53 protein-coding genes, 1 tRNA gene and 1 pseudogene (1 of these 55 only partly in view) are annotated in these 56,922 nt (G+C 62.4%); 36 read left to right on the plus strand and 19 right to left on the minus strand.

The window, feature by feature from the left end; genetic code table 11:
- Positions 1-161 precede the first annotated feature (161 nt).
- From NKH03_RS20345 to NKH03_RS20390, 10 genes are all read left to right on the plus strand, one after another.
- Positions 162-959: an ATP-binding cassette domain-containing protein gene (locus NKH03_RS20345; protein ID WP_352970105.1), complete on the plus strand. Its 798-nt coding sequence runs from the start codon at positions 162-164 to the stop codon at positions 957-959.
- Positions 956-1,975, plus strand: coding sequence for an ABC transporter permease (locus NKH03_RS20350; RefSeq protein WP_352970108.1), 1,020 nt, complete (start codon positions 956-958; stop codon positions 1,973-1,975). Before NKH03_RS20345 ends, NKH03_RS20350 begins: the two co-directional genes overlap by 4 nt.
- A 1-nt stretch (position 1,976) precedes the next feature.
- Complete coding sequence (locus NKH03_RS20355; protein ID WP_352970109.1) at positions 1,977-3,065, plus strand: phosphotriesterase family protein; 1,089 nt, start codon at positions 1,977-1,979, stop codon at positions 3,063-3,065.
- Between the two features lie 30 nt (positions 3,066-3,095).
- On the plus strand, positions 3,096-3,866 hold the full coding sequence (locus NKH03_RS20360; RefSeq protein WP_352970111.1) for a glutamine amidotransferase: 771 nt from the start codon (positions 3,096-3,098) through the stop codon (positions 3,864-3,866).
- A gap of 2 nt (positions 3,867-3,868) precedes the next feature.
- Entirely contained in the window at positions 3,869-4,780 is a 912-nt protein-coding gene (locus tag NKH03_RS20365; protein WP_352970113.1) for a ribokinase, read from the plus strand.
- Positions 4,777-5,619, plus strand: coding sequence for a BtpA/SgcQ family protein (locus tag NKH03_RS20370; protein WP_352871001.1), 843 nt, complete (start codon positions 4,777-4,779; stop codon positions 5,617-5,619). Before NKH03_RS20365 ends, NKH03_RS20370 begins: the two co-directional genes overlap by 4 nt.
- Positions 5,616-6,860, plus strand: a complete 1,245-nt coding sequence (locus NKH03_RS20375; RefSeq protein WP_352970115.1) for a Zn-dependent hydrolase — start codon at positions 5,616-5,618, stop codon at positions 6,858-6,860. The genes NKH03_RS20370 and NKH03_RS20375 overlap by 4 nt, the downstream gene beginning before the upstream one ends.
- A 227-nt stretch (positions 6,861-7,087) precedes the next feature.
- A complete protein-coding gene (locus NKH03_RS20380; RefSeq protein ID WP_352970118.1) occupies positions 7,088-9,241 on the plus strand; it encodes a transglycosylase domain-containing protein in 2,154 nt (717 codons plus the stop codon).
- Positions 9,242-9,362: 121 nt separating this feature from the next.
- On the plus strand, positions 9,363-9,947 hold the full coding sequence (locus tag NKH03_RS20385; RefSeq protein WP_352871006.1) for a DUF1214 domain-containing protein: 585 nt from the start codon (positions 9,363-9,365) through the stop codon (positions 9,945-9,947).
- Positions 9,940-10,509 (plus strand): DUF1254 domain-containing protein, encoded by a 570-nt coding sequence (locus NKH03_RS20390; protein ID WP_352970120.1) that lies wholly within the window; start codon positions 9,940-9,942, stop codon positions 10,507-10,509. Before NKH03_RS20385 ends, NKH03_RS20390 begins: the two co-directional genes overlap by 8 nt.
- Here the strand turns inward: NKH03_RS20390 and NKH03_RS20395 are convergent.
- Entirely contained in the window at positions 10,506-10,694 is a 189-nt protein-coding gene (locus NKH03_RS20395; RefSeq protein WP_352970122.1) for a hypothetical protein, read from the minus strand. The genes NKH03_RS20390 and NKH03_RS20395 overlap by 4 nt on opposite strands.
- A 208-nt stretch (positions 10,695-10,902) precedes the next feature.
- On the opposite strand from NKH03_RS20395, the gene NKH03_RS20400 reads away from it, so the two are divergent.
- Positions 10,903-11,940, plus strand: coding sequence for a hypothetical protein (locus NKH03_RS20400; RefSeq protein WP_352970124.1), 1,038 nt, complete (start codon positions 10,903-10,905; stop codon positions 11,938-11,940).
- On the opposite strand, the gene NKH03_RS20405 is transcribed toward NKH03_RS20400, so the two are convergent.
- The 3 genes from NKH03_RS20405 to NKH03_RS20415 all read right to left on the minus strand — a co-directional run bounded on the left by NKH03_RS20405 (position 11,918) and on the right by NKH03_RS20415 (position 14,904).
- Entirely contained in the window at positions 11,918-12,265 is a 348-nt protein-coding gene (locus NKH03_RS20405) for a DUF1491 family protein (protein ID WP_352871012.1), read from the minus strand. The genes NKH03_RS20400 and NKH03_RS20405 overlap by 23 nt on opposite strands.
- Before the next feature lie 118 nt (positions 12,266-12,383).
- A complete protein-coding gene (locus tag NKH03_RS20410; protein ID WP_352970126.1) occupies positions 12,384-13,181 on the minus strand; it encodes a peptidoglycan-binding domain-containing protein in 798 nt (265 codons plus the stop codon).
- Positions 13,156-14,904 (minus strand): PAS domain-containing sensor histidine kinase, encoded by a 1,749-nt coding sequence (locus tag NKH03_RS20415; RefSeq protein ID WP_352970129.1) that lies wholly within the window; start codon positions 14,902-14,904, stop codon positions 13,156-13,158. The genes NKH03_RS20410 and NKH03_RS20415 overlap by 26 nt, the downstream gene beginning before the upstream one ends.
- A gap of 525 nt (positions 14,905-15,429) precedes the next feature.
- On the opposite strand from NKH03_RS20415, the gene NKH03_RS20420 reads away from it, so the two are divergent.
- Positions 15,430-15,783 (plus strand): DUF5330 domain-containing protein, encoded by a 354-nt coding sequence (locus tag NKH03_RS20420; RefSeq protein ID WP_352970131.1) that lies wholly within the window; start codon positions 15,430-15,432, stop codon positions 15,781-15,783.
- Between the two features lie 100 nt (positions 15,784-15,883).
- A complete protein-coding gene (locus NKH03_RS20425; RefSeq protein WP_352871019.1) occupies positions 15,884-16,312 on the plus strand; it encodes a SufE family protein in 429 nt (142 codons plus the stop codon).
- Between the two features lie 101 nt (positions 16,313-16,413).
- On the opposite strand, the gene NKH03_RS20430 is transcribed toward NKH03_RS20425, so the two are convergent.
- On the minus strand, positions 16,414-16,839 hold the full coding sequence (locus tag NKH03_RS20430; protein ID WP_224696683.1) for a Ros/MucR family transcriptional regulator: 426 nt from the start codon (positions 16,837-16,839) through the stop codon (positions 16,414-16,416).
- 751 nt (positions 16,840-17,590) lie between these two features.
- Here NKH03_RS20430 and NKH03_RS20435 point away from each other — a divergent pair.
- The 3 genes from NKH03_RS20435 to NKH03_RS20445 all read left to right on the plus strand — a co-directional run bounded on the left by NKH03_RS20435 (position 17,591) and on the right by NKH03_RS20445 (position 20,888).
- A complete protein-coding gene (locus NKH03_RS20435) occupies positions 17,591-19,714 on the plus strand; it encodes a S9 family peptidase (RefSeq protein WP_352970133.1) in 2,124 nt (707 codons plus the stop codon).
- Positions 19,711-20,337 carry a LysE family translocator gene (locus tag NKH03_RS20440; protein ID WP_352970135.1) on the plus strand — a complete coding sequence of 209 codons (627 nt, stop codon included), beginning with the start codon at positions 19,711-19,713 and terminating at the stop codon, positions 20,335-20,337. Before NKH03_RS20435 ends, NKH03_RS20440 begins: the two co-directional genes overlap by 4 nt.
- Positions 20,338-20,486: 149 nt before the next feature.
- Positions 20,487-20,888: an SET domain-containing protein gene (locus NKH03_RS20445; protein WP_352970136.1), complete on the plus strand. Its 402-nt coding sequence runs from the start codon at positions 20,487-20,489 to the stop codon at positions 20,886-20,888.
- On the opposite strand, the gene NKH03_RS20450 is transcribed toward NKH03_RS20445, so the two are convergent.
- From NKH03_RS20450 to NKH03_RS20465, 4 genes and pseudogenes are all read right to left on the minus strand, one after another.
- Entirely contained in the window at positions 20,885-21,835 is a 951-nt protein-coding gene (locus tag NKH03_RS20450) for a cytochrome c (protein ID WP_352970138.1), read from the minus strand. The genes NKH03_RS20445 and NKH03_RS20450 overlap by 4 nt on opposite strands.
- Before the next feature lie 9 nt (positions 21,836-21,844).
- Positions 21,845-22,281, minus strand: a pseudogene (locus NKH03_RS20455) (c-type cytochrome).
- A 139-nt stretch (positions 22,282-22,420) separates the two neighbouring features.
- Positions 22,421-23,023, minus strand: coding sequence for a superoxide dismutase (locus NKH03_RS20460; protein WP_352871030.1), 603 nt, complete (start codon positions 23,021-23,023; stop codon positions 22,421-22,423).
- A gap of 107 nt (positions 23,024-23,130) precedes the next feature.
- Positions 23,131-24,009: a branched-chain amino acid aminotransferase gene (locus tag NKH03_RS20465; RefSeq protein WP_352970140.1), complete on the minus strand. Its 879-nt coding sequence runs from the start codon at positions 24,007-24,009 to the stop codon at positions 23,131-23,133.
- 158 nt (positions 24,010-24,167) lie between these two features.
- On the opposite strand from NKH03_RS20465, the gene NKH03_RS20470 reads away from it, so the two are divergent.
- Both NKH03_RS20470 and NKH03_RS20475 read left to right on the plus strand, forming a co-directional pair.
- Positions 24,168-24,830: a haloacid dehalogenase type II gene (locus tag NKH03_RS20470; RefSeq protein ID WP_352871034.1), complete on the plus strand. Its 663-nt coding sequence runs from the start codon at positions 24,168-24,170 to the stop codon at positions 24,828-24,830.
- Between the two features lie 174 nt (positions 24,831-25,004).
- Positions 25,005-25,829, plus strand: a complete 825-nt coding sequence (locus tag NKH03_RS20475) for a L,D-transpeptidase (protein WP_352871036.1) — start codon at positions 25,005-25,007, stop codon at positions 25,827-25,829.
- A 36-nt stretch (positions 25,830-25,865) separates the two neighbouring features.
- Here NKH03_RS20475 and NKH03_RS20480 read toward each other — a convergent pair whose 3' ends face one another.
- Positions 25,866-27,410 (minus strand): helicase HerA-like C-terminal domain-containing protein, encoded by a 1,545-nt coding sequence (locus tag NKH03_RS20480; RefSeq protein WP_352970142.1) that lies wholly within the window; start codon positions 27,408-27,410, stop codon positions 25,866-25,868.
- A 352-nt stretch (positions 27,411-27,762) separates the two neighbouring features.
- Here NKH03_RS20480 and NKH03_RS20485 point away from each other — a divergent pair, with 352 nt between their 5' ends.
- The 4 genes from NKH03_RS20485 (at position 27,763) to NKH03_RS20500 (ending at position 31,997) form a co-directional block, all read left to right on the plus strand.
- Entirely contained in the window at positions 27,763-29,205 is a 1,443-nt protein-coding gene (locus tag NKH03_RS20485; RefSeq protein WP_352871040.1) for a methylmalonyl-CoA mutase subunit beta, read from the plus strand.
- Complete coding sequence (gene scpA, locus NKH03_RS20490; protein WP_352871042.1) at positions 29,202-31,319, plus strand: methylmalonyl-CoA mutase; 2,118 nt, start codon at positions 29,202-29,204, stop codon at positions 31,317-31,319. Before NKH03_RS20485 ends, scpA begins: the two co-directional genes overlap by 4 nt.
- 70 nt (positions 31,320-31,389) lie before the next feature.
- A complete protein-coding gene (locus tag NKH03_RS20495) occupies positions 31,390-31,611 on the plus strand; it encodes an AbrB/MazE/SpoVT family DNA-binding domain-containing protein (RefSeq protein ID WP_352871044.1) in 222 nt (73 codons plus the stop codon).
- Positions 31,608-31,997 carry a type II toxin-antitoxin system death-on-curing family toxin gene (locus tag NKH03_RS20500; RefSeq protein WP_352871046.1) on the plus strand — a complete coding sequence of 130 codons (390 nt, stop codon included), beginning with the start codon at positions 31,608-31,610 and terminating at the stop codon, positions 31,995-31,997. Before NKH03_RS20495 ends, NKH03_RS20500 begins: the two co-directional genes overlap by 4 nt.
- Here the strand turns inward: NKH03_RS20500 and greA are convergent.
- Positions 31,994-32,467 (minus strand): transcription elongation factor GreA, encoded by a 474-nt coding sequence (gene greA / locus NKH03_RS20505; protein ID WP_352970144.1) that lies wholly within the window; start codon positions 32,465-32,467, stop codon positions 31,994-31,996. The two genes, NKH03_RS20500 and greA, sit on opposite strands and share 4 nt — an antisense overlap.
- Positions 32,468-32,587: 120 nt before the next feature.
- Here greA and NKH03_RS20510 point away from each other — a divergent pair, with 120 nt between their 5' ends.
- Positions 32,588-33,964, plus strand: coding sequence for a TIGR03808 family TAT-translocated repetitive protein (locus tag NKH03_RS20510; protein WP_352970146.1), 1,377 nt, complete (start codon positions 32,588-32,590; stop codon positions 33,962-33,964).
- Between the two features lie 7 nt (positions 33,965-33,971).
- On the opposite strand, the gene NKH03_RS20515 is transcribed toward NKH03_RS20510, so the two are convergent.
- A complete protein-coding gene (locus NKH03_RS20515) occupies positions 33,972-34,976 on the minus strand; it encodes an asparaginase (RefSeq protein ID WP_352970149.1) in 1,005 nt (334 codons plus the stop codon).
- Positions 34,977-35,004: 28 nt separating this feature from the next.
- Positions 35,005-36,171, minus strand: a complete 1,167-nt coding sequence (locus tag NKH03_RS20520; protein WP_352970151.1) for an acetyl-CoA acetyltransferase — start codon at positions 36,169-36,171, stop codon at positions 35,005-35,007.
- 200 nt (positions 36,172-36,371) lie between these two features.
- Between NKH03_RS20520 and betI the strand changes: the two genes are divergently transcribed.
- The 5 genes from betI (at position 36,372) to betB (ending at position 42,678) form a co-directional block, all read left to right on the plus strand.
- On the plus strand, positions 36,372-36,962 hold the full coding sequence (gene betI / locus NKH03_RS20525) for a choline-binding transcriptional repressor BetI (protein ID WP_352970153.1): 591 nt from the start codon (positions 36,372-36,374) through the stop codon (positions 36,960-36,962).
- Positions 36,959-38,488 (plus strand): choline-sulfatase, encoded by a 1,530-nt coding sequence (betC, locus tag NKH03_RS20530; protein ID WP_352970156.1) that lies wholly within the window; start codon positions 36,959-36,961, stop codon positions 38,486-38,488. Before betI ends, betC begins: the two co-directional genes overlap by 4 nt.
- Complete coding sequence (locus NKH03_RS20535) at positions 38,485-39,489, plus strand: threonine/serine dehydratase family protein (protein ID WP_352970157.1); 1,005 nt, start codon at positions 38,485-38,487, stop codon at positions 39,487-39,489. Before betC ends, NKH03_RS20535 begins: the two co-directional genes overlap by 4 nt.
- Complete coding sequence (gene betA / locus NKH03_RS20540) at positions 39,482-41,134, plus strand: choline dehydrogenase (protein WP_352871060.1); 1,653 nt, start codon at positions 39,482-39,484, stop codon at positions 41,132-41,134. Before NKH03_RS20535 ends, betA begins: the two co-directional genes overlap by 8 nt.
- Before the next feature lie 80 nt (positions 41,135-41,214).
- Positions 41,215-42,678, plus strand: a complete 1,464-nt coding sequence (gene betB / locus NKH03_RS20545) for a betaine-aldehyde dehydrogenase (RefSeq protein WP_352871062.1) — start codon at positions 41,215-41,217, stop codon at positions 42,676-42,678.
- A 7-nt stretch (positions 42,679-42,685) separates the two neighbouring features.
- Here the strand turns inward: betB and NKH03_RS20550 are convergent, their stop codons facing one another.
- Both NKH03_RS20550 and NKH03_RS20555 read right to left on the minus strand, forming a co-directional pair.
- Positions 42,686-44,926 (minus strand): mannose-1-phosphate guanylyltransferase/mannose-6-phosphate isomerase, encoded by a 2,241-nt coding sequence (locus NKH03_RS20550; RefSeq protein ID WP_352970159.1) that lies wholly within the window; start codon positions 44,924-44,926, stop codon positions 42,686-42,688.
- 12 nt (positions 44,927-44,938) lie between these two features.
- On the minus strand, positions 44,939-46,459 hold the full coding sequence (locus tag NKH03_RS20555) for a phosphomannomutase/phosphoglucomutase (protein WP_352970161.1): 1,521 nt from the start codon (positions 46,457-46,459) through the stop codon (positions 44,939-44,941).
- 201 nt (positions 46,460-46,660) lie between these two features.
- Here NKH03_RS20555 and NKH03_RS20560 point away from each other — a divergent pair.
- The 6 genes from NKH03_RS20560 (at position 46,661) to NKH03_RS20585 (ending at position 49,750) form a co-directional block, all read left to right on the plus strand.
- Positions 46,661-46,737 (plus strand) — tRNA-Pro (locus NKH03_RS20560).
- 596 nt (positions 46,738-47,333) lie between these two features.
- Positions 47,334-47,621: a hypothetical protein gene (locus NKH03_RS20565; protein WP_352970162.1), complete on the plus strand. Its 288-nt coding sequence runs from the start codon at positions 47,334-47,336 to the stop codon at positions 47,619-47,621.
- A 556-nt stretch (positions 47,622-48,177) separates the two neighbouring features.
- The gene (locus NKH03_RS20570; RefSeq protein WP_352871104.1) at positions 48,178-48,477 is read left to right on the plus strand and encodes a DUF1236 domain-containing protein; all 300 of its coding nucleotides are present in this window, start codon (positions 48,178-48,180) and stop codon (positions 48,475-48,477) included.
- A gap of 70 nt (positions 48,478-48,547) precedes the next feature.
- Positions 48,548-48,763 carry a hypothetical protein gene (locus tag NKH03_RS20575; RefSeq protein WP_352871106.1) on the plus strand — a complete coding sequence of 72 codons (216 nt, stop codon included), beginning with the start codon at positions 48,548-48,550 and terminating at the stop codon, positions 48,761-48,763.
- Positions 48,764-48,769: 6 nt separating this feature from the next.
- The gene (locus NKH03_RS20580) at positions 48,770-49,210 is read left to right on the plus strand and encodes a hypothetical protein (RefSeq protein ID WP_352970164.1); all 441 of its coding nucleotides are present in this window, start codon (positions 48,770-48,772) and stop codon (positions 49,208-49,210) included.
- A gap of 195 nt (positions 49,211-49,405) precedes the next feature.
- Entirely contained in the window at positions 49,406-49,750 is a 345-nt protein-coding gene (locus NKH03_RS20585) for a hypothetical protein (protein ID WP_352970166.1), read from the plus strand.
- A gap of 51 nt (positions 49,751-49,801) precedes the next feature.
- Here NKH03_RS20585 and NKH03_RS20590 read toward each other — a convergent pair whose 3' ends face one another.
- The 4 genes from NKH03_RS20590 to NKH03_RS20605 form a co-directional block, all read right to left on the minus strand.
- Positions 49,802-51,421 carry an ABC transporter ATP-binding protein gene (locus NKH03_RS20590; protein ID WP_352970168.1) on the minus strand — a complete coding sequence of 540 codons (1,620 nt, stop codon included), beginning with the start codon at positions 51,419-51,421 and terminating at the stop codon, positions 49,802-49,804.
- A gap of 17 nt (positions 51,422-51,438) precedes the next feature.
- Complete coding sequence (locus NKH03_RS20595; protein ID WP_352876652.1) at positions 51,439-52,560, minus strand: ABC transporter permease subunit; 1,122 nt, start codon at positions 52,558-52,560, stop codon at positions 51,439-51,441.
- Positions 52,553-53,476 carry an ABC transporter permease subunit gene (locus NKH03_RS20600; RefSeq protein WP_352871072.1) on the minus strand — a complete coding sequence of 308 codons (924 nt, stop codon included), beginning with the start codon at positions 53,474-53,476 and terminating at the stop codon, positions 52,553-52,555. The genes NKH03_RS20595 and NKH03_RS20600 overlap by 8 nt, the downstream gene beginning before the upstream one ends.
- 166 nt (positions 53,477-53,642) lie before the next feature.
- Positions 53,643-55,232: a peptide ABC transporter substrate-binding protein gene (locus tag NKH03_RS20605; RefSeq protein WP_352876650.1), complete on the minus strand. Its 1,590-nt coding sequence runs from the start codon at positions 55,230-55,232 to the stop codon at positions 53,643-53,645.
- A 356-nt stretch (positions 55,233-55,588) separates the two neighbouring features.
- On the opposite strand from NKH03_RS20605, the gene NKH03_RS20610 reads away from it, so the two are divergent.
- Positions 55,589-56,044: a TadE family protein gene (locus NKH03_RS20610; protein WP_352871108.1), complete on the plus strand. Its 456-nt coding sequence runs from the start codon at positions 55,589-55,591 to the stop codon at positions 56,042-56,044.
- A protein-coding gene (locus NKH03_RS20615) for a Tad domain-containing protein (protein ID WP_352970170.1) crosses the window boundary here: on the plus strand, positions 56,045-56,922 show its 5' portion. Its footprint extends 877 nt past the window's final position; the window shows 878 of its 1,755 coding nt (coding positions 1-878); its start codon is at positions 56,045-56,047; its stop codon lies beyond the right edge, outside the window.

The raw sequence follows: 56,922 nt of genomic DNA on the forward strand, positions 1-56,922 counted from the left end.
CAACTCCCCCCACCCCCCCCGCCCCCACCCACAATTCCCCCCCGACCACCCACCTGTTCCCTTCCCCCCCCCCCCCCCCCCCCGGCCCGCCCAACCCCCTGTGCGGGCCCCCCCCGCCCCGGCGACCGATTGAACTTGTTGCCTTGAGAACTGGAACCGTGATGAGCGATGGCGAATCCTACCGCGTCAGGATGACCGGTATTTCCAAACGATACGGCCCTATCCAGACGCTGGACGACGTTTCGCTGGACCTGAAGCCTGGCGAGGTGCTTGGCCTGGTCGGCGACAATGGAGCCGGCAAATCCACCTTGAGCAAGGTTCTATCCGGTGCGGTCATTCCGGATTCCGGCACCATCGAGATCGACGGCAAGGCTGTCTCCTTTTCCTCACCGGCCGATGCCCGCGCCGCACGGGTGGAGATGGTCTACCAGGACCTTTCGCTCTGCGACACGATTGATGTGGCGGGCAATCTCTTCCTCGGCCGCGAGCCGCGCCGCCGCGTTCTCGGCGTCCCCTTTCTCGACAACAAGCGCATGCATGATCAGACGCGCCAGATGCTCGACCGGCTCGGCATCGTCATAGCCGATACCAGGCTCAAGGTCGAAAACCTCTCCGGTGGGCAGCGCCAGTCGATCGCCATCGGCCGCGCCGCCTCTTTCGATCCGTCGGTGCTGATCATGGACGAACCGACAGCGGCTCTTGCGGTGGCGGAAGTCGAAGCGGTTCTGGAGCTCATCCGCGCCGTCAGCGCCCGCGGCGTCAGCGTTATCCTCATCACCCATCGGCTGCAGGATCTGTTCCTGGTCTGCGATCGCATCCAGGTCATGTATGAGGGTTGCAATGTCGCCGAACGCAAGATCGGCGACACCAGCATCGAAGAGGTCGTCAACCTCATCGTCGGCCGCAAGTTCACGGCGCGTTCGGCCCGCGCCAGCCGTGATGAGGCAGCGCAGCCATGAATGTCACGTCATCACCCAGGGATATCAGCGCCTCGCCGCCCAAACGCGGCCACGACACCACCTGGAAGGATGTGGCGATAGCCAATGGCAGCGTCGTCTCGATAGCGCTGTTCTTCCTCGTCGTCTGCGTGGTCTTCTCGCTGACCACCGGCTCTTTCCTGACGACGCCCAATCTGCTCAATATCGTGCGCCAGTCGGCGCCGCTGCTGATCGTTGCGGCAGCCATGACCTTCGTCATCACAACCGGCGGTATCGACCTTTCGGTCGGGTCCGTGCTGGCGCTGACTGCGACGCTGTCGGCTGTCTTGCTGCAGTCCGGCCTGCCGTGGCCGCTCGTCGTCGCCGCCATGCTGGCACTCGGCGCGGCGATCGGTGCTTTACAAGGCTTCTTCATCGCCTATGAGCGGATACCGGCCTTCATCGTCACACTTGCCGGACTCTCGATCATCCGCGGCGTGGCGTTGCTGATCACCGGCGGCTATTCGATCCCGGTTGAGCCGACCAGCTTCTTCGTCAACATCGGCAGGGCCTGGTTTCTCGGTGTGCCGGTACCGGCACTGCTCGCCCTCGTCGTCCTGATCGTTGCCTATCTCGCATTCAACCAGACGCCATTCGGCCGCTATGTCACCGGCATCGGGGCCAATGCCGAAGCCGTGCGCCGCGCCGGTGTCGATACGCGCTTCATGACGCTGTTCGTCTATGTCCTGTCGGGCATGGCGGCGGCGGTGGCCGGCGTTGTTCTTGCCGCCCGGCTCGGTTCCGGCTCGTCGAATTCCGGCCAGGGTTTCGAACTCGATGTCATTGCCGCCGTGGTGCTTGGCGGCACCAGCCTGTTCGGCGGGCGCGGCACGATCATCGGCACCGTGCTCGGCGCGTTGACCGTCGCCGTTATCGGCAACGGCCTGATCCTGTCGCACATGTCGCCCTTCCTGACGCCGATCGTCACCGGCACAATCATCCTCGTTGCCATCTGGCTGAATTTCCGGCTGTTCAAGGGCGCAACGCGGAGCCGCTGACATGGATCATCTGTTCGAAGACAAACCAAGGGAACGGGCGCCCATCGGTGTCCGCTCCGGCACCGTGATGACTGTTACCGGCCCGGTCGCGATCGCCGACATGGGCGTGACGCTTATGCACGAGCATATCCTGCTCGATGGCGCGAAATCGTGGAAATGCCCCTGCCATCCCGACGAGAAGAAGATCGCCGAGCAGCCGGTCAGCATGGAGATCATCGGCGAGTTGCGGATGAACCCCTACATGAACCGCGACAACGTCTCGCTCGACGACAGCGACCTAGCGCTTTCGGAGCTGGCGAAATACCGGGCGCTCGGCGGCCACACCGTGGTCGATGCTACCAATATCGGCATTGGCCGCGATCCGGTGAAGCTGGCACGCATTGCCCGCGCCTCGGGATTGCGGATCGTCATGGGGACAGGCTTCTACCTGCAGCATACCCACCCCGACTGGCTGAAAGCGATGGACGTCGACGACGTCACCGAATTCCTCGTCAACGATGTCGGCGGCGGGTCGGCCCAACCCGAAATCATGGCCGGCATCATCGGCGAGGTCGGCGTCAGCAAGGATTTCACCGACGAGGAACGCAAGTCACTGCGGGCTTCGGCCCGCACGGCCAAGATCACCGGCGTGCCGCTGACCATTCATCTGCCGGGCTGGGAGCGGCTGGCGCATGACGTGCTCGACGTGGTCGAGGCGGAAGGCGCCGATCTCCGGCATACGGTGCTTTGCCACATGAACCCGAGCCACAACGATCTTGCCTATCAGCAAAGCCTCGCCGCGCGCGGTGCCTTCCTGGAATACGACATGATCGGCATGGATTTCTATTATGCCGACCAGGATGCGCAGTCGCCGTCCGACGAGCAGAATGCACGGGCGATCCGCTCGCTGATCGACATGGGGCTACTCGACCGGATTCTGCTGTCGCAGGACGTTTTTCTCAAGATCATGCTGACCCGCTTCGGCGGTTTCGGCTACGGCTTCATCCTCAAGCATTTCGTGCCGAGACTGAAGCGCCATGGTGTCGAGCAATCGGCAATCGACACGATGCTCATCGACAATCCAAAGACTGTGTTCGCCGAGGGCCTCTGAGCCGCGGCTCCAAACAAGGTAGGAGTCTACATGTCCAGGAAGAAGGTTCTTCTCGCAGGCGAGTCCTGGGTCTCGACCGCGACCCACATCAAAGGCTTCGACCAGTTTCCGACCGTGACCTATCACACCGGTGCCGATGAGCTGCTGGCCGCGCTGAAGGACGGTCCGTTCGACGTCACCTTCATGCCGGCGCATGAGGCGCAGCGGAATTTCCCGCAGACCATGGAAACGCTTTCGGCCTACGACGCGGTCGTGCTTTCCGATCTTGGTGCCAACACGCTGTTGCTCCACCCGGACACGTGGGTCCACTCCAAACCGACGCCGAACCGGCTGCGCCTGTTGCGCGACTATGTCGGCAATGGCGGCGGCCTGTTGATGTTCGGCGGCTATTACAGCTTCCAGGGCATCAATGGCGGCGCGCGCTATCACAAGACGCCGGTCGAGGACGTTCTGCCCGTCACCTGCCTGCCGGTGGACGACCGCGTCGAGGTTCCCGAAGGTTATGCGCCGGTCGTTGTCGGCCCGCAGAACCATCCGATCCTTAAGGGCCTCGGCAAGGATTGGCCGATCCTGCTCGGCTTCAACGAAGTCACGGTCAAGGACGGTGCGGAAGTTCTCGCCACCGTTTCCTCCGACTACCGTTCGCTGCCACTGCTGGTGACCGGCAAATATGGCCAAGGCCGCACCGTCGCCTGGGCCTCGGATGTCGGCCCGCACTGGCTGCCGCCGGGCTTCATCGCCTGGAATGGCTACAAGACACTGTTCGAACAGATGCTGGGCTGGGCAACGGCCAGGGATTAGCCATGCGCGTCCATGTCGTCGGCAATGTCTGTGTCGATACGACGTTTCGGCTGGACCGGTTTCCGGCGGCAGGCGAGACGCTGAACGCATCGGAACATGCCGATGGACTTGGCGGTAAGGGTGCGAACCAGGCGGTGGCCGCGGCGCGCACCGGAGCCGATGTCCGCTTCCGTGCGGCGATCGGCAACGATGCCGCCGGAGCCTGGATCACAGAGCAGTTGAGCCGCGAGCTCGATGCCAGCCATCTGACGATGCTGCAGCTGCCCAGCGATCGGTCGACGATCATGGTCGATGCGCGGGGCGAGAACCTCATCGTCACCGGCGCCAGTTGCGCCGCAGCCTTCAATCCCCTGGCCGACGGCGATTTTATCCGATCGGTCGAACGCGGCGACATCGTCGTGGTTCAAGGTAATCTGGACCCTGATATAACGACCGCTTGCCTAAAGGTGGCGCGGGGCGCGGGGGCAACGACGGTCTTCAATCCAAGCCCGCTTGCGGCCGGCCATAGAGCGGGTTTGAGCGACGTCAGTCTCGCCATCGCCAATGCAGGCGAAGCGGCGCAGCTGACCGGAATGAGCAATCCTGACGAGGCAGCCCGCGAAATAATCCGTCAAGGCGCGGGAACCGCCGTCGTGACGCTTGGCGCGCTCGGCTGCCTGGTCGCCGATGGCGAAGGACGGATCGACCGGTTCGTGGCGCCGAGGGTAGCCGTGGTAGACACAAGCGGCGCGGGCGATGTCTTTTGCGGTTGCCTCGCCGGCTGTCTTGCAGCCGGCATGGACCTCGTCGCGGCAGCGCGGATCGCGGTCCGCGCCGCAGCCATCTCGGTCGGGCGTGCCGGCACGCTCGGCTCCTGCCCCGACAGGCGGGAGATGAAACTGCTCATGGAAACGACGGAAGCGGAAACCGCATGACAAAATCCTCAAAACCGGTCGGCCAGGCGACGAATGATGCGCTGCAGTCGATCTTCGGCAGAAGCAAGGTGGTGATCGGCGTTGTTCATCTGGCGCCTCTTCCAGGTGCGCCGCGCTATGATGGTGAAGCGGTCGAGGCCATCTATCAACGTGGCCTCGACGACGCCAAAGCCTATTTGCACGGCGGTTGCGATGGCGTGATCGTCGAGAACCACGGCGACGTTCCGTTTGCCAAGCCCGATGATATCGGGCCGGAAACCTCCGCCTACATGTCCGTCGTCTCAGACCGGATCCGCAGGGAACTCGGCCGGCCGATCGGCATCAACGTGCTTGCCAATGCTTCCATTCCCGCGCTGTCGATCGCCAGTGCCTCCGGCGCTTCCTTCGTCCGCGTCAATCAGTGGGCCAACGCCTATGTCGCCAATGAGGGCCTTATCGAAGGTGAAGCGGCGCGCGCCATGCGCTTCCGCGCCAGGCTTAGGGCCAATGGCATCCGCATCTTCGCCGATGCGCATGTCAAGCATGGCGCCCACGCCATCGTCGGCGACCGGCCGGTCGAGGAACAGGTCAAGGATCTGGTGTTCTTCGATGCCGACGCGGTGATTGCCACTGGCCAGCGCACTGGCCACGCCGCTGATCTCGGCTACATCAGGATGATCAAGGACGCCGCCGGACTGCCGACCCTTGTCGGCAGCGGGGTGACGCCCGACAACGCCAACGATATCCTCGCCATCGTCGACGGCGTCATTGTCGCCAGTTCGCTTAAGCACGATGGCGTGTGGTGGAACCAAGTCGACCCGCAACGGGTGAACGGCTTTATCCGAGGCCTCAAGCGGTGACTTCGGTGCCGGAGATCGACGGCGAGCGGCTGCTGGGCCGCCTCGATGCCTTCGCCCGGATCGGCGCGACACCAGCCGGCGGCGTAAACCGACAGGCGTTCAGCATTGAGGATCGCAGCGCCCGGCGCCTGCTGGCGGGATTGGCGCTCGAGCGCGGCTTCGCGGTTTTTCAGGACGCAATGGCGAACCTCTTCATCCGCCGCGAGGGCACGGATGCCACGCTGCCGCCGCTGCTGATCGGCAGCCACCTCGACAGCCAGCCGACCGGCGGGCGCTTCGATGGAGCGCTCGGCACGCTTTCCGCCTTCGAGACGCTCGAAGCCGTGGAGGACGCGAAGGTCGAAACTCGAATGCCGATCGAGGTCGTCGCCTGGGCCAACGAAGAGGGTAGCCGGTTCGCGCCGGGTGTGATGGGCTCCATGGCCTTCACCGGCGCCGATATTTCCGCATGGCAATCCATAGTCGGCAGCGACGGTGCGTCCCTCGCGGAGGAACTCGCGGCAACCATCTCCGCCTTGCCAGAGGCAACCTTTCGCCCCCTCGGCATGCCGATCTCCGGCTATATCGAGCTCCATATCGAACAGGGACCATCGCTGGAAAAGGAGAGGCTGCCGATCGGTATCGTCACCGCCGTGCAAGGCACGCGCTGGCTGGAAGTCTCCATTGAGGGCGCTGCCGGTCACGCTGGTACAACTGGCCTTGCCTACCGCAGGGATCCAATGGTCGCGGCCGTTGCCGCAATGCACAGGCTGCAGACGACGGTCATGCCGCTCGACAACAGCGCAAGGCTGACGGTGGGCCGGGTCACCGCCAAGCCGGGATCGATCAACGCCATACCGCAGTCGGTGGCCTTCGCCGTCGACATCAGACACCCGCGGGTAGAGCGGCTCGATGCCATCGAAGCCGAAACGCGCCAGGTCTGCGCGGCGGAGGCAGAGGCACAGCATTGCACGGCAATGATCAGGCGGTCGTTCGACATGCCAGGGGCGGCATTCTCTCCCGATATGGTCAAAATTGTCGAGGAGGCCGTCAATTCCCTGCGGCTGCCGCACAAGCAGATGATATCGGGGGCATTCCATGACGCGCTATTCCTCACCCGGGTGGCGCCTGCCGCGATGATTTTTGTGCCATGCCGTGACGGGCTGAGCCACAACGAGGCGGAATATGTGGAGCCCGCCTACGCGGTCACCGGCGCGCGGGTTCTGCTCAAGGCGGCTATTGCGGCAGCCTCGCCGCCATGATCATTCAAGTCACTGCTCTGGCAGGCTGATTGCGATGCGCTTGGTTTCGAGGCGGCGGCGGTCGCCATTCATGCCTGCCCCCTGCCCTTGCACCAACAAACCGTGCAGCTGTGTCCTCACCGCCCTTGTGGGTGTCCGCAAAATGGACGAATAGTCGGGACGGTGCATCGCCCTGAAATTGCCGGTTTGCGGTCCTCAGGTCGTGCAATCGCTAGCCGGATTTCCGAATGGCCAGTCCTGAACCACGCAAGAGAAGAGGGCCGATCGCCACCCGGCTGCTGGCGCTCGACGCGTGGATCGATTCCTCGCTCTACGAGATCGGTTTCACGGCGCGCCAATTCTGGGAATCCGCGACGATCTTTTCGCGGCGCTTCCGCGTCAGCGGCTGGCGCCGCGGCATCATCGAACTGTTGAGCGAAGGTTTCACACTCGGCGCCGGCGGCATTGTGGTGATGCTGGCGCTCGCCATACCAGCTTTCCAGGACACGGCCGGCGACTGGCGCGCCCAGGGCGACTTCGCGGTTACCTTCCTCGACCGCTACGGCAACGAGATCGGCCAGCGCGGCATCATCCAGCGGGATTCCGTCCCAGTCGACGAGATGCCCGATCATGTCATCAAGGCGGTTCTCGCCACGGAGGACCGCCGCTTCTTCGATCACTACGGCATCGATGTATTGGGCCTTTCACGCGCGATCTTCGAGAATGTGCGGGCGAATTCCGTCGTCCAGGGCGGCTCAAGCATCACCCAGCAGCTGGCCAAGAACCTGTTCCTGACCAATGAGCGCACATTGGAGCGCAAGATCAAGGAAGCTTTCCTGTCTCTGTGGCTCGAGGCCAATCTGTCGAAGAAGGAAATCCTGCAGCTCTATCTCGACCGCGCCTATATGGGCGGCGGCACATTCGGCATCGAGGCGGCCGCCGATTTCTATTTCGGCAAAAGCGTCAAGGATCTGAACCTCGCCGAGGCGGCGATGCTGGCCGGGCTGTTCAAGGCGCCGACCAAATATGCGCCGCACATCAACCTGCCTGCGGCGCGTGCGCGCGCCAATGTGGTGCTGTCCAACCTTGTCGATTCCGGTTTCATGACCGAAGGCCAGGTCCTGCAGGCAAGGCTGCACCCGGCCGACGTCGTCGATCGCGGCGAACAGAAGAGCCCGGACTATTACCTCGACTGGGCGTTCGACGAGGTCAAGAAGATCGCCAAACCGGGTCAGCACTCACTCGTTGCCCACACCACCTTCGACGCCAACATCCAGAAGGCGGCGGAAGAATCGGTGGAGTTCCACCTGCGCCAGTTCGGGAAGGAATATAACGTCACCGAGGGCGCGGTGGTCGTCATCGAAACCAACGGCGCCGTCAGAGCTATCGTCGGTGGCCGCGACTATGGCGCCAGCCAGTTCAACCGCGCCACCAAGGCGCTTCGCCAAACCGGATCATCGTTCAAGCCCTATGTCTATGCCACGGCGATGGAGCACGGTTTCACGCCCAATTCCATCATTTCCGGCGGCCCGATCAGCTGGGGCAGCTGGTCGCCGCACAATTACAGCGGCGGATCGGCGGGCAACGTCACGCTGATCATGGCAATGGCCAAGTCGATCAACACCGTGCCGGTGCGGCTGGCCAAGGACCATCTCGGCATCGGCCCGATCAAGGCCATGGCAGAGGCGATGGGTGTGGAATCGCCGCTCGAATCGCACAAGACGATGGTGCTTGGCACTTCCGGCATGACGGTGATGGACCAGGCGACGGGCTACAGCGTGTTCGCCGACAACGGCTTCGTCGGCTCGCGGCACGGCATCACCCAGTTGGTGACCCGCACCGGCGACGTGGTCTATGATTTCGCCAAGGATGCGCCGCCGCCACACCGGGTGCTGTCGGAGCAGGCGCTGAAATCGATGAATACGATGCTGGCGGCGGTGCCGGTGATGGGCACGGCGCGGCGGGCCCAACTTCCCAACATCGTCGTCGCCGGCAAGACCGGCACGACGCAATCCTACCGCGACGCCTGGTTTGTCGGCTTCACCGGCAACTACACGGCGGCGGTATGGATGGGCAACGACGACTTCACGCCGACCAAGAACATGACGGGCGGCTCGCTGCCGGCGATGGTGTGGCAGCGACTGATGATCTACGCGCACCAGAACATCGACCTCAAGCCGATCCCGGGCATCGACAAACCCTTTGTCGACGAGGAGATCGCGGCCAAGGCCGAGGAAGCGCAGAAGAAGAGCGACGCGCAGGCGGCGGCCGATGCCGCGGCTGAACGGCCGGCGGTGCTGTCCAGCCGGACCACGCAGACGCTGCGGGACATGACCAAACTGTTCCAGTCGCCGCTGGCCCTCGATGCGCCTCAATCGCCGGAGACGCTGTCGGCACTGTGATCCTTTCCGACTGGGCGGATCATTCCGACTGGCTTGGGCGGGCAAATCCATCGGCCCGCTTGCCACAAGGCCCCACGCCGCGATATCCCCGAGCGGCAACTCTTCGTGTCCCCGGCCCTTCATGCTCAAGAATGCCTTCCTGACACTGCTTTCGCTTGCCATAGCCATCGTCGGCGGTGGCGGCAGCGTCTGGTATGCGCTGAAAGTCCAGGATGGTGCCGGCGCCATCCGGATCGGCCAATGGACGGCCTTTCCCGACATCGGCACGCCGTCCGCCGATCCTTATTCCAAGGCCCGCGTGGCGCGCGAGGGCGTGCTTGCGCTCGGCCGCGCCGAAGGGCTGTCCTTCGTGGCCGCGCGCGACGCGGGCGGCGCCGAGCTCAGGCGCGAATGCACCTACACGATCGCGGGTGGTTTTCCGACGGCACGGTTCTGGACGCTCTATGCCGCCGACCAGTCGCTCGGCGTGGTCGAAACCGGCAAAACCCGGCTAGCCGCACTACAATCCTATGGGGTTGTGCGCCAGCCCGACAATTCGGTCATCATTTCCGCCGGCCATTATCCGATGCCGGGCAACTGGCTGCTGACCGACGGCTACGGCAGGATGTATTTCGTGCTGACCTTCTACGACACGCCGATCGCCAGCAGCACCGGCCTGTCGGACGTTTCGCTGCCGCGGATCGTAAAGGTCGGCTGCGATGCGTAGTTTCCATGCGGCGATGCGCAGGCTTTTTCATGCGGTCCTGCTCGGCCTGCTCGGCGCCGGCATCGTGCACATCGTCGTGCTGTTTCTGGTGCCTGAATTTTCCGAACGCGATGCCTGGTCGCGTCTGTCCATGGCCTCGGATCTCTACAAGATGACCCGGCTCGATGCCGAGGCTGGTGGCGCGCCCGTGGTGAAATCCGTCGATCCGCTGTTTTATGCTACGGCATGTCGGTTCGACCTGGGCGAAGGCATGGTCCGCATCAAGGCGCCTGGACATGTTCCGTTCTGGTCGGTGTCGGTTTATGACCGCAGCGGCCACAACATCTATTCCTTCAACGACCACACCACGACTGAGGGCGTGCTGGATGCCGTCGTGCTGACGCCGGCGCAGATGATCGACGTGCGCAAGGACCTTCCCGAGGAGCTTCAGGGAGCGATCTTCGTCGAAGCGCCGATCGAGGAAGGCATCTTCGTCATCCGTGCCTTCGTACCCGATGACAGCTGGAAGCCGATCGTGTCGCGCTTCTTCGAGCAGAGTTCCTGCGAGTTGCAGGACTTCTAGTGGTGCGGAACCGGCTTGGTCCCTGGCGACCCTGGCTTGCCGGGATCGACCGGCCGCACGTCGCCCCCATGAGACCGCTCGTAGCGGATGCCGGGAAAGATGATCACCGCCGCCGGAATTTCGGCGGTTTGCTTTGTCCGATTGCTAGGTGCCGTTCTCGGCACGAAAGACAGTACCATGCCCATGATTCGCGCATTCCTCTCGGTTTCCCCGGAGCACAACGCAACGCCTCCAAATATCATTAAGGCCGGCAGAGGGTTAACGGAGCGCTAACGGATCGTCGCTAATTTGACCTTTGTCTTGAGGTCAGGACGTCCTGACCGGACACTCGCGAAACCGACATAGTCCCGGTGGAGCGTGGTCGAGATTGTGTCGAGTACGGGCGTATCCTTCGTGTCATCTTCGGACTTCAGGCAAATCGCGGTACGCAAAGACTCGGGAAAGGCCGAAAGGCTGTTCCGCGCCGCGGTGTCGGCATTCTGCTCGCTCACCCGCCCTTCACGCCGTGAGATCGGCCAGCTCGAAGACTTGACGCTGCCGCTGTTCAACGATGTCTCCGTCGAGTCTCGCCGTTACGTGGCAGCCGCCCTTTCCGAATGCGAATATGCCCCCGCCGCTTTGGTGCGCCGTCTCTGCGAGGAACCGGTCGACATTGCCGCTCCCTTGCTCATCCGCTCACGCGCCGTCAGCAACATCGATCTCATCGCGCTGATCGGGCGGCACGGACTGCCACATGCACGCGCCATCGCGCGCCGCAAGGACCTGAACCCGACCATAGCCGACCTGATCCGGGCCCTCGAAAGGCCAACTCTGGTGCGAATGCGGGAGCCGGAAGCGAACGTCATCGCGGCAGACACGATCGCGCCTGCGAGCACCGAAGCTGCCGTCGACGAGCCCAGCAGAGAACAGGTGGCCGGCGCTGCCGCCGAAAGTGCACGGCGCAGGCTGCGTTCCATGATGCGCACCGGCGACGAAGCGGCAGCGACGAACGCCGATCCTTTCACGGGCGCGGATACCTATGTGAAATTGCGCGAGACGGCGCTGACCGGAAACGCCGCGTTCTTCCAGACCGCACTCGCCGATGCGCTCGATATCGATTTCTCGATCGCGCGCGCGCTCACCGCCAATCAGAATTATGCCTCGCTGCTTGCCGCACTGCGCTCGCTCGACCTCAGCGAGGACAGGGCATTTCTGATCACCGTTGCGGTCTATCCCAGCCAGTTCCCGCATCCGCAGGCAATCCGCACCTTCCTCGACCGCTACCGGCTCCTGCATCGCGAAGCAGCCGTCGACAAGGTGCGGCTCTGGAAAGCCGAAACCCTTTCAAGGGCGGTTCGCGAGGCAGCACCCGCAAACAGCGATATCCGCACGGCATCGAACAGTGACGATGCGGCGGCTTCCTCCGGCTTCAGGGCGTCTTCACGGAAATAAGCTCCTCGACGGGCACGGTGCCCGCCTCGATCTCGACTACCCAGATGTCGGGATCGAATTTTTTCTCCCTTTCCAGCCTGGCATCGAGCACGGCGGCATCGTCGCCGGCCCCGAGCAGAGTGAAAAACCGGTCGTCGGGCTTGGCCGAATCGTAGCTCGTCTGCGGCGCCGGGCCGAACAGGGCAACTTCGCCCAGCCTGCCCCGCGTCACGACGAACACAGCACCGGCCTCGGTCGCGCCGCGCTTGACCACGGCTGCAAATCCGCCGGCGCTGAACACCCGGCGCAACAGGGCCGAGACCCATAGATCCGATGTGACGCGCATGAGAGAACTCCGCTAATGCATGTCGCCTAAATGTGCCCCGGTTTTGGGACAACGACATGCATGGAAACAAGGGGCTCTATCGATATTTCAGCCGCTCGGCGAGCCGTCGTTTCAGCCGTCAGTTGGTCAGGCCGATCTCACGCATCTTGACGTAGACGATCTCGTCGGGCTCGCCCGTCTGCGGCAGCCCGAACAGCGACTGGAATTCCTTGATTGCCGCCTTGGTGCGCGCGCCGACGACGCCGTCCAACTGCATGTCGTCATTGCCGAACGCCTTGAGCCCGGCCTGGATCTTGACGATGCGGGCATCGGGCGCCTGGTCGGCACTCGCCTGGTCGGCATTCGTCTGCCCGGAATTCGTCTGTAACGACACCGGAACGGCGACCGGCGTGTCCGGGCGCGGGCGCGGCCTGGGTACGACGGAGGCGGTTTTCGGCGTCGCGCCCAGTTGATCCAGCAGCAGCGCGTCGATCTCGCCGGACGTGTTGAGCCCGACCTTCTGCTGATAGGCCTGGATGGCCTTGCGCGTGTTGGGTCCGGAAATGCCGTCGACCGTTCCGGAATAGAAATCGAGATCCTTGAGTATGCCTTGCACCTGCTCGACCACCGGATCGCCCTTGATCGGTGCCGGCGCGCCGGATGGCCGCAGGATGTTGAATGTCGTCTCCGGTTCGTCGGACGCCGCGTGCGGAAAGCCCTCGATGCTGCGGGTCGCGAAGAACGCGCCAGCATGCGGGAAAGGCTGGTACCACAAGGCATTCGCGGAAACGTAGAACAGCGTCACCAGGAATGCCGTCGAGCCACCCACCAGGACGGGATTGCGCGAGATCATGCCGCCGACGGCGACGGCGCCATCCTGAAGGGCATTGCTGGGGCGCTTGACCGGCTTCTTAGGCTGTCTTGCGGAGCGAGCCATTTCTGTCCCCTTTCGCCATAGCCACAGGCATGGTCAGCACGCCGGCTTTCTCCGCCTGGCGTCCCTTCGGTCCGTTCACCGGCAGGCTGATGGTCACCGTGGTGCCCTCGCCCGGCATGCTTTCGATGGACATCGTGCCTTCGTGCAAGGCCACCAGGCCCTTGACCAGCGAAAGGCCAAGACCTGTCCCTTCGAAACGGCGGGTATAGTCGTTCTGGATCTGCATGAAGGGCTTGCCGAGATTGGCAAAATCCTCCTCGGCTATGCCGATGCCGGTGTCCCTGACCCAGAAATGCAGACGCGAACCGATCCGCTTGGCGCCGACGACGACATCGCCGCCATCGGGGGTGAATTTGATCGCATTGGAGACAAGGTTGATGAGCATCTGCTGCACGGCACGCCGATCGGCATTGATGTCGCCAGCGTCCGGCGCGATCTGCGCCCGCAGATCAATGTTCTTGGCCTGCGCCTGCAGCTGCATCATGGACTGGCACATGTCGACCGCTTCGGCGAACCGGAATGGCTCCGGTTCAGTCGCATAGACGCCCGATTCGATCCTGGACACGTCGAGTATCGAGGTCACGACGGCCAGCAGATGCTGGCCCGAATCCCTCACCAGGCCGACATATTCCTTCTGCCGCGGATCCTTGAAGGCGCCGAACATCTCATGCAGCAGCATGTCCGAGAAGCCGATGATGGCATTCAGCGGCGTGCGCAGTTCATGGCTGACCACCGCCAGGAAGCGCCCCTTCGCCACCTCGGCGGACGCGGCCGCCTCATTGGCCGCCGCGAGATCCTCGCGCAGCCGGGCAATCTCGTCATTCTCGCGCAGGACAAGCGTGAAGACGTCGCCCTGTTCCTCACTCCGCACCAGATCGAGCGAGAACGGCCGATAATTGTCGGCCGCCACGCGATTGTCATTTTGGCCATTGCCGTTCTGAGGCAGCCTGACGCGCAATTCGAGCCGGCGCGACCGCGCGCCATCGCGCATGTCGGCCAGGGCGCTGAGATAGGAGACGCGATCCGAGAGATGAATGCGATCGAAGAAGCCATTTCCTGATAGCAGTTCGGCTGGCAATTTCAAAAGCGTGCGCGCCTTTGGCGAAGCGTCCAGAACCTCGCCATGACGGGCGACGCGCAAGACCACCGCATCGATGATGTCTTCGAGCCGATCGGCCGTGTCCACGACATCGGCCGCGGCGGTCGTGTCGCGAAACACCGACGCGCGCGGGATCAGTGTGAGCGCCCAGGCCAATGGCACCAGCCAGTGCCAGGTAGCAATCTGCGCTCCTGCGAACGGGAACACGGTTGCAGCCAGAGGCTGTGCCAAAATGGCGGCGGCGGCCGATACGGCTCCCCAAAGTGCCGCACGCCGCGAGGCACCGATCCACCAGGTTTCGAATGGCAATGCCACGACCAGCATGGCGACAGGTGAACTCAGCCCGCCCGCGGCGGCAATGAGACTGCCGAGAGAAACGCCCGCCACTGCCAGGGCGAGCTGACTTGCGATCGCCATCTTGCCGGTCGCCGCCACCAGCAAGGCGACGAACCAGCACAGGCCAAAGGCCGCGAAGATGGCGGCCATGGTGACGGCGGCGCCCATGCCTGAAGTGACCAGCGTGACCGCGGCGCCAGCGGCAAAGAAAGGAGCGGCGAGCATGACCCCGATGAAGCGGCGCTGGCGCTCGCGGTCGCTCCGCCCAAGGATGGACGGATGGACCATACGTTCGCAACCGGCGGCAATCGCGCCAGGCAATTCAACGTATCTGGCCTTGATTGAACTCAACTCAACGCACCCGTAATCGTTGTGGACAGCTCTGCTTTGCAGATCGTTCTGGTTGGCTCTGAAACTCGCATCCAGCGTTTAAGGAATGGATAAGGCAGGGCCGACCAAGGCCCCGGCCTGCGGCAAATATCGGGATGCCGGCAGCCGAAAGCCCGGGCAAATGCAGCCATAGTAAACGGAGGGTTATTCGGCGACCCGTGCCCATTGGCAGAGCGCGGACTCCCAGCTTTCAGGAAAAAGCAGGAAAAGCATGGAGATAGATGGTTATTTCGCGTTAAGAAAAATCATTCGGATTTGAGACAAATCGATTGCGCAACGGCGCGTTTCGAATTTGCCTAAAATTTGAGGAAAATTCTCACTTAGCCCGCAAGCCGTCCTTTGCGCATGTGTGCCAACATCCTGCCTACAAAAGAGGTCATGCCATATGGATGCATGATCCGGTCACGACGAGAGGACAAGGGCATGGTCTTCCTGATAAGAATGGCTTTCTGGTTTTCGCTGGTGCTGCTGGCGCTGCCGCTGACTGTTGGCCCCGATGAAACCGGCCGCGAAAGTGTTGGCCCGATCCAGGCCTTGTTTGCGGCGCGCGAAGCGGTTGGCGACATCGCCGGCATTTGCGAACGCAAGCCCGATGTCTGCGAGACCGGCAAGTCGGCGATGCACACCATCACCGCCCGCGCCAAGGAGACCGCCAAGATCGCGGCAGCGATGCTGGACGACAAGTCCGCCGCCGGCCCTGACACATCGACGATGACCGGCAGCGTGCCGGAGGAAGTCGTCTTGCCCGAGACAGTCAACCTGCCGGCACAGAATTAAGCCGTTTCGACGGCGCACCGCGGGCTATCTGCCCTCTCGACGCCCGCGGTGTCCTTGTTTTTTCCGTGACGCGGCGCCGTCGCGTAACTATATCCGGGCCATGACCACCACGATCCAGACGATCCGCGACGATTTTTCGTTCCTTGAGGAATGGGAAGACCGCTATCGCTACGTCATCGAACTCGGCGAGGCACTGCCGCCGTTTCCGGACGAGGAGCGCAGCGCCGCCAACAAGGTGCCGGGCTGCGTCAGTCAGGTCTGGCTGACCACCGAACAGGGGCCTGGAGCCGATCCGGTCATCACCTTCACCGGCGATTCGGACGCTCATATCGTGCGTGGACTGGTCGCGATCATGCTGGCGCTGTTTTCCGGCAGGGCCGCCAGCGAAATCCAGAAGACCGACGCGGAAGCGACATTGAAAGAGCTCGGCCTCGACGAGCATCTGTCGCCGCAGCGCGCCAATGGCCTCCGCTCGATGGTCAAGCGCATCAAGCGCGACGCCGAGGCGGCGCTCAAGCAAACCGCCTGAAAGCGTTTCATACGCTCCACTCGATCAGCGCGTTACCGCCCCTGCAAAATCAAACGGCGCCCGAAGGCGCCGTTAAAGTCGATCAATCCGGCTGGCAGCGATTACCGCGCTTTGCGCTTGCGGCCGAGGCCCATCTTCTTGGCCAACTGGGACCGGGCAGCGGCATAGTTGGGTGCAACCATCGGATAGGTCGGGTCGAGGTTCCACTTTTCGCGATACTGATCCGGCGTCAGGTCATAGTGGGTCATCAGGTGGCGCTTCAGCGACTTGAACTTCTTGCCGTCTTCAAGGCAGACAATGTAGTCGTCATGAACCGAGCGCTTCGGGTTGACCGCCGGCTTTTGCTTGTCGGCAGGTGGCTGTTCGGCGGTTCCGCCCACACGGCCGAGCGCGGCATGGACGTCGGATATCAAGCTCGGCAATTCGCCGACCGGCACGGGATTGTTGCTGACATAGGCGGCCACCACATCGGCGGTCAACTCGATCAGCGCATCGCTGTTTCTGGAAGGTGTTTCGACAATATCCATGGTCTTCAGGCCCCAACAAGAGTTACTTCGATCTGCGCCCTTTTTACAGCCAGGGCATTGCACGAATTTTGTGCAGCTAGAGCTTCTGCGATTCGTGTCACGGGCACATCAATGACCCTGCGGACCAAGTAAGTCAATTCACCCTTTGCGCTATATTGAACGATGCTGGTCAATCATTCCCCGATCAGCTTCAATCTTTCGTGCATTGTGTAATTTATCGATATTTCTCGCGCCAACCAGCAACGGCTGACGCCACGTCAGCTCTCCGTTACATTCGCGGTAACTCACAAATCAGGTTTCAATGCTTGATTTTTCTTGGCTATTGCACGCGCAAACTTGGTTGTTCACGCCCGCACTCAAAACCACAGGTTGCCGCCGTCGCGAAAGCAATCACGCGACACGCCGTGCATCGTCCGGTCATCCGCGGAACGGTCCCATTCGGGTATGCCGCCTGGTTCTGGGACTTGCCCAAAGGTATTTGCGCACATTGAGCGCGTCGCCAAACGGCACATTGGCCACTTGCCAAGCCGCGAATACGGTCGCATGAGACTGGCCGGCAAAGACCAGAGTTAGCGAAGCAACGGCGAAAGCCGCGTCAGTCCGAGACCAAATAGTCATCATCTCTCCTCCCGGCTCATCTTCTGGAGCCGACACAACCTATACGCCACGGCTCTTGAACCCGCCCTGATCGACGTGTTCATTCCCATTCAAGATTACTTCCCCAATCAAGATACCGGCAAAGCGAGACGCAATGACCAAGACATCCGCATTTCCGATCGTAAGCCCGCCAACGCCCGAGAAGCGGCCGGTTTTCGACACGCATCACGGCATCACAAGAACCGACGACTATGCCTGGCTGCGGGCCGAGAACTGGCAGGAAATGTTCCGGGATCCGTCATTGCTCGATGCGGGGATACGCGCCGAACTCGAGGCGGAGAACGCCTACCAGTCAAAGCTGATGGCCGACACGGTCGAGCTGCAAAAGCAGCTTTTCAAGGAGATGAAGGGCCGCATCAAGGAAGACGATTCTTCCGTGCCGATGAAGGATGGGCCCCATGCCTATGGTTCGTCCTTCAAGCTTGGCGGCGAGCAGCCGCGCTATTTCCGCATGCCGCGCGACGGTGGCGCCGAGCATATCCTGCTCGATGGCGACGCGGAGGCCGAAGGCAAGCCCTATTTCCGTCTTGGCGGCGTCGATCACTCGGCCGACCACGCCAAGCTTTTGTGGGCATTCGACGACAAGGGCTCCGAATTCTACACGCTTCGCGTGCGCGACCTTGCCGATGGCAAGGAGCTTGCCGACCAGATTTCCGACACCGGCGGTTCAGGCGTCTGGAACGCCCGCAATGACGGCTTCTTCTACACCCGTCTCGACCCCAACCATCGCCCGTCCAAGGTGCTGTTCCATGCGCTGGGCACCAGCCCGGAAAGCGACCGGCTGGTCTATGAGGAAACCGATCCCGGTTTCTTCATGAATGTCGACGGCACCCGCAACAACGAATGGATCATGATCGGCATCAACGATCACGAGACGTCGGAATACCGCCTGATGCGCGCCAATGATCCGTTTGCCGAACCGAAACTAGTATCGCCGCGCGAGATTGGCCTCCAGTACGATCTGGAAGAAGGCGGCGACATCTTCTTCATCCTGACCAATGCCGACGGCGCCAAGGACTTCAAGATCATGACGGCGCCGGCGAGCGATCCAGTACGCGCCAACTGGCAGGAACTGGTGCCGCACGAGCCCGGCCGGCTGATCCTGTCGGTAATCGGCTTCAGGGATCACATGGTCCGGCTCGAACGCAAGGAAGGCCTGCCACGCATCGTCGTGCGCGACCGCACCAGCGGCGAAGAGCATCTTTTGTCCCTGGACGAGGAGGCTTTCTCGCTCGGCCTGTCGGGTTCCTATGAGTACGACACCGAGATCATGCGCTTTTCCTATTCGTCGATGACGACGCCGGCCCAGGTGTTCGACTACAATATGCGCACTCGCGAGCGGGTGCTGCTCAAGACCCAGGAAGTGCCGTCCGGCCATGATGCGGACCACTATGTCACGCGGCGGCTTATGGCGCCGGCCAGCGATGGCGAACTGGTGCCGATCTCGCTCTTGCACCACCGCGACACGCCGCTGGATGGATCCGCGCCTTGCCTGCTCTACGGCTACGGCTCCTATGGCATCGCCGTGCCGGCCGCTTTCAACACCAACTGGTTTTCACTGGTCGACCGCGGCTTTGTCTTCGCCATCGCCCACGTCCGCGGCGGCAAGGACAAGGGCTATGGCTGGTACGACGACGGCAAGCGGGCGCACAAGATGAACACGTTCACGGATTTCATCGCCTGTGCGCGCCACCTTGTTGCCGAGCGCTACACCGCGCATGACCGCATCGTCGCGCAAGGCGGTTCGGCCGGCGGCATGCTGATGGGCGCCGTCGCCAACATGGCGCCGGACTGTTTCGGCGGCATCGTCGCCGAGGTTCCGTTCGTCGATGTGCTGACGACGATGCTCGACGCCAGCCTGCCACTGACGCCGCCGGAATGGCCTGAATGGGGCAATCCGATCGCGTCGGCAGACGATTACCGGACCATTGCCGCCTATTCGCCTTATGACAATGTCGCCGCGCTCAACTATCCGCCGATCCTGGCGCTGGCCGGACTCACCGATCCGCGGGTCACCTATTGGGAACCGGCCAAATGGGTGGCGCGGCTGCGCGACCGCAAGAGCGGGGACAATCCGGTGCTGTTCAAGATCAACATGGATTCCGGACACGCCGGTGCCTCCGGCCGGTTTTCGCGACTGGAGGAAATCGCCTATACCTATTCGTTTGCACTGAAGGTGATGGGCAAGCTGCAGCTTACGGGAGAAATCGACCGATGATCGATCTCGCTACATTGATCGCTTATGTCGCGGTTGTGCTCGGCTTCGTCTTTATTCCGGGCCCAGCCACGCTCCTTACCATAGCGCGGGCAACGAGCTCCGGAACCAAGGTTGGCATCGCCACCGGCGCGGGGATCGCGGCCGGCGATGTGTTTCACACCGTCATGGCGATGGTCGGCATCTCGGCGATCATCGCCACGTCGGCGACGCTGTTCAGCCTCATAAAATACATGGGCGCGGCCTACCTGGTTTATCTCGGCATTCGCGCGATCACTGAGAAGACACCGGCCAACCCGGCTGCAGGCGCGCTCGCGATCTCCGCCGGCAAGGCGTTTCGACAGGCTGTCCTGACCGAAGTGCTCAACCCCAAGACAGCGCTTTTCTTTCTCGCTTTCCTGCCTCAGTTCGTGCGGCCTGAAAACGGATCGATAATACTTCAGTTGACCACATTGGGGGTTATCTTCGTCTTACTCGGCCTTTTCAGCACGGTCGTCTTTGCAGTGAGTGCCGGTCGGCTCGGCGTGTTCCTCCGCCGAAATCCGACGGTGCTGAAATGGCAAGGCAAGGTTGTTGGCGGCATCTACTGTGCTCTGGGTGTTCGGCTCGCGCTGCAGCAGCGCTGACGGGGAAGCTGCGTGGTCCGCCAGTCGCCTTGGCGATCATGACTTTTTGAATTCCGCGCTGCTCATTTTGCTCGCAATTGCGATGGCCGCGCGCTACCCAGTGCGCGGCTTTTCCTAGCCCGACAGCCCCAATCGCGTAAAGGTCCATCATGCTGCTCGTCGACGTCTATCTCGACAAATCGCCCATCCAGGGCATCGGCGTCTTTGCCAAGAACGCCATTCCCCGCGGCACGCTGATCTGGAAGCTGGATCCAAGGTTCGACCGGCTCATCGACGTCGAAACTTATGAGCGCGAAGCCGGGCCGGTGAAGAACTATCTCGACCGCTACTCCTATCCCGACCGGCGCGACCCGAACTACATCGTCTTCGAAGCCGACGACGCGCGCTACATGAACCATGCCGATGAGCCGAATTGCGACGTTTCCTCGCCCGAGGAGACCTTTGCGCTGCGCGACATCGCTCCCGGCGAGGAGTTGACCTGCAACTACAACCATTTCTTCGAAACAGGCTTCGACTTTCTCGGCGACCGCCACCTGTCATCCGACGACTAGTTCGCCGTCTTCTTGCGCGCCGGATAGCCGTTGGGATGCGGCGGTATCGCCTTGAGATATGCGGCGATGGCCGCACGGTCCTCCGGCGTCAATTGGGCCATGTTGCGCTGCACGTCGACCATGGCGCCGCCGACGGAATCGAAGTCAGGCGTAAAACCAGTTTCGAGGTAGTTGGCGATGTCGGCTTCCGACCAATTGCCGATACCGCCCTCGCCCGATGTGATGTTGGGCACGATGCCCTTGCCCTCGGCAGCCACGGCACCTGCCAGCCACTCGCTCTTTTCTGTGCCGCCGGCAAAGTCGCGCGGCGTGTGGCATTCGCCGCAGTGACCCGGCCCCTCGACTAGGTAACGGCCGGCCATCACTGGGTCAGGCGTGCCTTCGGGAAATGCCACGACCGGTTGGTCATTGAGGTAGAGGAATTTCCACAGACCAATGCCGCGACGAATGTTGAAGGGGAAACCGAGGGAATTCGCGGGCGCCTTGCCGGCGACGGCCGGCAACGTCTTCAGGAAGGCGTAGAGATCGGCAATGTCGGCCGGGTTCATGCGCGCGTAGGAGGCATAGGGAAACGCCGGATAAAAATGTTCGCCAGAGGGCGACACGCCCTTCAGCATGGCGTTGGCGAGGTCCTCGACCGACCATGTGCCGATGCCATCCTTGGGGTCTTGCGAAATGTTGGGCGGAACGAAGGTTCCGAACGGCGTCTTGAGTTCGAGACCACCCACGAGTTGAAGCCGCGCATCGCCCTGCGAACCCGGCTTTGCATGGCAGGAGGTGCAGCCGCCGGCATAGAAGATGCGCTTGCCCTTGACCGCGTCGCCCGGCCCCAGCTTGGCCAGCGTCTCACTGTTGAGCTTCACCGGCGCCGATAGGACCCACCCGGCAGCCGCGCCGACGCCGCCCAGAACGACGAGGGCGCCAACGAGTTTTTTCAGCCGGCGCATCGCCCGCTGTCAGCTCTTTTTCACCCGGTACGTCTGGTGGCAGGTGCCGCAATTGGACGCGATGGTGCCAAACTGCGTCTTCAACGCATCGACATCGGCAGGAGCGGCGGCGACCCCTGCCTTGATGTCGGCCAGATATTTGTCGTTGGCGGCCTTGAAGCCAGCCATGTCTTCCCAGATCTTCGGCGACGCCGTGGTATCGCCGGTGTTGCTGCCCGCCGGGAACAGCGCGTCGACATCCAATTTCTCCTCATTCGCTTGCAAGGCCTGCAGTGCCGTCAGCACCCCCGCGGCGTCAAAAGGCTCCTCGCCCTTGACCACTTTCGACAGGCCGCCGGCGATCTTTCCACGCTCCTTCATCAGAGCCTGCCGGTCGAGGATCGGGCGGCGAAGGCCGCCGACGCCGCGAGGGCGAGCATTGAGATGGCGATGACAAGCTTTCTCATTCATTTGGCTCCATGATGAAGGCATTTCGGGACGGGACGTTAACGGATGCCACAGGGAGAAAATTCCCTTCCCTGGATGATTTTTACTGCGACCCCGCAAAAGAAAAGCCCCGGATGCCGGGGCTTTTCTGGAGATCGGTCAGGCCTTCGCTTTTTCGTAGAGTTCGAGTACGTGATCCCAGTTGATCAGGCTGTCGACGAACGCCTCAAGATATTTCGGCCGGGCGTTGCGATAGTCGATGTAATAGGAGTGTTCCCAGACATCGACGCCGAGGATCGGCGACGCGCCATGGACGAGCGGGTTCTCGCCATTCGGCGTCTTCGAGATCGCCAGCTTGCCGTCCTTGACCGAGACCCAGGCCCAGCCGGAGCCGAACTGCGTCGTGCCGGCGGCAATGAAGTCGGCCTTGAACTTGTCGTAGCCGCCGAGATCGCTGTCGACCGCCTTCTGCAGGGCGCCCGGCAGCTTGTTGCCGCCGCCGCCCTTTTTCATCCACTTCCAGAAATGGATGTGGTTGTAGTGCTGGGCGGCATTGTTGAAGAGACCGGCATTCTTGCCGAATGACTGCTTGACCACATCTTCGACCGACAGATCGCCCAGGCCGGCCTCGGCAGCGAGCTTGTTGCCGTTGTCGACATAGGCCTTGTGGTGCTTATCGTGGTGATATTCCAGCGTCTCTTTCGACATGTAAGGCTGCAAGGCCTCATAGTCGTAGGGCAGAGCGGGCAATTCAAAAGCCATGGATGGTACTCCCTCGTGGAAAAATCCGGTGTCGATACCGGACTAAGATAGGTCTGGGATGGGTTGGGGCAACTCCGGAATGGAGCACCGATCGCCTTTTTATCCGCTCAGGCGGCGGAAGTCGAATGCGCCCAATCCCAATAGAGTTCGCGCGCCTTCTTGGCCACCGGACCGGGCTGCAGATTGCGATCCTCGATACGGGTGATCGGCACCACCTTGGAATGGTTTCCGGTCGAGAAGATTTCGTCCGCTTCGAGGAAGTCGCGCACCGACAGCGTCTTTTCGGTGGTCTTGAAGCCATACTCGCCAAGCAGCGTCATGGTCCGCGAGCGGGTGATGCCGGACAGGAAGGTGCCGTTCGGCGCCGGCGTCATCACGTGGCCGTCCTTGACCAGGAAGATGTTCGAGGTTCCGGTTTCGGCGACGTTGCCCAGCATGTCGAGCACCATTGCGTTGTCGAAGCCGCGCATCTTGGCTTCGAGAATGGCACGACCGTTGTTGGGGTAGAGGCAGCCGGCCTTGGCGTTGGTCGGCATGGTCTCGATGGTAGGGCGGCGGAACGGCGACACCGTCATCGAAAAGCCGGTCGGCGGGATCATCGGCGATTCGTAGAGGCAAAGGCAAAAGCGGGTCGATGCCGGATCGGCCGGCACGCCCATATAGCCGCCATGCTCGGCCCAGTACATCGGCCTGATATAGACCGCTGTCTTGCCGTCGAACTTCTTCAGCCCATCCCATGTCAGCCCGACGATCTTGTCGGCGCTCATCGACGGCTTGAGGCCGAGTGCGATCGCCGAAGAATTCACCCTGGCGGCGTGAAGATCGAGGTCCGGCGCCACGCCCTCGAACCAGCGGCCGCCGTCGAACACGCTGGTGCCGAGCCACATGGCGTGGCTGCGCGGTCCCAGAATGGCGACATTGCCCTCATGCCAATCACCATCGACGAAAGTCCATGTCGCGGATTGCGCCGCAGCCGCCAGTGTCATCGTGTTTGTCCCGTCTCAATCGGTGTCGTGTGACAGCCATTGGAAGATGCTTTGGCGGGCGCCGTCAATCGGCATCGAAGAGTTTTGTTGAGGCCAGCGACGGGGCGCAATGCAATCAAAGCTTGCACCTTGCCGCGCCTGCCCTCAAAACTGTCGTCATGCAATACGCCGCCTACGTCTTCGACGCCTATGGCACGCTGTTCGACGTGCATGCCGCCGTGCGCCGCCATGCCGATCGGATCGGGCCGGAGGGCCAGTTGCTGTCCGAGATCTGGCGCGCCAAGCAGCTCGAATATTCCTGGGTGCGCACGCTGATGGGCGCCTATGCCGATTTCTGGCAGTTGACCGAACAGGCGCTCGATTTCGCCTTGCGCAAGGTTCCCTCGGCCGATCCCGGTCTCAAGGCGACATTGCTCGACGCCTACTGGCGGCTGGATTGCTATCCGGAAGTTCCGGCCGTGCTAAAGGCGCTCAAGGCTTCGGGAGCAAGACTGGCGATCCTGTCCAACGGTTCGCCCGAAATGCTGCGGGCCGCGGTCAAGTCCGCCGCGCTCGACCAGATTCTGGACCATATCTATTCCGTCGATACGGTGCGGCGCTTCAAGACCGATCCGGCGGTCTACGACATGGTCGCCACCGGTTGGCGCCTCTACCCCGGCGCGGTTTCCTTCCAGTCCTCCAATCGCTGGGACATCGCAGGCGCCACCAAATTCGGTTTTCGCACGGTGTGGATCAACCGTTCCAACCAGCCCGAAGAGTACCGGGACTTTCCACCTGCCCTGATCCTGCCGTCGCTCGAAGCTTTGGTGCCAGGTACCTAGCACGTGGACGTGTGTCCCCAGCGCCACAGTGGCGGCGCGGTCACAGCTTCGCCTTTGTTTGTCCACCTTCAAGCCAGAATCGGAACCGCCTATCGCCCCAGGTGTTGTCAGGCACCCGCGCAGCGATCGGCGCATTGACGCTTTGTTGCGATTTGAGACTTAAAGAAGGCAACCATGTCCAAAATCGAAATCGAATCCTATCGCCTGAGCCGTCGCGGCTTTCTCAACGCCGCAGCCTTAGGCGCTGCTTCGATCGCGGTTTCCGCATGCGCGACCACCGGACCGGGGCCGGTCGAACCACCGCCGCCAGCCTATATCGAGCCGCCGCTAGCCGACTATGTGACGATGTACGGAGCGGTCAGTGATGGCGGCTTCGATCTGCCGGCGATCCCGGTCGACAGGATCGATCCGCAGTTCCTGCGCCAGATCGTTCCCGATCCGACCGGGCAGAAGCCGGGAACGATCGTCGTCGATACCACCGGCCATTTCCTCTATCTGGTTCGCCCGGGCGGTCAGGCAATCCGTTATGGTGTCGGCCTAGGCCGCGCCGGTTTCGAATGGTCCGGCGACGCCGTCGTCCAGTGGAAGCAGAAATGGCCGAAATGGACGCCGCCGGATGAAATGATCGCCCGGCAGCCGGAATTGAAGCCATACAGCGCCGAAAATGGCGGCATGCCCGGCGGCCTGAAGAACCCGCTCGGCGCACGCGCGCTCTATCTCTTCCAGGGCAACGTCGACACGCTCTACCGCCTGCACGGCTCGCCGGAATGGAAGTCGATCGGCAAGTCGGTCTCGTCGGGCTGCGTACGCCTGATGAACCAGGACATCATCGATCTCTATGATCGCGTGCCCATGAAGACACCAGTTGTCGTCACCAGCGATGCCAGCCAGCCAGTGGTGGCGACGGCCCATCGCAGGGCTATCCCGATCGACGCCGGCGTGCCGGACGGATCGGTGCTGCTCGGCCCGTTGACAGAGATCACCAACTCGATTTTCTGAGCCGACGAGGCAGCGGCAACGGCGCGGCCTCAAGTCCTAACGCCCCCGTGACAGGCTGCCCAGGATGCCGCGCACGATTGCCCGGCCGACGGACGAGCCGACGGATCGCACCACCGACTTGATCGCCGCCTCGGCCACGGTCTGGCGATTGGACGGGCGTGGTGCAGGCGCGCGCCTGCCACCGGATTGCGGCGCGGGATCATCGTTGCCGAAGCCCGGAATGGTCCAACGTGAGCCGCCGCCGGCCTGCTGCGCCTGCTCTTCGGCATTCTGCGCATCCCTGGCCTTTTTCTGCAGCATCTCGAAGGCCGATTCGCGATCGATGAGCTGATCATACTGGCCGGCGACCGGGCTTTCCTGGATCAGCTTTTGTCGCTCGGCAGCCGTTATGGGGCCAAGCCGCGAGGATGGCGGCCGGATCAATGTCCGCTGCACAATCGACGGAACACCCTTGACCTCAAGCGTCGAGACCAGCGCCTCGCCGGTGGCGAGCTGGGTAATGGCGGTCATGCAATCGAAATCGGGATTTGGTCGGAACGTTTCGGCCGCCGTCCTCACCGCCTGCTGCTCACGCGGCGTATAGGCGCGCAGCGCGTGCTGCACACGATTGCCGAGCTGGGCCAGAACCTTTTCAGGGATATCCAAAGGGTTCTGCGTGACGAAATAGACGCCGACGCCTTTCGAGCGGATCAGTCGGACCACTTGTTCGACGCGATCGATCAACACTTTGGGTGCTTCGTCGAACAGAAGATGCGCCTCGTCGAAGAAGAACACCAGCTTCGGCCTATCCGGGTCGCCGACTTCCGGCAGCACCTCGAACAGTTCCGACATCAGCCACAATAGGAACGTCGCGTAGAGCCGTGGGTTCATCATCAGCTTGTCGGCGGCAAGCACGCTGATGGCGCCGCGTCCGTCGCGGGTGGTGCGCATGATGTCGGCGATGCGCAGTGCCGGCTCGCCGAAGAAATTCGCCGCGCCCTGCTGCTCCAGGACCAGCAGCGTGCGCTGGATCGCCCCGACCGAGGGCTTCGTGACATTGCCGTAGCGCGAGCCGATCTCGTCGGCGCGCTCGGCGATGTTGGCCAGCAGCGCCTGCAGGTCCTTCATGTCGAGCAGAAGCAGGCCTTCTTCGTCCGCCAGGCGGAAGGCGATGTTCATGATGCCTTCCTGCGCCTCGCTCAGGTTCATCAGGCGCGACAGCAGCAACGGCCCCATTTCCGAAACCGTGGCGCGGATCGGATGGCCCTGTTCGCCGAACAGGTCCCAGAAGATGACCGGAAATTCCTGGAAGTCATAGGGGTCGAGCTTGACCTGCTCGGCCCGCTTGACGAGGAAATCCTGCGCCGTGCCCATCATCGCGATGCCGGACAGGTCACCCTTGATGTCGGCGCAGAAGACCGGCACGCCGGCGTTGGAAAAACCTTCGGCCAGTATCTGCAAGGTGACGGTCTTGCCGGTACCGGTGGCGCCGGTCACCAGGCCATGACGATTGCCATATTGCAGCAACAGCTGCTCGGCACGCTGATAGCTGTCGTCGGGCTTGCGGCTGGCGCCGATGAAAATACTGGTGTCGTCAGCCATATGTCCGGTCTCCGCAAACTGATGTGTTTAAAGCCAGTGGCCTTGCCGCAGGTATAGTGAGGCCGTTGCACAGCGACAATGCCATTCGTTCAAGTCGGGATCATTCGTCCAATGGTGGCAATCGTTCAAATCAGGCCAATCGTTCAATCGGGGGCAACACTCCAAATCGATCTTTTGAAGCTTGCGGATTTTGCCGGTGTTTGGCAATCGTTCATGGTTCGTGCACGCAGGCCGACCTATATCTGTTGGATCGAATTCGGCCGCTGAAAGCGCATTACATTGCGATATCGGACCGAGAACCGTAGACTGAACCGCTCCAGGCTGGTGCGGCCGCATTAAACGAGGAAGACGGATGGGCGCCGGAGCCTTGACCAAGGATGTCGAACCAGAGAACGCCGAGCGCCAGCGATGGCTAGCCCTGGCGGAAAAGGCACTGGCCGGCGCATCCTTCGAAGAGAAGCTGGTCTCGCATACCGACGACAACATCCGCATCGAACCGCTCTACGACCGCAGCACCGCTGCGGAACCGACCGTGCGCGCCAACCCGAAATCGCCCTGGATCGTCAGCCAGCGCATCGACGATCCGGATATCGACCGCGCCAGAACCCAGGCTCAAGACGACATAGCGCAAGGCGCCACGGGATTATCGCTTGTCTTCGAAGGAGCGCCGAACGCGTTCGGCTACGGCTTGCCGAGAACGGCGGAAGCGCTTGAGATGGTGCTGGACGGCGTACCGCTGAACCGCGTCCAGGTTCGCATCGACGCCCATCCCTGGAGCCGCGCCGTGGCCGACTGGCTGGTGGCGTTCCTGAGCAAGCGCCGGTCCGACCCGGCAAAGCTCAACCTCTCCTTCGGCATCGATCCGGCGGCGATCTTCGCCGGAACCGGCGGGCTGCGCATGTCGATCGAGGCATTGCAGGCCTCGATGCCGCAATCGCTGGCGCACTTCTTCTCGATGGGCGTTCCGGGCGTGCTTCTGGAGGCGGACGGGCGTGTGTTCCACAACGCCGGCGCGACGGAAGCGCAGGAACTTGGCATCATGCTGGCTTCGGCGGTCTCCTATCTCAGAATGTTCGAGACGGCGCGGCAGCCGCTCGTCTATGCCGCGCCCCATATCGGCTTTGCGCTCAGCGTCGACCAGGACCAGTTGCTGTCGATGGCCAAGGTGCGGGCACTGCGCAGGCTCTGGACGCGGGTGCAGGAAGCCTGCTCGATCCCCAATTCCACGGCCAACATCCATGCCGAGACGTCGTTTCGCATGATGACGGCCATGGATCCGGAGACCAACATCCTGCGCACCACGATTGCCTGCTTTGCCGCGGCGTCCGGAGGCGCCGATTCGATCTCGATCTTGCCGCACACGATCGCGCATGGCTTGCCAGCGGGGTTTGCGCGTCGCGTTGCCCGCAACACGCAGCTGATCATGGCTAATGAAAGCCATATCGATCATGTCGCCGATCCTGCCTATGGTTCCGGCGCGGTCGAAGCGCTGACCACCAAACTCTGCGAGATGGCTTGGACGGAATTGCAGACAATCGAGGCCGAGGGCGGCGTCTTGTCCAGCCTTCAGGACGGACATATCCAGAAGCGCGTTCACGCCGCTGCAGCGCAGCGCAACGCAGCCTACCGGGCAGGCGAACGGACCATCATCGGCACCACGCTTTACCCGCTGAAAAGCGAACCTCCGGTCGAAACGCTCGCGGCGGAACGGCGGCCCGCCTTCACGGAAGGCGTTGCCGTCTGTGAGCCGCTGTTTCCGGTCCGCATCGACCAATCCATCGGAGCCGCCTCTTGATCCCCGATTTCAGCCAGATCGGTTGGGTCCCGCCACGGCGCGCACCCGTCGAGGTCAAAGGCCAGCGGACGACGCCGGAAGGACTTATCGCGAAGCATCTGTACAATCAGAGCGACCTCAAGGGGTTGCCGTATCTCGACACCTACCCGGGCCTGCCGCCCTTCGTGCGCGGCCCCTACCCGACCATGTATGTCCAGCAGCCCTGGACGATCCGGCAATATGCCGGCTTCTCGACGGCCGAAGAATCCAACGCCTTTTACCGGCGCAATCTGGCCGCCGGCCAGAAGGGCCTGTCGGTCGCCTTCGATCTTGCCACGCATCGCGGCTATGACAGCGACCATCCGCGCGTTGCCGGCGATGTCGGCATGGCGGGCGTCGCCATCGATTCCATTCTCGACATGCGGCAGCTCTTCGACGGCATTCCGCTCGGCGAGATGACAGTGTCGATGACGATGAACGGCGCGGTGCTGCCGATCATGGCGCTCTACATCGTCGCTGCGGAAGAGCAGGGCGTTGAGCAGAAGGATCTTGCCGGCACCATTCAGAACGACATCCTGAAGGAGTTCATGGTCCGCAACACCTATATCTATCCGCCGAAACCCTCGATGCGGATCGTGTCGGACATTTTCTCCTACACGTCGAAGAACATGCCGAAGTTCAATTCGATATCGATCTCCGGCTATCACATGCAGGAGGCCGGCGCGACAGCCGACTTGGAGCTTGCCTACACGATTGCCGACGGCATCGAATATGCCCGCGCCGGCGTTGCGGCGGGCCTCGATATCGACCGCTTCGCGCCGCGCCTGTCCTTCTTCTGGGCGATCGGCATGAACTTCTTCATGGAAGTCGCCAAACTGCGGGCCGCGCGCCTGTTGTGGGCGACCCTGATGAAGAAGAATTTTTCGCCGAAGGACGAGCGCTCGCTGTCACTGCGCACCCATTGCCAGACCTCGGGCTGGTCGCTGACGGCGCAGGATCCCTACAACAACATTATCCGCACCATGATCGAGGCGATGGCAGCGACACAGGGGCACACGCAGTCGCTGCACACCAATTCCTTCGACGAAGCGATGGCGCTGCCGACCGACCACTCGGCGCGCATCGCCCGCAACACACAGCTCATCCTGCAAAAGGAATCCGGCACCACGCGCGTCATCGATCCGTGGGGCGGCTCGGCCTATCTCGAACGGCTGACGCATGACCTCGTGGCGCGCGCGCTTGCCCATATCGAGGAGGTCGAGGCACTTGGCGGTATGGCCGCCGCGACCGAACAGGGCATTCCCAAGCTGCGCATAGAGGAAGCCGCCGCACGCACGCAGGCGCGCATCGATTCCGGCGAACAAATGCTGGTCGGCGTCAACGCGCATCGGCCCGAGACTGACATCGAGGTCGACGTGCTGAAGATCGACAACGCCGAAGTCAGGGCCCGGCAATTGTCGAAGCTGCAACGGCTGAAGGGTACGCGCGATGTCGCCGCGGTCGAAAGCGCGCTCGATGCGCTGACCCGTGCCGCGCAGGGCAATGAAAACCTGCTGGAGTTCGCCATCCGCGCCGCGCGCGCCAATGCCACGGTCGGCGAGATTTCATTTGCGTTGGAAAGGGTCTTTGGTCGCCACGTCGCCACGGTGCAGACCATTTCCGGCGTCTATCGCAAGGCCCTTGGCGACCATCCCGTGGTCGACGGGCTGCAGGACAAGCTCGACGCCTTTGAAAAGAAAACTGGCGGCAAGCCGCGCATTCTCGTCGCCAAGATGGGACAGGACGGCCACGATCGTGGGCAGAAGGTTATCGCCACGGCCTTCGCCGATCTCGGCTTCGACGTCACCGTCGGAGCGATGTTCCAGACACCCGATGAGATCGCCAGGCTGGCGGTCGCGCAGGATGTCCATATCGTCGGCGCCTCGTCGCTGGCGGCGGGGCATCTGACGTTGATCCCCGAACTGCGCGACGCGCTGAAGAAGCTCGGCCGCGGCGACATGCTGATCGTCGCCGGCGGCGTTATCCCGCCGCAGGACTATGACGCGGTGCTGCAAGCAGGTGCGGCGGAAATCTTCCCGCCGGGCACCGTCATTCCGGAAGCGGCGGATCGCTTGCTGGACCGGTTGCTGGCCTAGCCTGTTATAATACCTGTTGCAACAGCGCGCCGATCCAGTTATAATCGGCGTTGCAACAGGATGATCCATCATGAACACGACCATTCGCAAGATAGGCAATTCCGAAGGTGTTATCCTGCCCAAGGAGCTGCTCGACCGTTTGAACATGAAGACCGGCGATCAGCTTCAGATCGTCGAAACGGACAAGGGTATTGCTCTTGAGCCGATGGATGACAGTTTCGAACGGCAGATGGAAGCTGCTCGCCAGGTCATGGACAAATACAAGGTCGCACTTCAGAAGCTCGCGGAATGAACTGGGAGTTTCTGTCACGTCGCGCGGTCGAAGCGATGCATGCCGAGCAATTGCGCAGGCATGGTGGAGCGCCAGGTTTGAGAGATGAAAATGCTCTTGAATCGGCGCTCGCCCGTGCTGAAAACAAGGCGAACTATGGGGATCCGGCGATCGAGGATCTCGCTGCCGCCTATGTCTTTGGCATTGCCAGGAATCATGCCTTTGTCGACGGCAACAAGCGTACCGCCATCGTGGCCGCAGGCGCATTTTTGATCGTGAACGGCCATGTCCTGACAGCCGATAACGGCACGCTTTACGAATTCGTCATGGCAGTTGCTTCAGGCGAAATCGATGAAGCCGGCGCCGCAGCCTTCTTCCGCGATCATGTCGTCAAGCTAGAGGATTAGCTGTCGGAGAGCTTGACGATTTCCCATTCCTTGCCGTTGACGCTTGCCACGTCGCCGACCTTCTTGCCGAACAGGGCGACCGCCATCGGCGATACGTGGGAAATGGTCCCCTTGGCCGGGTCGGCTTCGTCCTCGCCGACGATTTTCCAGTGCACCTTCCTGCCGTCATCGCCCTCGAGTGTGACGCCCATGCCGAAGCGTACAAGGTCGCTGCCCAATTCCGGCACCGACAACTCGGCGCTTTCACGCCGGGCGGTCCAGTAGCGCAGATCGCGCGACACCACCGCGATGCGCTCGCGGTCTGCCTTCCTCTCGGCTTTCGCCAGTACATCGCGCAGATCGGCGAGATTCTCCTCGATCATCGCCAGGCCGCGCTCCGTCACAAGATTGCGGTGATGGCTGATTGGCCGCTCGCCGACACCGGCAATGGCGTTTTCGCTGTCTTCCTCGCGCGTGAAAGCTCTGCTCATCCTCTGAACTTAGGCGCGGAAAGGCTGCTCGACAAGCCATTGTCGTTGCCCTCGACGGAAGAGGCAGACCGGCTGGCATGATTCCTGCGGTGTCAGGGTTGAAAGCCAGGACCTGTGCCGATGTTGAACAGACGAACGCTGCTGACCGGAACCGCCGGCTTTGCCGTCATGGGCCTCTCGCTTGGCAAGGCGGCGGCCGCCAGCCTGACCGGCATCGAGAAAGCCTCGATGCGCGGCTCGATCAATGCCACCGAACTCGGCGTGCAGCCCGGTACCTTCGACGATCAGAGCAAGGCCTTCGCCAAGCTGCTGCGCGACGCAAACGACCGCGACATGCCGGTGTTCCTGCCGCCGGGCGCCTATGTGGTGTCGAACCTCTCGCTGCCCGGCCGCGTGCGTCTTTCCGGCGTGCCTGGGGCAACGCGCATCGTTTACGGCGGCGACGGTCATCTCTTCATGGCAGAACAGGCCGATCATATCGAACTCAGCGGACTGGTCTTCGACGGCGCAAACCGCACGATGGGCGACTACGCGCAAGGGCTGCTCGATCTGCGCCGTGTCGCGCATCTGGTCGTCGACAATTGCCAAATAACCGGCAGCGGCAAGAACGGGCTGGCTCTGGAACACGCGACGGGCCGGGTCGAGCGCTCGCAGATATCGGGAGCTGCCGATGCCGGCATCTATTCGGTCGAGGCCGGCGGGCTGGCGATCACGGGCAACACCGTCTCCGACTGCGCCAATGGCGGCATTCTCGTGCACCGCTGGCAGGCGGCGGAAGACGGCACCATGGTCACCGGCAATCGCGTCGAACGGATCCAGGCGCGCAGCGGCGGGACCGGCCAGAACGGCAATGGCATCAATGCCTTCCGGGCCGGCAATGTCGTCATTTCCGGCAACATCGTCTCGGACTGCGCCTTTTCGGCGATCCGCGCCAACAGCGCCAGCAATCTGCAGATATCGGGCAACACCTGCTCGCGCTCGGGCGAAACAGCAGTTTACTCCGAGTTCTCGTTCGAAGGCGCCGTCATCAGCAACAACATCGTCGATGGCGCCGCCAACGGCATCTCGATCGTCAACTTCAACGAAGGCGGCCGCATGGGTGTGTGCTCGGGCAACATCGTGCGCAATCTGTCGACCAGCGGCCCCTACCCCGCCGACTCGCCTGGATTCGGCGTCGGCATTGGGGTCGAGGCCGACACGACCGTTTCCAACAACGTCATCGAGAACGCACCGCTCTACGGCATGCAGATCGGCTGGGGTCCGTATCTGCGCAATGTCGTCGCCACCGGTAACATCATCCGCAAGGCTGGAACGGGCATCGTCGTGTCCGTGGTCGAGGGCGCCGGCACGGCCGTCATATCAGACAATGTCATCGACGGCGCGTTGAACGGAGCCGTTGTCGGCCAGCGCTGGGCCGAGCCGGCGACGGGTGACCTGGCGTCATCGGACAATAGCGGCTACGCGCATCTGACCGTCGAGCGCAATCACGTCAGTTGAGGGCGGTTTAATTCAAGGCCGCGGTGGGCCTCAGCGCCCCAACCTTGGCGCCGTTCCGGCTTTGGATCGGCGCTTTCGCCAGGTCGGTTAGCTTAGCTGCCAAGGCCTCGTCAGCGCGTAACAGTTTGGCAAGAACGGCGGCAACCATGGCTTCGCCGGCGCGGCCGGCGCCGTCATCGCATTTGAGCGCGATGCCGAGGCCAAGTTCCGGAATTGCGGCACAGTGGACGCCTTCGGCGCCGCCTTTCGTGAAAATGCGCCCTGGTGCGGCCTCCATCAGGGCGACGTCTTCGCGGCCGGTGCCGGCAACGAAGAAGGGCTCGGCCATGCAGGCGGCCAGCAGGCGCTTCGCGGCCTTGGCTCGCTCGGGACCAAAACCATTTGTCGTCGCCATACGTGCAAAGCCGAGCGCGAAGCTCCGGAGCGGCACCGCATAGGTCGGGATCGAGCAGCCATCGGTCGCTCGCTCGTCCGCGCCATGGACAGCGCCCGTGACCGATTGCATGGCGTCGCGCACCATCTCCTGCAGGCCGTGTCCTGGCTTGACATAGCCGCGATGCGCAATGCCGGCGTGGACGCATGTACAGAGGAAGCCGGAATGCTTGCCGGAACAATTGTTGTGCAATGCGTTCGGCGAGCCGCCGGAGCGGGCGAGCGCAATCTCGGCTTCATGATTGGATGGCCAATGCGTGCCGCATTCGAGCGCCGACCCGTCCAGCCCGGCCCTGGCCAACATGGACCGCGCCAGTTCGACATGTGCCGGCTCGCCCGAATGGGACGCGCAGGCAAGCGCCAGCTCGCGGTTGCCGAAGCCATAGGCGTCGGCCGCGCCGCTTTCGACCAGCGGCAATGCCTGGATCGCCTTGACCGCCGAGCGCGGGAACACCGGCTTGGCCGTATCGCCGATCTCCCAAACCGGTTTGCCATCGGCATCGAAGACCGCGACCGCGCCACGATGCGCGCTCTCGACGATCGCGCCGCGCAAGACCTCGATCAGAACCGGATTTGTCATGGCTACCCCGCAAAAATACGGGCTGCTTCTACCTGATCCGGTCCAATATTGAAACGTAGTTGGCGACCGCCGCACCGCCCATGTTGAAGATGCCGCCGAGTTTTGCACCGGGGACCTGGATGCCGCCGGCTTCGCCGACAAGCTGCATGGCGGTCAAGACATGCATCGACACGCCCGTGGCGCCGATCGGATGGCCCTTGGCCTTCAGCCCGCCGGATGGGTTGACCGGCAGGCGGCCATCCTTGGCCGTTGTGCCGTCCAGCGCCAGTCTGGCGCCCTCGCCCGGCTTGGCCAGACCCATCGCCTCATATTCGATCAGTTCGGCAATGGTGAAGCAGTCATGCGTTTCGACGAAGGAAAGATCCTCGAGCGTCACGCCGGCGTTCTTAAGCGCCCGGGTCCAGGCCTGTTCGCAGCCTTCGAAGGTCAGGATGTCGCGCTTCGACATCGGCAGGAAATCCTGCACATGCTCGTTGGCGCGGAAGGCAACGGCACGCCGCATCTTCAGTGCCGTCGCGGTGTCGGCAAGGATAAGGGCAGCGGCGCCGTCGGAGACCAGCGAGCAGTCGGTGCGCTTCAGCGGGCCGGCAACGAACGGGTTCTTCTCGCTCTCCTGACGGCAGAACTCATAGCCGAAATCCTTGCGCATCTGCGCATAGGGGTTGTCGACGCCGTTCTTGTGGTTCTTGGCGGCAATCATCGCCAGCGCGTCCGACTGGTCGCCATAGCGCTGGAAATAGGCCTGCGCGATCTTGCCGAAGACGCCGGCGAAACCCGCGGGCGTGTCGCCATCCTCGGGCAGATAGGACGCCTTGAGCAGGTTCTTGCCGATCTCCGGCCCGGGCGTCGTCGTCATCTGCTCGGCGCCTACCACCAGCACGATGCGGGCGGCATTCGCGTCGATGGCGCGGATGCCTTGCCGGACCGCCGCCGACCCGGTGGCGCAAGCGTTTTCGACGCGCGTCGCCGGCTTGAAGCGCAGCCGGTCGTCGGCCTGAAGCACCAGGCTGGCGGTGAAATCCTGCGCCGAAAAGCCGGCGTTGAAGTGGCCGAGCACGATCTCGTCGACCTCGTCCGGGCCGATGCCGGCATGGTCGAGCGCATCCGTTGCCACCTTGACGATCAGGTTTTCGAGCGTTTCGCCCTCAAGCTTGCCGAAGCGCGAATGCGCCCAGCCAACGATGCATGCGGTCATGGCGGTCTCCATCCTTGGCGCCAGCCTAGCATGTGGGCTCAAGGCGCACGTGGTATTTATTGTTCAAAGATAAACAATCCGACCCGCTTCGTGAAGGGCTGGAATCGGACAATCGCTTGGTACAAACAAAGCCAGTGCTGATTTTTTTGTTGATTGACCCGTCAATAAAAAATAATCCTGCTTCAAAGGATCATAGCGAGATGCCGAAAGTCGGAATGGAACCGCTGCGCCGCAAGGCGCTCATCAATGCGACGATCTCGGCGATCGGCGAGCGCGGTTCACTCGACGTGACCATGTCCGAGATCGCCGGGCGCGCCGGCGTATCGTCCGCCCTTGCCCATCATTATTTCGGCGCCAAGGACGAATTGCTGCTGGCGACGATGCGGCACATCCTGGCCGAACTGACCATCGACATGCGACGCGCCCTGCAATCAGCCGGCACCGCGCGCGAGCGCGTCTCGGCCGTGGTGGGCGTCAACTTCTCCGACATTCAGTTCCAGCCGCAAACCATCGCCGCATGGCTTGCCTTCTATGTCGAGGCACAGAAATCCTCGGCCTTGCGCCGGTTGCTCAGGGTCTACGCGCGGCGTCTGCACTCCAATTTGATGAGCGGCCTGACCGGCATCCTGCCCAAAGCCGAAGCCGACCGCGCCGCCGAAGCGACAGCGGCGATGATCGACGGGCTCTATATCAGGCGGGCGTTGAAGGACGGCGTGCCTGATGCCGCGACCGCGATCGCGCTGGTCGAGGACTATCTCGAAACCAAACTTGGCGAGCGGCGCAAACAGTGACAACGAAGCAATCCAATTTCCTGATCGTCATGGTCGATCAGCTCAACGGGACCCTGTTTCCGGACGGCCCAGCAGAGTTTCTGCACACACCGCATCTGAAAGCGTTGGCCGCACGTTCGGCGCGCTTTGCCAACAACTACACGGCGTCGCCGCTCTGCGCGCCGGGCCGTGCCTCGTTCATGAGCGGGCAGTTGCCGTCGCGCACCGGTGTCTATGACAATGCGGCCGAATTCGTCTCATCGGTCCCGACCTTTGCCCATCATCTGCGCGCCGCCGGCTACTACACCTGCCTGTCGGGCAAGATGCATTTCGTCGGGCCTGATCAACTGCACGGTTTCGAGGAGCGGCTGACCACCGACATCTACCCGGCCGATTTCGGCTGGACGCCGGATTATCGCAAGCCGGGCGAGCGCATCGAGTGGTGGTACCACAATCTGGGTTCGGTCACCGGCGCCGGCGTCGCCGAGACCACCAACCAGATGGAGTATGACGACGAGGTCGTGTTCCTGGCCACGCAGAAGCTCTATCAGCTTTCGCGCGAACAGGACGATGCGAACCATCGGCCCTGGTGCCTCACTGTCTCGCTGTCGCACCCGCACGATCCCTATGTCGCGCGCAAGCAGTATTGGGACCTCTATGAACGTTGCCAGGCGCTGGATCCGGAAACCGGGTTCATCGCGCATGACGAACAGGATACGCATTCCCGGCGGCTGTACCACGCCAGCGACTATTCCTCTTTCGAGATCACGCCAGAGCAGGTCCGTCGTTCGCGGCGCGGCTATTTCGCCAACATCTCCTATGTCGACGACAAGCTCGGCGAGCTTCTGGACGTGCTTGAGCGCACCCGCATGGCCGACGATACCATCGTCCTGTTCTGCTCGGACCACGGCGACATGCTCGGCGAGCGCGGCCTGTGGTTCAAGATGAGCTTCTTCGAAGGCTCGGCGCGGGTGCCGCTGATGATTGCCGGCAAGGGGGTGCCAGCCGGGCTGATCGAGGCGCCGGTCTCCAATCTTGATGTGACACCGACGCTTTGCGACCTCGCCGGCATCGACATTGAGGCGATCGCGCCGTGGACCGACGGCCAGTCGCTGCTGCCGCTCACAGAGGGCATTGAGCGCACCGCGCCTGTGTTGATGGAGTATGCGGCGGAAGGCTCCTGCGCGCCCTTGGTGGCAATCCGCGACGGCGGATACAAATTCGTCCATTGCGAGCTCGATCCACCGCAGTTGTTCGATCTCGAAACCGATCCGCTCGAGCGAAACAATCTGGCGGAGAGCCCAGCCTATGCGGGCCTGGTGGCTAATTTCATGGACAAGGTTCGGGCGCGCTGGGACATGGTAGGCTTCGATGCCGCCGTCCGCGAAAGCCAGGCGCGCCGCTGGGTCGTCTATCCGGCGCTGCGCAACGGCGCCTACTACCCCTGGGATTTCCAGCCGCTGCAAAAGGCGTCCGAGCGTTTCATGCGCAACCACATGAACCTCGACAATCTCGAAGAGAGCAAAAGGTATCCGCGAGGCGAATGATGGCAGACCTTCTCGTCCCCTCGCTCGACCATCTCAGACAGGCCTATGCCGTCACCTCACGGGCGACGCAGATCACGCCGCTGCTCGAATCGACGGCACTGGCCCGTGAGACGGGTGCGGCACGCGTTTTCGTCAAGCCGGAATCGCTGCAATGGGCAGGCTCGTTCAAGGTGCGCGGCGCCTACTGGCGTCTAAAGCAGCTTTCGACTGACGAAACCAGGAAAGGCGTCGTCGCCTATTCCTCCGGCAATTTCGCGCAAGGACTGGCGGCTGCCGGCCAGGCGCTTGGCATTCCCGTCACCATCGTCATGCCGATCGACGCACCGGTCGCCAAGCGCGACGCCACGGCAGGCTATGGCGCTCGTGTCGTGCTCACCGACCATGGCGAGCGTGCGCGAGAAGAGGTCGCCGCCGCCAAGGCACGCGAGATCGCCGAGACCGAAGGTCTGGCCCTGCTGCATCCGTTCGACGACCCGGAGATCGTCGCCGGCCAGGCGGGCGCCGGTCTCGAAGCGATCGACCAGCTTGAGGCCAAGGGTTCCAGCGCCGACCTTTTGTTCTGCTCGGTCGGTGGCGGTGGGTTGATCGGCGGCGTTTCGCTTGCCTTCCACTATCTCTCGCCGGCCACTGAAATCATCGGCGTCGAGCCGGAAGGTTTCAACGGTATGGGCGCGTCGCTGGCGCGTGGCAGCATCGAGACGATGCCGATCGGGCCGAAGTCGATCTGCGATGGGCTGATGTCGCGTCGGCCGGGCGACGCGCCCTTTGCCGCGGTCAAGACCGCTGGTGTTCGCGGCATCACCGTCGACGATTCCTCGGTGCGGCGCGCCATGCGGATCGCCTTCGAGCGCATGAAGCTGGTGCTCGAACCATCGGGAGCGGCGTCGCTCGCGGCACTGCTCGGCGGCAAGGTGGATGTGAAGGACAAGACCGTCCTTGTCGTGGCTACCGGCGGCAATGTCTCGCTCGCCGATTTTATGGCGCATATGAACCATGCTTGAAGCGGATTTCGTCATCATCGGCTCCGGCTCGGCCGGCTCGGCCATGGCCTATCGCCTGTCCGAGGACGGCAAGCATTCGGTCATCGTCATCGAATTCGGCGGCAATGATATCGGGCCGCTGATCCAGATGCCGTCGGCGCTGTCGATCCCGCTCAACATGAGCCTGTATGATTGGGGCTTTGCCAGCGAGCCGGAACCGCATCTCGGCGGCCGCGTGCTGGCGACACCGCGCGGCAAGGTGATCGGCGGCTCGTCCTCGATCAACGGCATGGTCTATGTGCGCGGCCATGCGCGCGACTTCGACCATTGGGCCGAAGAGGGTGCGGCTGGCTGGAGCTTTGCCGACGTGCTCCCCTATTTCAAGCGCATGGAGGACTCCGACGGCGGCGAGGACGGCTGGCGCGGTCACGGTGGGCCGCTGCATGTGCAGCGCGGCTCGCGCCGCAATCCGCTCTACGGCGCCTTTGTCGAGGCCGGCCGCCAGGCCGGGTTCGAACTGACCGACGACTACAACGGTTCCAAGCAAGAAGGTTTTGGGCCGATGGAGCAAACCATCAGCGGCGGCCGTCGCTGGTCGGCGGCATCGGCCTATCTGAAGCCGGCGCTTGGGCGCAAAAATGTGAGCCTGGTCAAAGGCTTTGCTCGGCGGGTGATCATCGAGAATCAACGCGCCATCGGCGTTGAGATCGAAGCTCGCAAACAGATTCAGGTCGTTAAGGCACGACGTGAGGTGATCGTCGCCGCATCGTCGATCAATTCGCCCAAGATCCTGATGCTTTCCGGTATCGGCCCAGCCGAGCATCTGCGCGAAAACGGCATTGCCGTGGTGGCCGACCGGCCCGGCGTCGGCCGCAATTTGCAGGACCATATGGAGCTCTACATCCAGCAGGAATCATTGCTGCCGATCACGCTCAATTCCGTGCTCAACCCGTTTTCGAAAGCGCTCATCGGCGCGCAGTGGCTGTTCTTCAAGACCGGCCTTGGCGCCACCAACCATTTCGAAGCGGCGGCCTTCGTGCGCTCACGTGCCGGCGTCGACTACCCCGATATCCAGTACCACTTCATCCCGGCAGCTGTCCGCTATGACGGCAAGGCGGCGGCGAAGGCGCACGGCTTCCAGGCGCATGTCGGGCCGATGCGTTCGAAGTCGCGCGGCTCGGTGACGCTGCGCTCGCCGGACCCGAAATCGCAGCCGATGATCCGCTTCAACTACATGTCGCACCCAGACGACTGGGCGGAGTTCCGCCGTTGCATAAGGCTGACGCGCGAAATCTTCGGCCAGTCGGCGTTCGATCCCTATCGGGGCAAGGAAATCTCGCCGGGCTCGCACGTACAGTCGGACGATGATCTCGACGTCTTCATTCGCGACCACGCCGAGAGCGCCTACCATCCTTGCGGCACCTGCAAGATGGGCCGCGCCGACGACATGATGAGCGTCGTCGATCCGGAGTGCCGGGTCATCGGTGTCGAAGGCTTGCGGGTCGCAGATTCCTCGATCTTCCCGCGCGTCACCAACGGCAACCTCAACGCGCCCTCGATCATGACCGGTGAGAAGGCATCCGACCACATCCTTGGCCGCACGCCGCTGGCGCCGTCCAATCAGGAACCATGGATCAATCCGCGCTGGCAGGCGTCGGACAGATAGAGCATGATCCACCCGACAGATTGAGCTGCCCGATAGATTGAGCCGCCCATTTGGGGGAGCAGACCATTTGGAGACCACCCATGCGCGCCCAGCCCACGGCATCGCACTATGTCAACGGACGTTACATCGAGGACGAAGGTGGCGCGCCGCTGCCGGTCATCTATCCGGCAACCGGTGAGACCATCGCCATGCTGCGTTCGGCGACGCCGAACGTGCTGGAACTGGCCGTCGAAGCGGCGCGTGCCGCACAGCCCGCCTGGGCGCGGCTGAAGCCGGTCGAGCGCGGGCGTATCCTGCGCCGCGCCGCCGACATCCTGCGCGCTCGCAATGCCGACCTCGCCCGCATCGAGACGCTGGATACCGGCAAGGCGATCCAGGAAACGTTGGTGGCGGACGCCCTTTCGGCAGCGGACTGCCTCGAATATTTCGGCGGTGCGGTCGCCGCGTACAATGGCGAGTCGGTCGATCTCGGCGGGCCCTTCGCCTACACAAGGCGAGAAGCGCTCGGCGTCTGTGTCGGCATCGGCGCCTGGAACTACCCGATCCAGATCGCCGGCTGGAAATCCGCACCGGCGCTCGCCATGGGCAACGCGATGGTGTTCAAGCCGTCGGAAAACACGCCGCTGTCAGCGCTGGCGCTGGCCGAGATCTACAGCGAGGCGGGGCTGCCCGACGGACTGTTCAATGTCGTGCAGGGCTATGGCGATGTCGGCGCCGGCCTCGTCGGACACGATGTCGTCGCCAAGGTTTCGGTCACAGGCTCAGTGCCGACCGGCCGCAAGGTGCTGTCGCTCGCCGGTTCGAAGATGAAGCACGCGACGATGGAGCTCGGCGGCAAGTCGCCGCTGATCGTCTTCGACGATGCCGACATCGAGAACGCCATCGGCGGCGCCATGCTCGGGAATTTCTATTCGAGCGGGCAGATCTGCTCCAATGGCACACGGGTCTTCGTGCAGAGCGGCATCCACGACCGTTTCGTCGAACGGCTGGTCGAGCGGACCAAGAAAATCCGCATCGGCGACCCGCTCGACCCCGAAACTCAGATGGGTCCGCTGGTCTCAAAGGCGCAGCACGAGAAGGTGGTCGGCTATATCGAAATCGGCAAGCAGGACGGCGCGACACTTGCCTGCGGCGGCAACGTGCCTTCACTTCAGGGTTTCCAGGGCGGCTTCTTCGTCGAACCGACGGTGTTCACCGACGTCACCGATGGCATGCGTATCGCCCGTGAAGAGATTTTCGGGCCGGTCATGAGCGTGCTGAAATTCGACGGCGAGGAAGAGGTGATCGACCGCGCCAACGACACCGAATTCGGCCTTGCCGCCGGCGTTTTCACGCGCGACCTGCCGCGCGCCCATCGCGTCATTGCCGAGCTGCAAGCCGGCACCTGCTGGATCAACGCTTATAATCTGACGCCGGTGGAAATCCCGTTCGGCGGCTTCAAGCAGTCCGGCATCGGGCGCGAGAATTCCCTGGCGGCACTGGCGCTGTATTCGCAGCTGAAGTCGGTTTATGTCGAGATCGGGGACGTGGCGAGCCCGTACTGAGCCGATCCTACGCGGCCTTTTCCGTTGTGCTGTCCAGATACTGCGTCAGCGCACAGACCAGATGATAGAAGATGCTGGCCGGAACATCAGTTGCCAGCGAGCGGCCACGCTCGTCGATGCGGTCGATCCACAGGCCGAGCGGCGCTGGGTCGATGTGCCAGCGAAACAGCCGGCCGACGCGGGCTTCGACCTCCGGCTTGAGATCAGGACCGCCTGAGCCATCCAGCGCGATCGCCGCCTTGATCGCCTCGGCCTGAGGCCAGCTGCGTGATATCTGGTCAAGCGGCAGGCCCTGCCGCGAGACGGCGCCATAGGCAAGTCCGGTAGCGCGGTTGAGGCCATTGGCGATGGCCGAGGCATAGAGTTTTCGGGCAAAGCCGCTCAGCTCGGCCTGGCCGCTGCGCCCGGCGAAATCGATCAGCAGCGAGGCCCATTCGAAGTGATGGCCGGGCTCGGTCCACGAGCCTTTCTCGCCGGCGGACGGCTTCCATTCGGCATCGAAATACTCGCCAAGCGTCCAGCTTTCCGAATCGAAGAAATGGCTACGGAACAGGTCGATGATGCGCGCCGCGCGGCGCAGATGGGCGCGCTCGCCGGTGGCCTGGTACCAAGCCAGGAAGGCTTCGAGCAGGTGCATATGCGGGTTGGAGCGGCGCTCGCCTTCGCCGCCCGACGTTTCGAGGAAGCCGGTCATACGGCTGTCCTCGAGATGCGCATCGAGAAAGGCGAAGGTTTCCTCACCGAGCCTTAAGGCGTCGGCATTGCCCGACATATGCGCATGCGCCAGCGCCAGCAGCACACAGGAATGATCGTAGGCATCCTCGGTGGCATCGGCGACCGAACCATCGACATTCAGCGTGCGAACCCAGCCACCCCTGTCGGTGCGGCCCTTCCCGGCCATGAACGCGATGCCGTGGCTGATCAACCGGTCGGCCGGGCCGTCCCAGCCGCGCGCCCGGGCAACGGCGAAGGCATAGACCTGCCTAGCCGTGGTGCGCATGCGCTTGGGCTTCATCAGCGGCGAGGCGTCCAGGCCCAGCGCTTCATGAAAACCGCCATGGCGTTCGTCGACGCCCGATGTCGACCACAACGGCAAGGTCTCCTGAAACAGCCAATGGTGCACGCGCCGCCGCCAGGCGCCGCTTTCGATGACGCGGTCTTGCGCCGGCGTGAACCTGGTTTCCAGCCGCCCCGACTTTTCGAGCTGCTCGACGATCTTCTTGACGTGCTGGCTGTGGCTGACCGGGGCGACGAAGGTGGCGTCCGATGTCGAGACGATGGCGACGTCCTTCATGCCGATCGCCGACAGCAGGCGGCCGTCACTGCGGATGTAGGAGTTTTCGCAGTCGATGGCGACGACATCGCCGATGATGACATTGCCCTGGTCGTCGGCGGGGCCGACATCGAGCAGCGACTGCCACGAGCCGAGATCGTTCCAGCGGAAGCCGGCCGGCACCATGGCGATGTCTTTTGCCCGCTCCATGATGGCGTAGTCGATCGAGTTCGACGGGATGGCGGCGTAGAGTTCAAGCGGCATGTAGAGGCCGGAGAGATCCGATGTCGCGGCCTTGTAGGCTGCTTCGGTGGCCTGCCAGATATCAGGCTGGAACGCCATAAAGGCATCGCGCATGGCGCCGGCGCGAAACAGGAAGATACCGGTGTTCCAGTAGAAATTTCCGGCCTGGAGATAGCTCTGCGCAGTCGCCAGATCCGGCTTCTCGACGAAGCGCGACACGTCGAAGGTGCCGCCGCCTTCGGCAGCGACCTCGATATAGCCGTAGCCGGTCTCAGGCTGCGTCGGCTTGATGCCGAACACAACCAACCGGCCACTGCGCGCCGCCTCGGCGCCAGCTTCGACGCTCTGCCAGAATTGGCGCGGGGTCGATATCTCATGGTCCGACGGCACCACCAGCACCAGGCTGTCGCCGAATTCGGATAAAGTGCGCAATGTCGCCAGTGCGACAGCGGCGGCTGTGTTGCGCCCGGTCGGCTCGAACAGCGGACCGCCACCAGCGAGATCGAGGCCGGCGAGGTCAGCGTGGACACGGTTGGCATGACGCTCCGCGGCGATCAGGAAGATCGGCGTTTCGCCTTCCTGCCGGGCCATCAGCCGGCGTAAGGTCTTGGCCAGCATCGAGCCGTCGCCCGACAGATCGTGGAACTGCTTGGGATTGTCCTCGCGCGACAGCGGCCACAACCGCGAGCCGACGCCGCCGCTCATGACAAAACTCACAATCCGCTCGGTCATTGAACTACCATTTCAAAAAGTCTGGTTGTAGGCGCCCACCTCGGGGCTGCGGCGCAGCACGGCGTCGACGGCGTCGAACATCTGCCGGCGGCGCTGCGATGATACCGGGCTTTCGACGACCACGACCAGTTCCGGCTTGTTCGACGAGGCGCGCACCAGCCCCCAGGTGCCGTCCTCGGCGACAACGCGCACGCCGTTGACGGTGATGAGGTCCGCGATCTTCTGGCAGGCGAAGGTGGCGCCACCCTGCTTCATGGCCTGAAAGTCGGCAACCACCCGATCGACTACGCCATACTTCACATCGTCCGCGCAGTGCGGGGACATGGTCGGTGTGCCAAAGGTCAGCGGCAGCGCGCGGTAGAGATCGGCCATCGAACTGCCGGGGCTGCGATCCAGCATCTGGCAGATGGCGATGGCGGTGACCAGGCCGTCGTCGTAACCGCGGCCGATCGGCGGGTTGAAGAAGAAATGGCCCGACTTTTCGAAACCGGCGACCGCGCCAAGCTCGGCGACGCGGCGCTTGATGTAGGAGTGGCCGGTCTTCCAGTAATCGGTGACGGCGCCATTCGCGCGCAGAACTGCGTCGGTGTTGAACAGGCCTGTCGACTTGACGTCGACGACGAAGGTCGAGCCCGGATACTGGCTCGAAATATCCCGCGCCAGCATCACGCCAACCTTGTCGGCGAAGATCTCGTTGCCTTCATTGTCGACGACGCCGCAACGGTCGCCGTCGCCGTCGAAGCCAAGGCCGACATCGGCCCCGGTCTCGAGCACCTTGTCCCTGATGGCATGCAGCATCCGCATATCCTCGGGATTGGGGTTGTAGCGTGGGAAGGTGTGGTCAAGCTCGACATCGAGTGGGATCACCTCGCAGCCGATGCGTTCCAACGCTTGCGGGGCAAAGGCGCCGGCGGTGCCGTTGCCGCACGCGGCGACCACTTTCAGCTTTCGCGCAATGCGCTTGTCGCGGGTCAGATCGTCGAGATATGTCGCGCGAAAATCGCGGACGAAATCATAGGAGCCGCCGCCGGCGAGGTCGAAATCGCCTGCCAGTACGATCGCCTTCAGCGCGCTCATCTCCTCGGGGCCAAAGGTCAGCGGCCGCGCCGCGCCCATCTTGACGCCGGTCCAGCCATTTTCGTTGTGCGAGGCCGTGACCATGGCGACGGATTGGATATCCAACGCGAACTGGGCGAAATAGGCCATGGGCGACAAGGCCAGGCCGATATCCTTCACCCGCGCTCCGGCGGCCATCAGGCCCGACACCAGCGCCAGCTTGATCGACAGCGAATAGGAACGGAAATCATGCCCGGTGACGATATCGGGGCCGGCGCCAAGACGGCGAATCAGCGTGCCAAGCCCCATGCCGAGCGCCTGGACGCCGATCAGATTGAGTTCCGGCGACTGCGCGGAGCCGGGATGGCCGAACCACCAGCGCGCATCGTATTCGCGAAAGCCGGACGCCTTGATCAGCGCTTCGGTTTCGAATTCGAAACTATTGGGCCGGGCGTCGCCAACGATTTTTGGGGGCAAGACAGCAGAACTCCAGGCGGCAGAAAATACGATCTATCGAGAGCTGCGGCTTAGCACACAAGGCTTTAAGCCACGTTTATCCCGGACCGAAATCCGGGCTTGGCGGAAATGCCCGACGAAAGCGAACGAAATGCGACAGAAGCGCTGCCATTGCCGCTTGCAGGAACGAAGTGTGGCGGCTATAAGCCCGCGGTCTGGTCACGGAGTGTAGCGCAGCCTGGTAGCGCACCTCGTTCGGGACGAGGGGGTCGCAGGTTCAAATCCTGCCACTCCGACCAGAAAAACAAAGTGTTAGCGCATCCCGACTTTGGCGCTCAAACATACATCCCGCCTGAAAATGGAGCGAAATAGCTCTCCCCTTGGCGAGACGGGCCAAGAGTCTTGCCCCTCGTCGTCAGTATGATGCCTGTCGATCTTCGGCCGACCCGTTTGCGGCGCTTCCGCGGTGTCGGCTTCGATTGATCCCATTCAGATAAGGGCCGCTGGACATCGTTGACGTCGCGCTTAGCGAAGGCCAAAAAAGCTCAAGATCGCTATCACGATGACCACCGCTCCAACGAGCCAAATGATGTTGTGCGCCCTCCCATGCGGACGACGAGCGGTCATGCAAGGAACTGCCGGAGGCAGTAGCCAGATATTGCGACTTTTGGGGCAGATCGTTGTGTTGCCTGATGTGAGCGACTGACCCGGCCGGACACATCGTCTCCGCAAGTACCACGAGCGAGAGGCAGCTCCCTTCTCAGCCCCAGGCGATGATCGCCCGTCCTTCGACTTACCGCGCTGCCGTCCGGCTGCCCGCAAGGAAAACCCGGAACCAAAGGGAGAAGCGGCGGTTATCCGACGAAGGGCTAATTAAGGCGATGGAGAAATTGCAATGAAAACAATGGTCATCTGCGCTTTGGCGCTTTCCTTGGGATTGCCCGTGATGGCTTCGGCAGCCGAGGCCGATGTGGTTATCAGAACCCATCATCGACACCACAGCAGCGTCAAAATCATCAACGAAGACGGACAGCGCTTGCACCACCGTCGCCACGGTACCGTTGCATTCTATGACCATGGGCGCCGGCATCATCGTCGAGACACCGTCGTCGTGACAGGCTCCATCTCCACTCACCGCCATCATCGCCACAATCCCGTGGTGATCGAAGACGACGGCTACTGATCGCCGACTGCCCAATGGCCCGGCTTGGAGCCGGGCCGTTGGCTTGTTAGCCGCACACGTGCCCAGACTTCTCTATCCAATCTGAAATCGGTTGCGCGTTGTTGGAACCAAATGCGCCTGTTGGCATAGTTGCGGTATGGAAACGAGGGTTCGCTCGCCAGGATTGGCACCCGGCGAGCGAACCCTATCGGCACAGGAAGGGACGTAGCTGCGCCGATATGCAAACCTTCGTGGGTAATTCTCCTGAACGATCAGCCAAGAGCTACTCCAATCACCATCAAGGTGATGGCCACCGTGAAGACTGGTGCGAGCAACCAGCGCGCCTGGCCAACACTCTTCTCCATCGGTTTCCTCCCGCAACATGCAGCCGACAACGACCGCAAACAGTGGCCGTTCCGAGCAACGCCTGGGATCAGACCATTGCGTTTCGCGATCGGACTTAGGTCTCATGCCTCGCCCGACCGAAGCCCAGCCCTGGGAACGTTTGCACTTTCCCCAAGTTCGGTGGTTTGGCGCGGACGATGTTGTGCTGCGCCGGTTTGCAAAGGAGGAATTCATGAAAATGCATCTTGCCGCTGCCGCGGCGTCGCTTTTGCTGCTTGCAGGTGTCGGCGCAGCCGCAGCCGAGGACATCATCATCCAGCCCGAGCAGGAAACAGTCATCCGTGAATATGTGAAAAAGCAGCCCCTCGCTTCGGTGAAGATTCCCGGTGTGGAACTCAATATCGGAACAGCGCTGCCCGAAACGGTCGAGCTTCACGAAGTCCCCAACGTCAAATACCGCTACACGGTGATCGACAACCGAACAGTTGTTGTGGATCCGGACACCCACAAGATCATCAAGATCATCGACTGAACCAGCCGCTTGCGGCTGAAGCCCGCCGCCCTCGAGGCGACGGGCTTCCCAATAACGGATGCAGATCGCCATGTTGAACCGTGAGACTGAAATATCCCAAGCGCTGGGGGTGCGCGTGGCTGACCTCAAGGCCAGGATGCAGGAGGCTCAGATCACCGCGGGCGAAATAAAGACCTTCCAGAAGGTCGCGGCCATCATGGAGGACCGCGAGGGCCGAATTCGGGGTGACGACCTGATTGCCGCGTCCTTCGTCATCGACACGCTGACGAACAGTCAAAAGCCTTGAGTGACCATGCCGACAATTAGCAGACTTTTTGATTCCCATGCCGAAGCGGCAAGGGTCGCCGGCGACTTGGTGGCGGCCGGAATTCCACGGGTACAGATTGCCATCATCGGACCTTATCGTGACGAAGCGGGAACTCTATTGGTTTCCGCGTTGGGGTCCGTCCTTGGCGGTGCCGCCAGCGGGCTGGCCTGCCTGAGCGCTGTTGCAGCCCACGGCATCAATCCTCTTGCTGCAAGCGTATGGGCAACAGCAGCGGCCGGTGCCGTCTGTGGCGGCGTTGCAGGCGGCCTGTTCGCAACATTCACCACGACTGCCGCAAAGACGGATGATCGCGGTACCGAGGGGATCGTTTTGGTGACGGCGCATGTTGATGAAAACGAGACCGACATCGCTCAGGCAGTGTTCGGCGGTTGCCCCCCAACGACATTCGTCGCTGAAGCAGCGTGAGAATTTCCAGGGAAATTGAATGAACAACCCGATAGTTTTGAGGGCGGGCGCGGTGCGATGAACGTTGCATCGGCCGGAAAGGCTCAGCTCGGCGACAGGTTCCTTCGCGATCGCAAACTTTGACGAAATGGCCGTCGGCCCTAGATACTTCGATGCGGTACGATGGGGTCGATGAAACGGCAAGCCGGATGCGACATGAATTCGAATTCAACGACAGCCTCGCCTCTGGCCCTGATGATTGCGCTGTTTCTTGTCGCCGGCTGTTCATCGATCGGCAAAACCATCGATCCGGCGAAATACGATTCGATGACATGCACCGAGCTCAACAGCGCGCTGGGAGACGTCGCCCGTGACATCTCGCGAACCGCAATCACCCGCGGCAAGGTCGCGAACACCAACGTTCCCCGCTGGCTGCTGGGCGGCGCGCGCGTGAAAACCGCGGTCGCCGACCGTGAAACGGCCAGGATCGACCGGCTGAAGCAACAGCAACAAGCCATAGTCGCGGCACGGGCAAACAAGTGCGCAAGATCAACGGACTGAGCGAACAGGCGCCGCCTTGGTGCCTTGCGCGCCCACCTGGCGGCTACCGTCTCAGGCGCTCAACCGGAACCGCGTGACGTCGATTGCCGCGGCCATCAGCGTCTGTGTGTAGACGTGCTGCGGATTGCTGAAGATCGCCTCGGTCGGTCCTTCCTCGACGATCTTGCCCTGCTTCATGACGATGATGTAGTCGGCCATGGCGCGCACGACCGACAGATCGTGGCTGATGAAGAGGTAGGACAGCTCGTGGTCGGCCTGCAGCTTGCGCAGCAGTTCAACGATCTGTTTCTGTACCGAGCGGTCGAGTGCCGAGGTCGGTTCGTCCAGCACCACCAGCTTGGGCTTTAGGATCATGGCGCGGGCAATGGCGATGCGCTGCCGCTGGCCGCCGGAGAATTCGTGCGGGTAGCGGTTGCGGGCGTTGGGATCGAGGCCGACTTCTCGTAAGGCCTCGACCGCGCGCTGGTCGCGTTGCTTGCCCGAAAGGTTCGGCTCATGCACCAGAAGCCCTTCGGTGATGACCTGGCCGACGGTCATGCGCGGCGACAGCGAGCCGAACGGGTCCTGGAAGACGAGCTGCATCTGGCGCCGTAGCGGCCGCATCGCCCGCCGGTCGGCCTGGGAAATGTCGCGGTCGCCGAATCGGATGACACCGTCGCTCGGCAACAGCCGCAGCAAGGCGCGACCGAGCGTCGATTTGCCCGAGCCGGATTCACCGACGATGCCGATGGTCTGGTTGCGCTGCAGCCGGATCGAAATGTGATCGACGGCGCGCAGCATCAGCGGCTCGCCAGCAAGAAACCCGCCGCCGATCCTGAACGTCACTTCGACATTCCTGCCTTCGAGCAGCACCGGGGCATTGGCGGGCGGCGGCGCCTTGCTGCCGGTCGGCTCGGCCGCCAGCAGCATTTTCGTATAGGCATGCCGCGGATTGACGAAGATGGCTTCGGCCTCGCCCTCCTCCACAACCTCGCCCTGGCGCATGACGTAGACCCGGTCGGCAAAGCGACGGACGATGCCAAGATCATGGGTGATGAAGACGATCGCCATGCCGAGCTTGCGCTGCAATTCGGCCAAGAGCATCAGGATTTGCGCCTGGATGGTCACGTCGAGCGCCGTCGTCGGCTCGTCGGCGATCAGAATGTCGGGGTCGTTGGCGAGCGCCATGGCGATCATCACGCGCTGGCGCTGGCCGCCCGACATTTCGTGCGGATAGGATTTCATCCGCCGTTCGGGATCGGGAATATGCACCAGGCGCAGCAGCTTGAGCGCCTCTTCGCGCGCCTCGGCGGCATTCAAGCCCCGATGCCGGCGGATCGGTTCGGTCAGCTGGTTACCGATCGAATAGAGCGGATCGAGTGAGGTCATCGGCTCCTGGAAGATCATGCTGATCTTGCGGCCACGGACCTTGTTGAGTTCGGATTTGCTCAGAGTCAGAAGATTGCGGCCGCGATAGTCGACACTGCCTGTCGCTTCGCCATTCGATGCCAGCAGGCTCATCGCCGCCATCATCGTCTGGCTCTTGCCGGATCCGGATTCACCGACCACGGCAACGGTTTCGCCCGCGTTGACGTGGATGTTGATGCCCTTGACCGCCTCGACCGCGCCGTCGAGCGTGCGGAAGCGGACACGCAGGTCCTTGACGCTGAGGATCGTTTCGGAAGCAGCCATCTCATCGATCCCCATCTTTATCGATCTCTCGGGTCGAGCGCGTCGCGCAGGCCATCGCCGACGAAGTTCAGCGCGAACAGCGTCGAGACGAGGAAGAAGGCGGGAAACAACAGCAGCCAGTTGGCGGTGCCGATGTTCTTGGCGCCGACCGAGATCAGCACGCCCCAGCTGGTCATAGGCTCCTGCACGCCGAGCCCCAGGAACGACAGGAAGCTCTCCAGGATGATGACCTGCGGTACCAGCAGCGTCATGTAGATCACCACCGGGCCGAGCAGGTTGGGAATGACGTGGCGCAGCAGGATACCGCGCTGACCGACACCCATGGCCTCCGCCGCCTGGACATATTCCTGCCGACGGATCGACAGCGCCTGGCCACGCACGATGCGCGCCATGTCGAGCCACAACACGGCGCCGACCGCCAGGAACATCAGCACGAAGTTGCGGCCGAAGAACACCACCAGCATGATGACGAAGAAGATGAAGGGCAAGGAATAGAGCACGTCGACGATGCGCATCATCACCTCGTCGACCTTGCCGCCGGCAAAGCCGGCCGCGGCACCGTAGATCACGCCGATGACCACCGCCACGACGCCGGCAAGCAGGCCGATGGCCAGCGATATGCGCCCGGCCATTAGCGTGCGAGACAACAGATCGCGGCCGGTGTTGTCGGTGCCGAACAGGAAATATTGCTGCTTGATCGAGGCACTCATCGTCGCTTCGAGGCCGTCAGGCGACTTGCTCTCGATCTTGGTGCCGTCAAAGGCGTCGGAACGATCGAGATAGCGGATGTTGCGGTCGTCGATCGGCTTGCTCGACTTGACGGTAACGAAGACTTGGTTGCCTTCCTGCCGCCACTCCTTGATATCGACCCGCATGCGTTTGATCGCTTCGGTGAGCGCCGTCTCGATCGTGTCGGCCTTCGGATAGGCCGACAGGCTTGGCGGCGTGCGCACATAATCACCATAGATGGTCGTGTATTGATGCGGCACGAGTGAGGGGCCGACCACGCTGATGATCGCGATCAAAGCGAGATAATAGAGGCTGAACATGGCGGCGCGATTGGCCTTGAGGCGCGCCCAGGCATCGCCCCAGAGCGAGCGGCCGATGACGGCGGGAGCCGTGGCTGCGATGTCAGTCATAGCGCACCCTCGGGTCGACGACCGCGTACATGACGTCGACGATCAGGTTGAAAACGATGGTGAAGATGGCGATCACCACCACCGTCCCCATCACCAGCGTGTAGTCGCGGTTGAGCGCGGCATCGACGAAATAGCGGCCGACACCGGGAATGGAGAAGATCGTCTCGACGATGACCGAACCAGTGAGCAGAGCCGCGGCCGCCGGGCCGGTGAAGGAGACGATCGGCAGGATGGCGCCGCGCAGCGCGTGCTTGACCACCACCGACCAATCGGAGAGGCCGAGCGCGCGCGCCGTGCGGATGTGATGGGATCGTAGCGATTCGATCATCGAGCCACGCATCAGGCGGGCGACGATGGCGATCTGCGGCAGAGCGAGCGTCAGCACCGGGCCGACCTTGTTGATCAAAGCGCCATCGCCCCATCCACCGATCGGCAGCAGCTTCCAAGTCAGCCCGAACAGGAGCTGGATCACCGGCGCGATGACGAAGGTGGGGATGGTGCTGCCGGCGGTCGCCAGCGCGATCACGGCATAATCGCCAAGCTTGTTCTGGTTGAGCGCGGCAATGGTGCCGAGCACGGAACCGAACAGAAGTGCCAGGACAAGCGCCGACGCCCCGAGCTGGACCGAAATAGGCAGACCCTTGGCGAACAGTTCGGTGACGGTGAAATCCGGCATGTTGTAGCTCGGGCCGAAATTGCCGCGCAAAAGATTGCCGAGATAGTGGACAAATTGCAGCCAGAGCGGGTCGTTGAGACCGAACTGAGCTTCGAGATTGGCTCTGATCTCAGGACTCAGCCCCCGCTCCTGGTTGAACGGGCCGCCTGGCGCGACGCGCATCAGGAAAAACGCCATGGTCACGATGACGAACAGCGTCGGAATGGCGGTCAAAAGCCGCCTTAATACATATCGCAGCATCGGTGCCCCGCTTGATCCAGAGCAGCGCGCGTCCGGCTGGACGATTGCGCTCTAGTCTTCAAATCTTCGCACCGACATTGTCGAAAATCGAATCCGGTTCCCGGGCCGATGCGATGGCAAACCAGAGCCGCCGCGCATTGAGTTGCGCGGCGACCCAGCCAAGGGATCAGTCCTTGCTGATGAAGCGGGACGGATGGATGTCCATCACATTGTCGTCGAAACCATGCAGCTTCGAAGAAACGATGTCGTGGTAGCTGTAGTAGAGAAGCGGGATCTCGCCGACATCATCGACGAGGATGCGCTCGGCCTCGGCGAGTTCCTTCATGCGCTGTTCGGGTTTACCGCCGGCGGCGGCGGCCTTGTCCATCGCCGCTTCGTATTTCGGGCTGTTGTAGTTCGAATAATTGTTGCCGCTGGCCTTGCGCGAGATGCCGAGGAAGGTTTCCGGGTCCTTGTAGTCGGCGATCCAGGCGGCACGCGCCACGTCGTAGTCGCCCTTCTGCTCGAGGAACGAGTAGTGGGTCTTGGTGTCGGTGTTGAGCAGCGTGATCTCGACGCCAAGCGGCTTCAACTGTTCCTGGATGGCGACAGCGGTGTTCTTGTGGTTTTCCGAGGTGTTGTAGCGGATCTGCATCTTCAACGGATGCTCGGGTGTATAGCCGAGTTTCTCGAGGATCTTCTTGGCAGCGTCCTCGCGGTCGATCTGCGGCATGTCGGCGTATTTGGCCAGTGCCGGCGTGTAGCCCTCGATGCCCGGAGGTACCATCGAATAGCCGGGCAGCATCGAATTCTGCCAGACTTTCTCCGCCAGGAAGTCGCGATCGATCGCCATCGAGATGGCGTTGCGCAGCTCGACATTGTCCCACGGCGCTTTGTCGGTCTTGATCGCATAATAGTAGGTGCCGAGATATGGCCCGACTCGGACCTGATCGCCGAATTTGGTCTTGAGATCGGCGAGCTGTTCGGTCGGCAGGTCACCGTAACTGTCGAGTTCACCGGCCTCGAAGCGCTTCATCGCCGACGAGCGATCTTCGGTCGGGATGTAGTTGACCACGTCGAACTTGACGGTCGCGGCGTCCCAGAATTTCGGATTCTTGACCAGCTTCAGATGGTCGTTGGGGATCCACTCCGCCGCTGTAAAGGCCCCGTTGGAGACCAGCTTGCCTGCCTTGATCCAGTCGGCGCCAAGTTTTTCGATGGACGCCTTGTTAACCGGGTAGGTCGCCTGGTGGGTCAGCATCTCCAGGAAGTAAGGCGTCGGCGCCTTCAGCGTGACTTCGAGGGTATTTGCGTCAAGCGCCTTGACGCCCATCTCCTCCGGCTTGGCCTTCTTGGTGTTGACTTCCTCGGCGTTCTTCACGGGATAGAGCATGGAAGCGTATTCGGCAGCGGTGGCCGGATCTTCCAGCCGACGGAACGAATAGACGAAGTCGTCCGCCGTCACCGGGCTGCCGTCCGACCACAGGCCGTCCTTGCGCAGCTTGAAGGTGTAGACAGTGCCGTCGTCGGACACCGTCCAGCTTTCGGCGGCGCCCGGAATGAGGTTCGTCTTCTGGTCATGCATGACGAGGCCCTGGAACAGGTCGCGTATGATATCGGCTTCGTAGACCGTCGAGGTCTTGTGCGGATCGAGCGTCTCCGCTTCGGCGGCGGATCCCCTGTTATAGACGCTCTCGGCGAAAGTCGGCGTGTAGAACGTGCCGGCCAGCGCCATGGTAGTGGCGAACACAGTCGCCTTCAGCATGTTTTTCAGCATGAAGTTCTCCCTGTCGGCGCTGCCGTCGGCGCGCCTTTACGTGTTGACGCCCCGGAGCCGATATCTGACCCCTTTGAGCGCGCCGCCGGTTCCCTTCCTGCGGCTGGTGTCCAGACACTAACGCGGAGAATTTTTATTTCAACAGACTCTCTGGGTCACCCAAAGTAAGGCGGGATGAAAGCTATGCCGTGGCAGCCGAAATCAGAAGCTTGACTTGGTTTCCTCACGTCGACCCCATTTATCACAAGGAATCTATCGCCGCGTCCGTTTGACGGAATGTGTTAATGCGTTCTTAAGCAACCACCGGTTACATTGCGACTACTTCCTATATGGTTCGATCTCCAACGTCGATGGCCATGAGTAACAGAGCAAGTAAATTGCCCAATATCCGTCAAATAAGGTACAAATTTCAAGAAAATTCCGGAACTTCGGCGGTTGAATTCGCCTTGCTCTCTCCGATCTTCATTCTTCTTCTGCTCGGAATGGTTGCATATGGTATATATTTCGGCGCCGCCAACTCGATCCAGCAGATCGCGGCGGATGCAGCCCGCACGGCGATTGCCGGGCTGAACCAGACCGAGCGCCAGACGCTGGTAGCCAGCTTCGTCACCAACAATGCCGGCGGATATCCCTTCGTGGATGTCAGCAAGTTGACCTACCAGGCCAACGACAGCACGGCCGATGGAAGCCAGTTCGTGGTGTCCATCCAGTACGATGCGCGCAATCTGCCGATCTGGAATCTCTTCCCAGGCATCGCGATGCCAGGGACTACAATCACGCGCCAGTCAACGATAAGGGTCGGGGGCATCTGAATGTTGCCGCACGCTTGCAAGGAGATCGGCCGGCTGGCACGGCTGATGCTGGGTGACAGAAAAGCGAATTTTGCCGTGATGACGGCGCTCATGGCGCCGGTCGGGCTTGCGCTGGCTGCCGTCGCCATCGACGAAGCCTCGATCTACACGGAGCGTCGCGAAGCACAGGCAATGGTGGACTTGGCCGCGATCACCGCCGCCTCGAACATCACAAAGATCGACACCGCGGTCGTGACCACGCTGACCGACAACGGCATGCCAGGGGTTGTCGTTCAAGGCTCGGGACAGACGATCGCACCGGCCGTCGGCAAAACCGTCGTGTCGGTCACACCGGGGCGATACGCGGCATCGGGCGCCAATGTGAGCCAGCGCTTCCAGGCCAACTTGACACCCTACAATGCCGTCCGCGTAACCCTGAAGAAGATCCCCGCCCGCTATTTCGCGAGTTCGCTGATCCCCACTCCCGTCATCGGCACGGAAGCCACCGCCAGCATGACGCCGCAGGCGACGTTCTCGGTCGGGTCGAGACTTGCCAGCGTCAATGGCGGCATGCTCAACGCGCTTCTGAGCGGACTTCTCGGCGGCAACATTTCGCTCAGCGTCATGGACTACAACGGGTTGATCTCGGCCGATGTCAGCGTCCTCTCCTTCATAAGTGCCCTTGCCACGCAAGTGAACGTGACCGGCGGTACCTATACGGATGTGCTGGCCTCCAAGGCGACCGTCGGCCAGATCGCTACCGCCATGGCCAATGTGCCCGGACTTGGCAACACGGCCAAGGTAGCCCTGCAGACGATCGCGTCCAAGTCGACCAGCACGGTCAAGATCCCGCTCAGCCATCTGATCGATCTCGGCCCTGGCGGCAGTCTGGCCCTTGG

The sequence above is a fragment of the Mesorhizobium sp. M1406 genome (assembly GCF_040317555.1).
Classification (GTDB): Bacteria; Pseudomonadota; Alphaproteobacteria; order Rhizobiales; family Rhizobiaceae; genus Mesorhizobium.

Coding starts and splice junctions, on each gene's coding strand:
- NKH03_RS20405 (WP_352871012.1), bottom strand. CDS start 12,265: ATGCGCGTCACATCGGATCTATGGGTCTCGGCCCTGTTGCGCCGGGTG.
- NKH03_RS20345 (WP_352970105.1), top strand. CDS start 162: ATGAGCGATGGCGAATCCTACCGCGTCAGGATGACCGGTATTTCCAAA.
- NKH03_RS20415 (WP_352970129.1), bottom strand. CDS start 14,904: ATGGTCCATCCGTCCATCCTTGGGCGGAGCGACCGCGAGCGCCAGCGC.
- betB (WP_352871062.1), top strand. CDS start 41,215: ATGCGCGCCCAGCCCACGGCATCGCACTATGTCAACGGACGTTACATC.
- NKH03_RS20420 (WP_352970131.1), top strand. CDS start 15,430: ATGGTCTTCCTGATAAGAATGGCTTTCTGGTTTTCGCTGGTGCTGCTG.
- betI (WP_352970153.1), top strand. CDS start 36,372: ATGCCGAAAGTCGGAATGGAACCGCTGCGCCGCAAGGCGCTCATCAAT.
- NKH03_RS20385 (WP_352871006.1), top strand. CDS start 9,363: ATGCTCAAGAATGCCTTCCTGACACTGCTTTCGCTTGCCATAGCCATC.
- NKH03_RS20390 (WP_352970120.1), top strand. CDS start 9,940: ATGCGTAGTTTCCATGCGGCGATGCGCAGGCTTTTTCATGCGGTCCTG.
- NKH03_RS20445 (WP_352970136.1), top strand. CDS start 20,487: ATGCTGCTCGTCGACGTCTATCTCGACAAATCGCCCATCCAGGGCATC.
- NKH03_RS20510 (WP_352970146.1), top strand. CDS start 32,588: ATGTTGAACAGACGAACGCTGCTGACCGGAACCGCCGGCTTTGCCGTC.
- NKH03_RS20495 (WP_352871044.1), top strand. CDS start 31,390: ATGAACACGACCATTCGCAAGATAGGCAATTCCGAAGGTGTTATCCTG.
- NKH03_RS20565 (WP_352970162.1), top strand. CDS start 47,334: ATGAAAACAATGGTCATCTGCGCTTTGGCGCTTTCCTTGGGATTGCCC.
- NKH03_RS20610 (WP_352871108.1), top strand. CDS start 55,589: ATGAGTAACAGAGCAAGTAAATTGCCCAATATCCGTCAAATAAGGTAC.
- NKH03_RS20395 (WP_352970122.1), bottom strand. CDS start 10,694: ATGGGCATGGTACTGTCTTTCGTGCCGAGAACGGCACCTAGCAATCGG.
- NKH03_RS20350 (WP_352970108.1), top strand. CDS start 956: ATGAATGTCACGTCATCACCCAGGGATATCAGCGCCTCGCCGCCCAAA.
- NKH03_RS20480 (WP_352970142.1), bottom strand. CDS start 27,410: ATGGCTGACGACACCAGTATTTTCATCGGCGCCAGCCGCAAGCCCGAC.
- NKH03_RS20570 (WP_352871104.1), top strand. CDS start 48,178: ATGAAAATGCATCTTGCCGCTGCCGCGGCGTCGCTTTTGCTGCTTGCA.
- NKH03_RS20425 (WP_352871019.1), top strand. CDS start 15,884: ATGACCACCACGATCCAGACGATCCGCGACGATTTTTCGTTCCTTGAG.
- NKH03_RS20475 (WP_352871036.1), top strand. CDS start 25,005: ATGTCCAAAATCGAAATCGAATCCTATCGCCTGAGCCGTCGCGGCTTT.
- NKH03_RS20605 (WP_352876650.1), bottom strand. CDS start 55,232: ATGCTGAAAAACATGCTGAAGGCGACTGTGTTCGCCACTACCATGGCG.
- NKH03_RS20365 (WP_352970113.1), top strand. CDS start 3,869: ATGCGCGTCCATGTCGTCGGCAATGTCTGTGTCGATACGACGTTTCGG.
- NKH03_RS20520 (WP_352970151.1), bottom strand. CDS start 36,171: ATGACCGCATGCATCGTTGGCTGGGCGCATTCGCGCTTCGGCAAGCTT.
- NKH03_RS20355 (WP_352970109.1), top strand. CDS start 1,977: ATGGATCATCTGTTCGAAGACAAACCAAGGGAACGGGCGCCCATCGGT.
- NKH03_RS20535 (WP_352970157.1), top strand. CDS start 38,485: ATGATGGCAGACCTTCTCGTCCCCTCGCTCGACCATCTCAGACAGGCC.
- NKH03_RS20575 (WP_352871106.1), top strand. CDS start 48,548: ATGTTGAACCGTGAGACTGAAATATCCCAAGCGCTGGGGGTGCGCGTG.
- NKH03_RS20440 (WP_352970135.1), top strand. CDS start 19,711: ATGATCGATCTCGCTACATTGATCGCTTATGTCGCGGTTGTGCTCGGC.
- NKH03_RS20430 (WP_224696683.1), bottom strand. CDS start 16,839: ATGGATATTGTCGAAACACCTTCCAGAAACAGCGATGCGCTGATCGAG.
- NKH03_RS20595 (WP_352876652.1), bottom strand. CDS start 52,560: ATGACTGACATCGCAGCCACGGCTCCCGCCGTCATCGGCCGCTCGCTC.
- NKH03_RS20450 (WP_352970138.1), bottom strand. CDS start 21,835: ATGCGCCGGCTGAAAAAACTCGTTGGCGCCCTCGTCGTTCTGGGCGGC.
- NKH03_RS20460 (WP_352871030.1), bottom strand. CDS start 23,023: ATGGCTTTTGAATTGCCCGCTCTGCCCTACGACTATGAGGCCTTGCAG.
- NKH03_RS20500 (WP_352871046.1), top strand. CDS start 31,608: ATGAACTGGGAGTTTCTGTCACGTCGCGCGGTCGAAGCGATGCATGCC.
- greA (WP_352970144.1), bottom strand. CDS start 32,467: ATGAGCAGAGCTTTCACGCGCGAGGAAGACAGCGAAAACGCCATTGCC.
- NKH03_RS20515 (WP_352970149.1), bottom strand. CDS start 34,976: ATGACAAATCCGGTTCTGATCGAGGTCTTGCGCGGCGCGATCGTCGAG.
- NKH03_RS20360 (WP_352970111.1), top strand. CDS start 3,096: ATGTCCAGGAAGAAGGTTCTTCTCGCAGGCGAGTCCTGGGTCTCGACC.
- NKH03_RS20550 (WP_352970159.1), bottom strand. CDS start 44,926: ATGACCGAGCGGATTGTGAGTTTTGTCATGAGCGGCGGCGTCGGCTCG.
- NKH03_RS20370 (WP_352871001.1), top strand. CDS start 4,777: ATGACAAAATCCTCAAAACCGGTCGGCCAGGCGACGAATGATGCGCTG.
- NKH03_RS20470 (WP_352871034.1), top strand. CDS start 24,168: ATGCAATACGCCGCCTACGTCTTCGACGCCTATGGCACGCTGTTCGAC.
- NKH03_RS20580 (WP_352970164.1), top strand. CDS start 48,770: ATGCCGACAATTAGCAGACTTTTTGATTCCCATGCCGAAGCGGCAAGG.
- NKH03_RS20590 (WP_352970168.1), bottom strand. CDS start 51,421: ATGGCTGCTTCCGAAACGATCCTCAGCGTCAAGGACCTGCGTGTCCGC.
- NKH03_RS20485 (WP_352871040.1), top strand. CDS start 27,763: ATGGGCGCCGGAGCCTTGACCAAGGATGTCGAACCAGAGAACGCCGAG.
- NKH03_RS20600 (WP_352871072.1), bottom strand. CDS start 53,476: ATGCTGCGATATGTATTAAGGCGGCTTTTGACCGCCATTCCGACGCTG.
- NKH03_RS20435 (WP_352970133.1), top strand. CDS start 17,591: ATGACCAAGACATCCGCATTTCCGATCGTAAGCCCGCCAACGCCCGAG.
- NKH03_RS20465 (WP_352970140.1), bottom strand. CDS start 24,009: ATGACACTGGCGGCTGCGGCGCAATCCGCGACATGGACTTTCGTCGAT.
- NKH03_RS20380 (WP_352970118.1), top strand. CDS start 7,088: ATGGCCAGTCCTGAACCACGCAAGAGAAGAGGGCCGATCGCCACCCGG.
- NKH03_RS20585 (WP_352970166.1), top strand. CDS start 49,406: ATGAATTCGAATTCAACGACAGCCTCGCCTCTGGCCCTGATGATTGCG.
- NKH03_RS20410 (WP_352970126.1), bottom strand. CDS start 13,181: ATGGCTCGCTCCGCAAGACAGCCTAAGAAGCCGGTCAAGCGCCCCAGC.
- betA (WP_352871060.1), top strand. CDS start 39,482: ATGCTTGAAGCGGATTTCGTCATCATCGGCTCCGGCTCGGCCGGCTCG.